The organism is Pseudoxanthomonas mexicana (genome assembly GCF_001556105.1).
GTDB classification, from domain to species: Bacteria; Pseudomonadota; Gammaproteobacteria; order Xanthomonadales; family Xanthomonadaceae; genus Pseudoxanthomonas_A; species Pseudoxanthomonas_A mexicana_A.
On sequence record NZ_LSIF01000027.1, the window covers coordinates 56,507 to 112,222 of the forward strand.

Below are 55,716 nucleotides of genomic sequence, written 5' to 3' on the forward strand. Positions count from 1 at the left end.
AGGCCCAGGCCGGTGATGGCGCGGACAGCCTTGATGACGTCGACCTTCTTGGCACCGGCGTCCTTCAGGACGATGGTGAACTCGGTCTGCTCTTCGACCGGGGCGGCAACGGCGGCCGGACCAGCAGCGGCGACCGGGGCGGCGGCGGAGACGCCGAACTTCTCTTCGATGGCCTTGACCAGCTCCATCACTTCCATCAGGGTCTTGCCGGCAATGGCGTCGACGATCTGTTCGTTGGAAAGGGACATTGTGTTTACCTTTGGAAATTATCTGGGATTAGGGTTCGTAGAACCGTAAAGACGTCGAACTCAGGCTTCAGCCGGGGCTTCGGCAACGGCTTCCGCCGGTGCGTCGCCACCACCCTGCTGATCGGCCACGGCCTTGACGGCGCGGGCGAACATCGTGGCGGGCTCGGCCAGCACGCGGGCCAACATGGCCAGCGCCTGATCGCGGGTCGGCAGCGAAGCCAGGACTTCCACATGGCTGGCCGGATACAGCTGGCCACCCACGGAGACGACCTTCGGCTGCAGCTTGTCGTTACCCTTGGCGAATTCCTTGATCAGGCGACCGGCAGCGCCGGGCTCCTCGGTCGAAAACGCATACAGCAGCGGACCGACGAGCTTGTCCTGGACAACCTCGAACTCGGTACCGGCGATGGCACGCACGGCCAGGGTGTTCTTGACGACTTTCAAGAACACGCCGGTCTCGCGGGCCTTCTTGCGCATCGCGGTCATCTGGGTGACCGTGGTGCCTGCGTATTCGGCAGCGACCAGGGAGTGCGCCTTGGCGGCGACGTCTGCCAGTTCGGCGACTACTTCTTGCTTCTGGGACAGATTGAGAGCCATACACTCCTCACTAATTGACTCCGCTTGCGGCTCCTGCCGCTCGCGGTCCTGGACGGCATCCATCCTGGATGCCGGGGACTTGCGGTCCCGTCGGTGGCCTGTCTGACTGGCGGCCTTGCGGCCAGCACCAGAAAACTTCCAGAAGGCGGCACCATCTGCGCAGGCACACTCCCTTGCGGAGGCGTATTAAGCGATCCCGCTAGTCACGACGGCGATTCCCTGCCAACACGAGCCTCCCTGCCCGTCGTCGTCACGCGCTGACCGCACCTGCGGTCTTTGACGGCTGTCGCTTACGCCGGGATCCGGCTTGGGCGACTGCCCTCAAAATGCTATGCGCCCTGCCCCGCGTCGCGAGACAGGGATAATGCGATTACTTCAGGGACAGCGAGGACTGGTCCACGGCAACGCCGGGGCCCATGGTCGAGCTGACCGAGATCTTCTGCAGGTACTGACCCTTGGACGTGGCCGGCTTGGCCTTCACCAGGTCGACCAGCAGCGCCTGCAGGTTCGACTTCAGCGCTTCGTCGTCGAAGCTGGCCTTGCCGATGGTGCAGTGGATGATGCCGGCCTTGTCGGTGCGGTAGCGCACCTGGCCCGACTTGGCGTTCTTGACTGCCTCGGCCGGGTTCGGCGACACGGTGCCGACCTTCGGGTTCGGCATCAGGCCACGCGGGCCCAGCACCGTACCCAGCTTGCCGACGACGCGCATCGCGTCCGGCGTGGCGATTACCACGTCGTAGTTGATGTCGCCGGCCAGCATCTTCTCGGCCAGGTCGTCCATGCCGACGGCTTCGGCGCCCGCGGCAACGGCTTCGTCAGCCTTGGCGCCGGCCGGGGCGAACACCGCCACGCGGACCGACTTGCCGGTACCGGCGGGCAGCACGGTGGAGCCGCGCACCTGCTGGTCGGACTTCTTGGCGTCCACGCCAAGGCGGACGGCCACGTCGACGGACTCGACGAACTTGGACTTGACCGCGGTCTTGACGATCTTCAGGGCCTCGTCAATGGCGTACGCCTTGCCGGGGGTCACGGCGGCCAGGATGGCCTTCTGTCGCTTGTTCTGTGCCATCTCTTAACCCTCTACCGTCAGGCCCATGGAGCGGGCGGAACCCGCGATCGTACGCACCGCTGCGTCCAGGTCGGCCGCGGTCAGGTCGGGCTCTTTCGCCTTGGCGATGTCCTCGAGCTGCTTGCGGGTGACCTTGCCCACCTTCTCGGTGTTCGGGCGCTTGGAGCCGGACGTGATGCCGACGGCCTTCTTCAGCAGGATCGACGCCGGCGGCGTCTTCGTGATGAAGGTGAAGGTACGGTCGGAGTAGGCCGTGATGACCACCGGAATCGGCAGGCCCGGCTCCAGCTTCTGCGTGGCCGCGTTGAACGCCTTGCAGAATTCCATGATGTTCAGGCCGCGCTGACCCAGCGCTGGACCGACCGGCGGCGAGGGATTGGCCTGACCGGCCTTCACCTGCAGCTTGATGTAACCGACAACTTTCTTTGCCATGTGAGTACTCTCCGGGTGCTAGCGCCTGTGAAGGCTCCCCATCGGACCGGGAAAATCACGCGTCCCGGCATCGCGTTTTCTCGAACGCACCAATGGCCACCCGAAGGCGGCCATGGCTCCTGCCCGGCATCGCCGTCAGGGAGCCGCGCACTATATCAGAGTTTTGAGGGGCCGGCCAAATGCGCCGGCCCGACAGGATCAGGCCTTTTCGACCTGCCCGAATTCCAGTTCCACCGGCGTGGAGCGGCCGAAGATCAGCACGGCAACGCGCAGGCGGCTCTTCTCGTAGTTGACCTCTTCGACCACGCCATTGAAGTCGTTGAACGGACCTTCGGTGACGCGAACCATTTCGCCCGGCTCGAACAACACCTTGGGCTTGGGCTTCTCGACGCCCTCCTGGACGCGGTCGAGGATGGCTGCCGCCTCCTCGTCGCGGATCGGCAATGGGCGGTCGGCCGTGCCACCAATGAAGCCGAGCACCTTGGAAGTGTCCTTCACGAGATGCCAGCTTTCGCTGTCCATGCGCGGAATGCCGCCTTCGTCATGGGTCTCGATCTGGACCAGCACGTAGCCGGGGAAGAACTTGCGCTCGGAACGGCGCTTCTGGCCGGAGCGCATTTCCACGACCTCTTCGGTCGGGACGAGCACGTCGCCGAACTTCTCCTGCATGGCGTCGCGGACGATGCGGTCGCGCAGGGCCTGGGCCACCGACTTCTCGAAGCCCGAATACGCATGGACCACATACCAACGCTTCACTGCGGCACTCTCCTCAACGACCAAAATTCAGGAACAGCTCGATCGCCTTCTGGATGCCGAAATCGAAGGCCGCCAGGATCAGGCTGAGAATGATCACCACGATCACGACCACCCACGTCGTGCGGGTCGCCTCTTCGCGGGTCGGCCATACGACCTTGCGCAGCTCGAAGCGGGATTCGATCAGGAAGTCGCGCGTATCGCGACCCTTGCCGGTCTGCAGGAACACCAGCGCACCCAGCACCAGGCCCGCGACCACCGCAAGCGCGCGCAGCGGCGTCGCCCACTGGCCATTGAACCACCACCACGCGACCAGACCACCCACGACCAGCGCCAGCGCCAGTACGTACTTGGCGACGTCGCCCGCGGAGGTGGCGGCTTTGGATTGTTCGACCTTGCTGTTCAAGTCAGTTGTCGCTCTTTGCTTTGGGGAGTGCCGGGGACCCGGACTCCGCGGGGAAGGAAGTGGCACGCCAGGAGGGACTCGAACCCCCAACCTGCGGTTTTGGAGACCGCTGCTCTGCCAATTGAGCTACTGGCGTATCGATTTGCTACAACCTTCCCTTAGACGGCGAAGGCGGACCGAGGTTCCGGTCCGCCCTTGTCGCTGTCCGGCGAACCCGTCGCCGGGACCGCAGGGGCTTACTTCAGGATCTTGGCCACCACACCGGCGCCGACCGTACGGCCACCTTCGCGGATCGCGAAGCGCAGGCCATCGTCCATCGCCACCGGGTTGATCAGGGTGACCACCATCTTGATGTTGTCGCCCGGCATCACCATTTCCACGCCTTCCGGCAGGGTCACGGCACCCGTGATGTCGGTGGTGCGGAAGTAGAACTGCGGACGGTAGCCCTTGAAGAACGGGGTGTGGCGACCGCCTTCGTCCTTGCTCAGCACATAGACTTCGGCTTCGAACTCGGTGTGCGGGGTGATCGAACCCGGCTTGGCCAGCACCTGGCCACGCTCCACGTCGTCACGCTTGGTGCCGCGCAGCAGCAGACCTGCGTTGTCGCCCGCCTGACCCTGGTCCAGCAGCTTGCGGAACATTTCCACGCCCGTGACCGTGGTCTTCTGGGTCGGACGAATACCGACGATTTCGATTTCCTCGCCCACCTTGATCACGCCGCGCTCGATACGACCGGTCACCACGGTGCCGCGGCCCGAGATCGAGAACACGTCTTCCACCGGCATCAGGAACGGCTTGTCGACGTCACGCTCCGGGGTCGGGATCCAGCTGTCCAGTGCATCGACCAGCTTCAGGATCGCCGGCACGCCGATCTCGCTCTGGTCGCCTTCCAGCGCCAGGCGGGCCGAGCCCGAGATGATCGGGGTGTCGTCGCCCGGGAACTCGTACTTGCTCAGCAGTTCGCGGACTTCCATCTCCACCAGTTCCAGCAGCTCGGCGTCGTCCACCATGTCGGCCTTGTTCAGGAACACGACGATGTACGGCACACCGACCTGACGCGAGAGCAGGATGTGCTCACGGGTCTGCGGCATCGGGCCGTCAGCGGCCGAGCACACCAGGATCGCGCCGTCCATCTGGGCGGCACCGGTGATCATGTTCTTCACGTAGTCGGCGTGACCCGGGCAATCCACGTGCGCGTAGTGGCGGTTGGCGGATTCATATTCCACGTGTGCCGTCGAGATCGTGATGCCGCGCGCCTTCTCTTCCGGCGCCGCGTCGATCGCGTCATAGGCCTTGAACTCGCCACCGAAACGCTCCGCGCCGATCTTCGTCAGCGCCGCCGTCAGCGTCGTCTTGCCGTGGTCAACGTGACCAATCGTGCCCACGTTCACGTGGGGCTTGGTGCGTTCGAACTTACCCTTTGCCATGGCTGCTGGTTCTCGAGTCAATCAATGGATGGAAGTGGTGCTCACGAAAGGAATCGAACCTTCGACCTCCTCCTTACCAAGGAGGTGCTCTACCGACTGAGCTACGTGAGCGTGAAACCGGTGGTGCCGCCCGGATTGTTGCAGATCCTGCGCTGGCGTTCAGTGGAGCGGGAGACGGGAATCGAACCCGCGCTAGTAGCTTGGAAGGCTACAGTTCTACCATTGAACTACTCCCGCACTGGGAGACCACAACAACTCGAAACAACAACGAAAACTGGTGGAGGGAGGTGGATTCGAACCACCGAAGGCGTAAGCCAGCAGATTTACAGTCTGCCCCCGTTGGCCGCTTGGGTATCCCTCCGGGATCACCGGAGTGACTGGGCTGGAGGGCCAAATCAAACCAGGGTGAAACAGCCCGAGATTTTGGCGGGTGCCGGCGCGTCTGTCAACGCGCCCGACACACTTTTTTCTCAGACGTTGAAGCGGAAATGCAGGACATCGCCTTCCTGCACGCGATATTCCTTGCCCTCCAGCCGCAGCCGGCCGGCATCGCGGGCGCCGGACTCGCCCTTGTACTTGAGGTAGTCATCGAACGCGATGGTTTCGGCGCGGATGAAGCCCTTCTCGAAATCGGTATGGATCACGGCAGCGGCTTGCGGGGCGGTGGAGCCGGCCCTCACCGTCCAGGCGCGGACTTCCTTCACACCCGCGGTGAAATAGGTCTGCAGGCCCAGCAGGGTGTACGCCGCCCGGATGACCCGGTTCAGGCCCGGCTCGTCCAGACCCAGGTCGGTCAGGAAGGTGTCGCGGTCAGCGTCGTCAAGCTGGGACAGCTCTTCCTCGATGGCGGCCGACACCGGCACCACCTGCGCACCCTCGGCCACGGCACGGGCACGGACGGCCTCCAGGTGCGGGTTGTTCTCGAACCCGTCCTCGAGCACGTTGGCGACGTACATCACCGGCTTCAGCGTCAGCAGGAACAGGTCGCGGACCAGCGCCCTCTCCTCATCATCCAGACCCAGCGCGCGACCCGGCTTGCCGTCGTTGAGGCCCGCCTGCAGCTTCTGCAGCACGGGTTTGCGGGCGATGGCGTCCTTCTCGCCCGCCTTGGCAGAACGCTCGGCACGGTTCAGCGCCTTTTCAACGCTCTCCAGATCGGCCAGCGCCAGTTCGGTATCGATGGTGTCGATGTCCGACAGCGGATCGATCCGGTTGTTGACGTGGATGACGTCGTCGTTCTCGAAGCAGCGCACCACGTGGGTGATCGCGTCCACTTCGCGGATGTGGGCAAGGAACTTGTTGCCAAGGCCCTCGCCGCTGGCGGCGCCCGCCACCAGGCCGGCGATGTCGACGAATTCCACCGCCGTCGGGATGACCTTCTGCGGCTTGACGATTTCGGCCAGCTGGTTGAGGCGCAGGTCGGGCACCGGCACCACGCCCACGTTCGGCTCGATGGTGCAGAACGGGAAATTGGCCGCGGCGATGCCCGCCTTGGTCAGCGCGTTGAACAGGGTGGATTTGCCGACGTTCGGCAGACCCACGATGCCGCATTTGATGCCCATGGAAACTCCGGGTAACTCTCGAGATTCGGGAGTGGGGACTCGGCGTCGCGAATCCCCACTCCCGAATCACGGCTTGGCCGTGTGCAGCCGTTTCATTGTCTCGTTGATGTCGCCCTGCACTGCCAGTGGCAGCACATCGATCGCATCATCGATCGCACGCGCGATCAGGACCTCGTCATCCTTGCCCGGCTTGCCCAGCACCCAGCCCGTCACTCGATCCTTGTGCCCGGGATGGCCGATGCCGATGCGCAACCGATGGAACTTGCCGTGCCCGAGGTGCTGGATGGTGTCGCGCAGGCCGTTCTGGCCGCCATGACCACCATCGAACTTCAATCGCGCCGCGCCCGGCGCCAGATCGAGCTCGTCGTGCGCCAGCAACGCTTCTTCCGGCGCGATCTTCCAGAAACGCAGCGCAGCCGCCACCGATTTGCCGCTCAGGTTCATGTAGGTCGCCGGCTTCAACAGCCAGACCGGCTGGCCCGCCACCACGACCTTCACCGTCTCACCGAACAACTTGCTGTCCAGCCCGAAACGCTCACCCTGCCGTTCCGCCAGGGCGTCGACAAAATGGAACCCGGCGTTGTGCCGGGTTCGGGCATGTTCGGCACCGGGATTGCCCAGTCCGACGATGAGGCGCAAGCCTGCCATGGGGACGCATCGCACACCCTCGCCCGCCGGAGCGGGCGAAGGCTCATGCGATTACTTGTCGTCCTTCTTGGCGACCTTCGAAGCCGGCACGTCGGCCGACTCGGCCGGGGCTTCTTCGGCCTCTTCCTTGCCGTGCTTGGCGATCACGACGGCAACGTCGTGTTCCTTGCCCAGCTTCAGCTCGGGGATGACCACGCCGGCCGGCAGCTTGACGTCGGACAGGTGGATCACCGCGCCGATGGCCAGGTCGGCCAGGTCGATCTCGATGAATTCCGGCAGGTCCTTCGGCAGGCACTCGACGACGACTTCGTTCAGTTCGTGGGTGACCACGACTTCGGCGGACTTGCCGGCCGGCGACTTGTCTTCGTTGAGGAAGTGCAGCGGCACCGCGGTGCGCAGCGTCTCGTTCTCGTTCACGCGCTGGAAGTCCAGGTGCATGATCTGCTGCTTGAACGGATGGCGCTGCATGTCACGCAGCAGCACCTTCTGGATGTCGCCGTTGAGGCTCAGGTCCAGGATCGACGAGTAGAACCAGTCGTGCTGGGAAGCCAGCCAGACTTCGTTGTGGTTCAGCTGGATGCTGACCGGCTTCAGTTCGCCACCGTAAACGATGGCAGGCACGGTGCCCGCGTGACGGAGGCGGCGGCTCGCACCCTTACCCTCGTCTTCGCGGCGCTCGACCTTGATTTCATGCGTCTTAGCCATTTTCTTCACTACCTAGGTTGTTGGACCGCCCTGCGGCGATCTGATGGAAGGTTCACCCGCGACCAGATGAACCCGGAGAGCCGCACGCCGATGTGCCGGCGCGCAGCGGAGACTCAATCCACGTACAGCGAACTGACCGACTCGCCGAAGGCGATGCGGCGGATCGTTTCCGCCAGCAGTTCCGCCACCGACAGCTGGCGGATCTTGCTGCAACCCTGCGCCTGCGGCGAGAGCGGGATGGTGTCGGTGACGACGAGTTCGTCCAACACCGAGTTGTTCAAGTTGTCCACTGCCGGGCCCGACAGCACGGGGTGGGTGCAGTACGCCGCCACCTTGTTGGCGCCATGCTGCTTCAGCGCGGCCGCCGCGGCGCAGAGCGTGCCGGCGGTGTCGACGATGTCGTCCACCAGTACGCAGTCCTTGCCTTCCACGTCGCCGATGATGTTCATCACCGTGGCGACGTTGGCGCGCGGACGGCGCTTGTCGATGATCGCCAGGTCGGCGTCGTCGAGGCGCTTCGCGACCGCGCGCGCGCGCACCACGCCACCCACGTCCGGCGACACCACCAGCAGGTTCTCGGTACCGTAGGCGCGCCAGATGTCGGCGAGCAGCAGCGGCGACGCGTACACGTTGTCTACCGGAATATCGAAGAAGCCCTGGATCTGGTCGGCGTGCAAATCGACCGTCAGCACGCGGTCCGCACTGACGGCGCCGAACATCTTCGCCGCCACCTTCGCCGTGATCGGCACGCGCGAGGAGCGCATGCGGCGATCCTGGCGGGCGTAGCCGAAGTACGGCACCACCGCGGTGACGCTGCTGGCCGATGCGCGCTTCAGCGCGTCGATCAGGACCAGCAGCTCCACCAGGTTCTCGGCGCTCGGCGCGCAGGTCGGCTGCACGACGAACACCTCCTGCCGGCGCACGTTCTCCTGGATCTCGACCTGGACCTCACCGTCGGAGAACCGGGACACGAGCGCCTTGCCCGGCCGCACGCCCAGCTCGCGGCAGATGCTGTTCGCCAACGGCTTATTGGCATTGCCGGAGAAGACAAGCAGGTGGCGTTCGTCTTGCATGGGTCGTCTCGGCAGGCGCAGCTTGGAGCGTATGAATTGGCAGGGGCGGAAGGATTCGAACCTACGAATGCCGGGATCAAAACCCGGTGCCTTAACCACTTGGCGACGCCCCTAGGCGTTTTTCTCCGTCCCGCGAACCTGCGCCAGCGCATCCAGCAGCGGCGAGCGCGCCGCGCCCTCCACCACCCAGGCATGAAGCCCGGCAGGCAGTGACGCCAGCGCGACCTCGGCAGAGGTCCGGTCGGCGAACTCCACGAAGCAGCCGCCGCCGGAACCTGTCAAACGTGGCGTACCGATGTGCGACAGGGCCTGGAAGACCGCCTCGATGGCAGGCTCCCGGCGACGCACCACCGGCTCGAACGCGTTGCCGAGCAGTGATCCCGAAACGAAGTCGGATATTTTCGCGGGTGCAGCATCACGCGTCAAATCCTGCGATGCAAAAAGGACTGCCGTGGGCACGTGGACCCCGGGATCGACCAGCAAATACCAGGCCGTCGGCAGCGCCAGCGGCGCCAGGATCTCGCCTACCCCCTCGGCCCACGCATTCTCACCGCGCACGAAGACCGGGACATCGGCACCCAACCTCAAGCCCAGGGACGCCAGCCGGTCAGAACCCAGATCGCAGCCCCAGAGCCGATCCAAAGCGACCAGCACGGTGGCGGCATCCGAGGATCCGCCGCCGAAGCCGCCACCCGCAGGAATGCACTTTTCGACTGCGATATCGACCCCTTGGCCGATATTGGCTTCTTTTTTCAGCAACATGGCCGCCCGGACCACCAAGTCGTCAGCCTCCGCGACACCCGGAACGGACTCGCCCACGCGCCGGACCTCGCCATCCTCACGAAGTCGCAGGTAGACGGTGTCCCCCCACTCCAGCAGGCGGAACACGGTCTGCAGCAGGTGATAGCCATCGGCACGACGTCCGACGATCTGCAGGGTCAGGTTGAGCTTGGCCGGCGCCGGCCAGGCCGACCAGCCCTCCGCCGCGGGGAATGCGCTCACTGCGGCGCCAGTTGCCACTGGTCGACGGCGACCTTCACCGTCGCCCCCTGGCGGCGCGCCTCCATGCGGCGCGGCATGACCGGCTGGGCACCCTCGGCCGGGAACCAGTCCAGATAGTTCACCCGCCATCCCTGCTGGGTCAGGCTCCGCAGTCGGCCATCGGCGGCGTACTCCGTACCGTCCACGGCGGCAGAGGGATCGGCGACGCCGCGGGCCCAGTGCACCATCGAGGCGACCGGAATGTCCCAGCCGGTGGCCTCGCGCAGCAGGCGATCCGCATCGACGCCTTCGCGTGGCCCGCCCTCCAGCCCGTCCAGGCGGGCCGCCCGGGTCTGCAGGTCGCCGCCCAGGCGCCAGCTCTGCCGGGTGACCGGCGCGCTCAGCGCGACCAGATAGCCCGTGCCCGTCTGCTGCCAGTCGATGCGACCACTGCCGCCCTTCCCGTTCGCATTGACCGCCACCCGGCCAGCGAACGACCAGTCCGGCTGCGACGCCAGCCATGCTGCGCGGGTGGCCTGCGCCGCCTGTGCCGCCGCCAGCGCCTCGGGGTCGCGCAGGACGGGTGAATCCAGGGACGTGCCGCGCGTGGCGCAGCCCGCCATCGACAGGGCCGCGAGCCCCGCCAGCAGGAATCCTGAAACCTTCATGCGCCTGTCTTCTCCAGCGCCCGCAGCAGCGAGCGGTTGTCAGGGTCAAGCTTGCGCGCTTCGTCGAAATACCGGCGCGCCTCGTCCTTCTGGCCCATTACCCACAGCACTTCAGCGACATGGGCAGCGATCTCGGGGTCCTTCTGCAGCGTGAACGCACGCCGCAGTTCGACCAATGCTTCCGCGTTGCGGCCGAGCCGATACAGCACCCAGCCGTAGCTGTCGATGATGGCGGCGTCGTCCGGCACCGCCGTACGCGCACGATCGATCAGTTCCAGCGCTTCCTGGTAGCGCGTGGTGCGGTCTGCGAGCGTGTAGCCCAGTGCATTGAGCGCGGCCACGTTGTCAGGCTCGATCACCAGCACGCGACGGAAATCCGCCTCCGCATGATCGATGCGGTCGCGCCGCTCCCACGCCAGGCCACGCGAATACAGCAGCGCCAGGTCATCCGGGTAGGCGGCCAGTCCGCGCGCGAAGACTTCCAGTTCGCCCTCATCCTGTTCGTCCTGCTGCCGCAGTTCGGCCTCCATCAGGTAAGCGTCACGGCGCGTACCATCCTCGACGCTGGCGTCTCCCTGCAGTGCACGCGCTTCGGCGAACGCTTCCTCCTTGCGCTTCAGGTCAAACAGGGTCTTGAGCGCGCGCAGGCGGGCCTCGGCGCGCTGGTCGCCCGCGGGCACGCTGCGATACCACGTCAGCGCCTCATCGCGACGCTCGAGGAACTCGGCCATCTGTCCGAGCAGCAGACGGCGATCCGGGCTGTACTGGGTTGGCTGGTCCGCGCCCGCCTGCTTGAGCTCTTCGTACAGCGCATTCAAGGCCGCCTTGTCATCCGCCTTGGCCAGCAGCTGCGCGCGCAGGCCATACGTCAGCGTGTCCTGTGGTCCCTGCCCCAGAGCGCGGGATGCCGCCGCGGGATCGCCGAGCCGGTTGTACTCCTCGGCCAGCTTGAGCCTCAGGGCGGCATCGGTCGCCGCCTTGGGCAGTAGGCCATCCAGCACCGTGCGTGCTTCCTGCTTGCGGTCCGCCTGCTGCAGCTGGCTCGCCTGCAGCAAGGCCACCAGCGGCTCACCGGAGAAGCGTTTCACCACGTCGCCGACCATGCGTTCGGCCAGGGCAGGCTCTTCCAGCTGCTGGGCCAAGCCGGTAAAGGCCAGCCAGGGCTGCAACTTGTCGGGGATGGCGCCTTCATCCACGAGCTCCCGCAGCAGCCGTGGCGCCAGCGCCGGATCCTTGCCGCCGCTGCCCAGGGCCGTCAGCGCGTAGCGCCAGCCCAGGTCGCCGGATTCCTTCATCAGCGCCGCCAATTCGCGGCGCGCGACACGCGCCTGCCCCTGACGCATCGCCAAGGTGGCTTCCGCACCCCGCATAGCCAGCGTTCGCGGCGAACGCGCCCGCCACAGTTTCAATGCCTCTGCGGCGCGGGCATCGTCTTTGGACAACAGCGCGATGCGCGTGGCGCGCTCGGCCAATCCGGCATCGTCGTCGCGCTTCGCCGCATCCAGGTACCAGCGTGCTGCGTCCGGCAACTGGCCTGCCTGCAGGGCGAATTCGCCTGCCATGACCGTGGTCAGCGCATCGTCCGGCTTGCCGGCGGCGGGCGCCGTCGTGGCGGCGTTCGCGGACGGCCATACGGCGGCAAGGGCGAGCGCGGCAACCCAGCTGCGAATCATTTCGGGCATGAACGTCACGTCGGCCGTAAAATGGCGGCCCTGATATGAGCCAGCAGCTTACTGCAAGCGCCTGAACGATGACGTTGTGGGTCCTCGGATTGAACCACCAGACCGCGCCGGTCGACCTGCGCGAACGCGTGGCGTTCGACGCCGGCACGGTGCCGCATGCGTTGTCGTCGCTGCGCGCGCTGCCCGACGTGGTCGAGGCCGCGCTGCTGTCGACCTGCAACCGCACCGAGCTGTACGCGGTGGCCGAGGACGGCGACGTGCTGGCGAGCTGGCTGGCTACCCATGCCGAGGGCCTCGAGGGCTATCTGTACCGCCATCGTGATGCGGACGCCGTCCGCCACCTGTTCCGCGTCGCTACCGGGCTGGACTCGATGGTGCTGGGTGAGCCGCAGATCCTCGGCCAGGTGAAGGATGCCTGGGCCACGGCCCGCGAGCACGGCGCGCTGGGCAACCGCCTCGACCGCCTGTTCCAGCAGACCTTCGCCGTCGCCAAACGCGCACGCACCGATACGCGCGTCGGCGCGAACCCGGTCTCCGTCGCTTCCACCGCGGTGCGCCTGGCGCAGAACTCCTTCGCCCGCCTCAGCGATTCCACCGTGCTGCTGGTCGGTGCCGGCGAAACCATCGAACTGGCGGCCAAGCACCTGAGCGAAGGCAAGGTGCGCCGGCTGCTGATCGCCAACCGCACGCTGGCGCACGCGCAGGAACTGGCGAGCCGCCATGGCGGCTACGCGCTGCCGCTGGCCGAACTGGAGCGCCACCTGGCCGAAGCCGACGTGGTGTTCTCCGCCACCGCCGCGCGCGAACCGGTGGTGCTGCATGCGCAGGTCGCCGCCGCGCTGGCCAAACGCAGGCACAAGCCGATGCTGCTGTTCGACCTGGCGGTGCCGCGCGACATCGAGGCGTCCGTCGCCGACCTGCGCGACGCCTACCTCTATACCGTCGACGACCTGGAGCGCGCGGTCGAAGACAACCGTCGCGGTCGGCGCGAAGCCGCCGATGCCGCGGAAGCCATCATCGACGTGCAGGTCGGTCGTTTCATGGAGAACCTGCAGGCCGGCTCGCGCCAGGAACCGCTCAAACGCCTGCGTGCGCTCGGCGAATCCACCCGCGAAGACGTGCTGGCACGTGCGCGCCAGCAACTGGCCAATGGCCGCGAACCGGAGCAGGTGCTCGAATTCCTCGCCCACACGCTGACCAACCGCCTGTTGCATCCACCCACCGCGGCGCTGCGCGAGGCGGCAATGACGGGCGATGCCGACCTGGCACGGGCGGCCGACCGCCTGTTTCCCGCGCAGCCGCCCTACTCCCATCTGAAGAAAGACGATGACGCCGACGCTGCGCCGTAAGCTCGAAGCGTTGGCCGAGCGCCGGGAAGAACTGGAACGCCTGCTCGCCGATCCCGGTGTGATCGGCGACGGCGACCGTTTCCGCAGTTTCTCGCGGGAGTTCTCCCAATTGGAGCCCGTCGCCACCGCGATGGCGGAGGAAAAGCGCGCGCAAGCCGACCTGGCCGCCGCGCAGGCGATGCGCGACGACCCGGAACTGGCCGAGCTGGCGGACGAGGAGATCACCGCCGCCCAGCAGCGCCTCGCGCAGCTGGACGACGAACTGATGCTGTTGCTGCTGCCCAAGGACAACCGCGACGAAGGCAACCTGTTCCTCGAAGTGCGCGCCGGCACCGGCGGCGACGAAGCCGCGATCTTCGCCGGCGACCTGTTTCGCATGTATGCGCGTTTTGCGGAACGCCAGGGCTGGAAGGTCGAGATCGAATCCGACAGCCCCGGCGAGCATGGCGGCTACAAGGAAGTCGTGGCGCGCGTCGTCGGTCGCGGTGCCTATTCCAAGCTCAAGTTCGAATCGGGCACCCACCGCGTGCAGCGCGTGCCGGAAACCGAATCGCAGGGCCGCATCCACACCTCGGCGGCGACGGTCGCGATCATTCCCGACGTGGATGAAGTGGATGACATCGTCATCAACCCGGCCGACCTGAGGGTGGACACGTTCCGTTCGTCGGGCGCGGGCGGCCAGCACGTCAACAAGACCGAATCGGCGATCCGCATCACCCATGTGCCGAGTGGCGTGGTGGTGGAATGCCAGACCGAGCGCAGCCAGCACGCCAACCGCGACAAGGCGATGAAGCGGCTGAAGGCGCAGCTGCTCGATGCCGAACGCAGCAAGCAGCAGGCGGCGCAGGCGGAAACACGCAAGCTGCAGGTCGGCAGTGGCGACCGCAGCCAGCGCATCCGCACCTACAACTTCCCGCAGGGCCGCATCACCGACCACCGCGTCGACGGCCTCACGCTGTACGACCTGCCCAACATCATCCAGGGCAACCTGGACGAACTGATCGACCGCCTCGGCCGCGAACATTTGGCCGATGAACTGGCACGCTTGACGGAGGCCGCATGAGCATCGAGATCCGACGCGCCGGGAACGGCGACCTTGATCTGATCGCGCCGTTGTTCGACCTGTATCGCGTCTTCTACGGCAAGCCGTCGGACCCCGCACTCGCGCGCGACTTCATCGAAGCCCGCCTCGGGCGCGACGAGTCGGTGATCCTGCTCGCGTCCGTCGATGGTACGGTAGCCGGCTTTACCCAGCTTTTTCCCGGCTTCTCGTCGGTCAGCGCCACCCGCACGTGGATCCTCAACGACCTGCTGGTGCTACCGGTGGCACGACGCCGCGGCGTCGCCCGCGCCCTGCTGACGGCGGCTGCCGATTTTGCCCGCGCGGACGGTGCGCTGCGGCTGGAACTGGAAACCGACCACGACAACGCCACCGCGCAGGCGCTGTACCGCGGTATGGGCTGGGTGCCGTACGACGGCACGCTGCGCTTCCGCCTCCCGTTGCGATGACGGCGCCGCCCGGCATGTCGAGCGAGCGTGATCGCCTGCGCCATGCCGTCGCGCAGCAGCCGCAGGATTTCATCGCATGGGTGATGCTGTCGGATGCCGAGCTCGATCATGGCGATGCCGATGCCGGATTGCGCGCCGCCCAGCGCGCGCTGACGCTCCGGCCCGGTCATCCGGAAGCCCTTGCACGGCTCGGCCGCAGCCATTGGTTGTCTGGCCGGCACGTGCAGGCGGCGCAGGCGCTGACCGAAGCCGCCGCACAGGCGCCGCAGCATCCCGGCATCGCGCTGTGGCTGGGCCATGCGCTGGAAGACGCCGGCGAAGCCGAAGCCGCCGCGCAAGCTTACGAACACGCGTACCGGCTGGTGCCAGGCGAACCGATGTTCGCCGCCCATCTGCTGAACTGGCGCCGCAAGCTCTGCGACTGGCGTGACCTGGACGCACTGTCGGCGCAGGTGCGACGCGCCGTGCGCGACGGGACCGGTGTCGTCGAGCCGTTCGCCTTCCTCAGCGAAGAAGCCGACGCGCAGGAACAGCTCGCCTGTGCGCGCCAGCGTGCGCAGGCGCTGGCCGCGGTGATCCGACCGTTGCCGCCTGCCTCGCCGGCGCAGGCCGACGCGCCGCTGCGCCTGGGCTTCCTGTCCAACGGCTTCGGCGCGCATCCGACCGGCCTGCTGACCGTAGCGTTCTTCGAAGCGTTGCAGGCTCATGCTCCCGTGGCCGCGCACCTGTTCGCCCTCACGCCCGACGACGGCAGCCCCATCCGGCAGCGGCTAGCGTCTGCTACGCAGCTGCACGACCTCTCCGGGCAGCCGCATGCGCGCGTCGCGCAGGCGATCCGCGGCCAGCGCATCGACGTGCTGTACGACCTGCGCGGCTGGGGCGGCGGCGGCACCCCGGAAGTGCTGGCGATGCGGCCCGCGCCGGTGCAGGTGAACTGGCTGGCCTACCCCGGCACCTCCGGTGCGCCGTGGATCGACTACGTACTGGCCGATCGTTTCACCCTGCCCGACACACTGGCGCCGTCGTACAGCGAAGCCGTCGCCTGGCTGCCCGGCGCGTTCCAGCCCTCGGACACGCGACGCGCGGTCGACACGCCGCCCTCGCGCGCGGAATGCGGCCTTCCCGATACCGGCATGGTCTATGCCTGCTTCAACAACAGCTACAAATTGAATCCGTGCAGCATGACGCGGATGTTCGACGTGCTCCTCCAGGTCAATGGCAGCGTGCTGTGGCTGCTGTCCGGACCGGGTCGCGCCGACGAACGCCTGCGCGCAGCGGCGCAAGCGCACGGTGTGGATCCGGCGCGGCTGGTGTTCATGCGCAAGCTGCCGCATGCGGAGTACATGGCGCGCTACCGGCACGTCGACCTGTTCCTCGACACGCAGCCCTACAACGCGCACACCACCGCTTCCGATGCGCTGTGGGCGGGCGCGGCGGTGCTGACCTGTCCGGGCACCACGTTCGCTGCGCGCGTCGCCGGCAGCCTCAACCACCATCTGGGCCTGGACGACATGAACATGGCCGACGACGACGCCTTCGTCGCCGCCGCCATCCGACTGGGCCGCGATGCCGACGCGCGCATGGCCTTGCGTGCGCGCCTGCAGGCGGCGATCGCGAGCGCACCGCTGTTCGACATGCCCCGGTTCGCGGAGGGCTTCATCGACGTGGCCCGACGCATGGCTGACCGGCACCGCAAGGGCCTGCCGCCCGCGTCGCTCGGCTGACCCGCGATTGCGCTACCCTGCGGGCATGAGCCATGCCGACGTCTTGATCCCGTTGCACCTCTGCGTACTGACCGTGTCGGACAGCCGCACGCTCGCCGAGGACCGCTCGGGCGATTACCTCGTCGAGGCGCTCGCACAGGACGGCCACCACCTGCACGACCGCGCGCTGCTGCCCGACGACCGTTATCGCCTGCGCGCGCAGGTCTCGCAGTGGATCGCCGATCCCGCCGTCGACGGCATCCTCGTCACCGGCGGCACCGGCTTCACCGGCCGCGATTCCACGCCCGAAGCGCTGATACCGCTGCTGGACAAGGAAATGCCCGGCTTCGGCGAACTGTTCCGGCATGTCAGCGTCGACGAGATCGGCACGTCATCGCTGCAGTCGCGTGCGTTCGCCGGCCTGGCCAACCAGACCTTCATTTTCTGCCTGCCGGGCTCCACCTCGGCCTGCCGCACGGCGTGGGACAAGATCATCCGCGCCCAGCTCGATGCCCGCACGCGCCCCTGCAACCTGGCGACGCTGCGTCCCCGCTTGAAGGAATGAGCCAGGAGCGTTTGCGATGTCCCTCGATGCCACCCTCCGATTGCTCGCCAAGGCCAGTGGCCTGACCGCCGCCGACCTCGCCGCCGCCATCCCGCGCGCCGGCGTATCCACGGTGAAGTCCTGGCTCGCCGGCGACAAGTTGCCCGGCGGCGAACAGCTCACCGCGCTCGCGCGCGCATTCGGCGTACCGGCCGGTGCGCTGCTGTCGGAACTGGCGACGACGCTGGACCCTGCGCGCACGCAGGGCGAGCACGATCTGCTCGCGGCGTACCGAGCGCTCAACACCCGCCAGCAGGGCGCGCTGCTGGAAGTCGCCCGCAGCATGGCCGGACAGCCACGCCGCAAACGCTGATCCCCTTCCCCCCGCACAGGACCCGCGATGAAACCCCTCAAGCGCAAGGATTACGAAGCCCGCCTCAAGCCGCTGCAACTGGAACTCGCGGCGATGGCGCGCTGGGCATCGCACTGCGGTGCCCGCATCGTGCTGGTGATGGAAGGCCGCGACACCGCCGGCAAGGGCGGTGCGATCGGGGCGATCACCGAACACCTCAACCCGCGCCAGTGCCGCGTGGTGGCCCTGCCAAAACCGAGCGAGCGTGAAGCGACGCAGTGGTATTTCCAGCGCTACATCTCGCACCTGCCGGCGGCAGGCGAGATCGTGCTGTTCGACCGCAGCTGGTACAACCGCGCCGGCGTCGAGAAGGTCATGGGCTACTGCAGCGACGACCAGTACACGCGCTTCCTGCAGCAGGCACCGGTGTTCGAGCGCGGCATCACCGACGACGGCATCCTGCTGTTCAAGTACTGGCTGTGCGTGGACCAGGCGCAGCAGGAAGAGCGCTTCGCCGAGCGCGCGAAAGAACCGCTGAAGAGCTGGAAGCTGTCGCCGATCGATCTCAAGGCACGCGAGAAGTACGCCGAATACACCGCCGCGCGCGAAGCCATGCTCAAGGCCACGCATACCGCGGATGCGCCGTGGACGCTGGTGGATTTCAACGACCAGCGCGCCGGGCGCCTGACCCTGATCCGCGACCTGCTGGACCGCCTGCCGGATACGCAGGTGCCGCTGGAGCCGCTGGGCCTGCCGCCGCTGAAGGTCAAACTGCACAAGGAACGCTACGGCGTCGTGAAGCCGATCAAGCCGCCGCGCGGCGGCTGAGCGATGCGCCTGCCGCTCATGGCCACCCTGTGGCTGGTCGCCGCGCCGGCGATGGCGCAGGACGCCACGCCGCCCGAGGGTACGTCCGCCACCACGATGGACACGCTCGTCGTCCGGCCGGATCCGGAGGAAGTGCTGGATCTCTATCGCTTCGAGAACCCGATCGAGGTCGAGCCCTCGGCCTTCGGCAACCGTTGGAAGGAACCGACCAGCCTGGAGCAGTTGGGCAAGAATGGCGGCATCGTCCCCGTCCTGGTCGGCCTCGCCGCACAACAGGTGCAGAAAGGCGTGCGCAAGATCCCCGGGTGGAAGGAACCGAGGCAGGCGGTGGTCGCGCGTTCGCCGCCCCTGGATGAGGAACAGGCCGCACGCGCGGTGCGCCTGCACGACGCAGGCCAGCCACGCTAGCGCATCACCCGGTGACGAAGCCCTCGTTCACCGGCCCCGTCCATGCCTCGCGCACGACCGAGTCGACCTGCGCCGCGGCGGGTCCTTCATGAAGCCACGCCTGCAGTGCATCGAGCGCGGCGGCATCGCCCTCGGCGATCACGTCGACACGGCCATCCGGCAGGTTGGTGGCACGGCCGGACAATCCGAGATCCATCGCGCGCTCGCGCGTCGAGGCACGGAAGAACACGCCCTGCACCTTGCCGCTGACGAGGAAATGCGCCGCCGCCATCAGGCTTTTGCGGCTGGACCGCCTGCGGCGGCGATGACGGCCTCGATCTCCTTGCCCGTCACCGGGCCGAGGAACTGTTTGGCGACCTTGCCATCCGGCGCGATCAGGTAGGTCAGCGGCAGTCCGCGCGGCGTGGCGAAATCGGCGGGCGGGTTGTAGACATCGAGGATGGCGATCGGATACACGACCGGCCGTTCTGCCAGGAAGGCCTTCAGTTCGTCGGCCTCGATTTCCTCGTACGCCAGCCCGATCACTTCGATGTGGTCGTTGTCCCTGTCCAGCGCGGACAGGTCCGGCATTTCCTTCAGGCAGGGCGCGCACCACGTCGCCCAGAAGTTCACCACCACCCACTTCCCCCGCCGGTCGGCCAGCGCGTAGTCGGCGCCGTCCAGCGTCTTCACCTGCAGCGTCGGCACCGCGACGGTGCGATCCGCTGCCTTCTGGGTCGCGGGGTCCACCGCCTGCACGTGCGCCTCGATCGCGGGCGACGCCGCTTCCGACGGCGACGAACCGGCATTGCAGGCCGCCAGCAACAACACGGTGGCCAGCGACAGGGAGGAAACGGACTTCATGCAGGCTCCTGGTTGGATTCGACGAACAGGTCGCTGACGCGCTTTTTCAACAGTTCGCGCAACGGCACGCGCAGGTCGTCGAGCGCGATGCGCGCGGCGCGGCCCAGCGCATCGTCATGGAAAGGCAGGTGCGCTTCCGCCACGGGAATGCGCAGCTGGCAGGCTTCGTACAGGTCGCACAGCGTCAGGTCGTCCAGATCGCGCGACAGCAGCCACTCGCCTTCCTCGTCGCGACGCAGCAGGTTGATCTCGGACAGCTGGCCCAGCATCTGCTGGATCAGCGAATCGGTCAGCATTGGCTCCATCGCCAGGATCTGGTCGCTGTGCAGGCCGCGTCCCTGCGCCCGCGCCTGCGAGAAGCGGCCCAGCATGCGCAGCAGGCCGTAGATCTCGTAGCCCAGCGGCAACCGCAGCGCGATGGGCTGGTAACGGAACGCCGCCATGCCCGATGCAAGCGATGCGCCGAGCAGTACGGCCACCCAGCACAGGAAGATCCACAGCAGCAGGATCGGCGCCGCCGCCACCGCGCCGTAGATCTTCTCGTAGGTGTTGAAGCTGCCCAGGTAGAGGCCGAGGCCCCACTTCGCCAGCTCCAGCAGCACGGTCGCCAGCAAGGCACCCGCCACCGCGTAGCGCCACTTGATGGTCCGGTGTGGCACCACGCGGTAGATCACCACGATGGCCGCGAGCTGGATCAGCACCGGTGCCACGCTCAACGACAGCGCCTGCAGCCATTTGCCGCCGCTGGTCGCGAACACCGGCAGCGCATAGAAGCGCGCGGAGAGTGCCAACGATGCCGCCGCCATCAGCGCACCCAGCGTCAGCACGGTCCAGTAGACGAGGAAGCGCGACAGCTTGGGCCGTGCGCTGCGCACGCGCCAGATGCGGTTGAACGTGGCCTCGATGCTGTTGAGCGTGATCAGCAGCGACACCATCAGCGCGATCACGCCCACCGCGGTCAGCTTGCCGGTGTTGGCGAGGAAGCCGTCCAGCTTTTCCTTCAGGCTCACGGCCGCGCCGGGCAGGAAGTTGGCGAAGATGTAGTCGCGCAACGACGCGCTCCACTCCTGGAACACCGGGAACGCGGACAGCACGCCGAACACCACCATCGCCAGCGGCACCAGCGCGAACAGGGTGGTGTAGGCCAGCGAGCCGGCGGCCTGGAACAGGCGGTCGTCGAAGAAGCGCTTGGCCAGGAAACGGAAGAACGTGCCCATGCGTGCGCGGTCGCGCATGCGTTCGGTCCAGCGGTTCAACGAGTCCAATGGCTCCATGGGCGGAAGGGTAACCGATGCGTCACGGGACCGACATCGCCGATACTAGGGGCCTTCCACGCAATGAAGATGGCCCGATGCCCGAGATCCTGGTGCTCTACTACAGCCGCGGCGGGTCCGTGGCGCGGCTCGCACGGCAGATCGCGCGCGGCGTGGGCGAAGTGGATGGCATGTCCGCGCGCCTGCGCACGGTGCCGCCCGTCGCCGCAGTGACCCAGCAGGCCGCGCCGCCAGTGCCGGAGGACGGCGCGCCGTACGTGGACCGGCAGGACCTGGCCGAATGCAGCGGCCTGATCCTCGGCAGCCCCACCCGTTTCGGCAACATGGCCGCACCGGTCAAGCACTTCATCGATGGCCTGGGTGCGGAATGGGCCAGCGGCACGCTGGTCGGCAAGCCGGCAGCGGTGTTCACCTCCACCGCCACGCAGCATGGCGGGCAGGAATCCACCCTGCTGTCGATGCAGGTGCCGCTGCTGCACCACGGCTGCGTGATCGTCGGCATTCCCTTCACCGAACCGCAGCTCAGCACCACGCGCACCGGTGGCACGCCGTACGGCGCCAGCCACGTGGCCGGGGGCGAAGACGATCCGCAGCCCAGCGACGAGGAAGCCGCACTCGCCCGCGCGCTCGGTCGTCGCGTGGCCGACATCGCCCGCCGCCTGGAGCCGCGCTGATGGACCGCTCGCGCCTGCTGCTCGCCGGCCTGCTGCAACTGCTGGCCATCCTGTACGCCGCGTGGTTCTACGGCGACCGCCAGTACACCCTCGCGCTGCTGGTCTTCAGCCTGCCACCGATCGTGCTGATGATCGGCGTGATGGCGCGGCGGCGCACGGCGGCGTTCTGGGCCGGCGTGCTGGCGCTGTTCTGGTTTTCGCACGCGGTGATGGTGGCGTGGGCCGATCCGGTGAAGGCGAAGTTCGCCTGGGCCGGCATCGTGCTGTCCATCGGCATCGTGCTGGCGACCAGCTGGCCCGCCTTCGCCAAGCGGTTCGGCAAGAAGCCGTGAAGCGCTTCGCGCTCGTACTGTTGCTCGGCCTGCTGTCGCCGTACGCGTCGGCCGAAGAAGCGACCTGCGAGCCGCAGGACGCCGTCCGCGCGGAGAACCGCGACGGCAGCGTGCTGACCGTACAGACCGACTGCGCCACGCCCGCGCTGCGGCGTTATGTCGCCACGCTCACCTGCGAAGGTGGACGCACGTGCGATCGGCTGGAGGTCACGCAGGAGGTCGTCTACAACACCATGGGGCGTGCCCAGCTGGTGGACCTCGACCAGGACGGCATGCACGAGGTCGAGATCCGCGGCATGTGCGGCGCGGGGCCGAACTGCGAAGGCGAGGTCTACCGGATCGATCCCGGCACGATGACGTTGCGCCACTTCTTCAGCGGCGGCTATTACGAATTGCAGGTCATCGACGGCTGGCTGGTGGAAGCCGGACGCAGCAGCTGCTGCAGCTGGGAGTTCCACCTGTGGCAGCTGGATGCACCGCACGCGCTGCCGCTGGAGTACGACACCATGGACCTGATGGTGCAGGTCAGCGCCAGTGGCGATGCCGACACCGTCGACGGCGTGGTGTGCACGTTCCTGCGCCAAAGCGGCGATAATTCGCAGGTGGTGGCCCCGCCTTCGCGCGCGCTGGAACGGATCTGCGAGCACTACGGCGAGGCCTACGAGCTGACTTCCCCCGATACAACGCCAGGCGCGCCGTGAGCGCCGGCAGGAGCCTTGAGATGGACGAGCTGCTGATCGTCACCACCGGTGGCACGATCGACAAGATCTACTTCGACGACAAGTCCGATTACCAGATCGGCGATCCGCAGATCGGCATGATCCTGCGCGAGCTGGGGGTGACGTTCCGTTTCACGGTCATCCCGATCCTGCGCAAGGATTCGCTGCACATCACCGACGAGGACCGCGAGCTGGTCCGCGCGACCATCGCCGCGCAGCCGACGAAGCACGTGCTGGTGACGCACGGCACCGACAGCATGGTGCAGACCGGCCACGTGCTGGCGGCCATCCCGGACAAGACCATCGTGATGACGGGTGCGCTCAGCCCAGCCCGCTTCCGCGGCTCGGACGCCGAGTTCAACATCGGCTGCGCCATCGGTGCCGTGCAGTCGCTGCCCACCGGCGTGTACATCGCCATGAACGGACGGATCTGGGATCCGGCGAAGGTCAGGAAGAACGTGGCAGAAAATCGGTTCGAAGCGGTGTGAGGCACACGCTTCCTGGCTCCAGTAACGACAAGGCCCGCTGATGCGGGCCTTGTGCTTTATGAAGCAGGGAATTGGTATCTGACCCCTATTCCATGGAAAGGAATCAGGCGGGCGAGATCGATTGCCCGGCTTCGCGGAAGCTGGCACACCGACCTTTCCGTTCGCGTGTCCATACGAGTCGTCCGCGCAGAAAATGCTGAAATCGATGTGGATCACGCATCGCCTTTACATAGACGTGGTGAATAACACATCGGCAGGCTCGATCCTCTCCAGCCCGCATGTCATCGCGGTGGGTCGATCTCTGGGACGGCGCCAGAGTATGGCACCACCCCATGACCATCAGAGCTCCCTGGATATCCGCAAGGAAGGAATGTGGACGTGTTCGACCGCCGCCATGCACTTCGCTGCACGGTCGTCCGGAGCAATGAACTTCGTCCTGTCGATGAACAGACGTCGTAGACGCGTCTTCCCTTCGAGGAATCGCCAGTCCTGGACCGGAGCACACGAATCGATGACCAACTCCTCGACGTCTTCGGGAATGCTCTGATAGTCGAAGACGTTTTTTCCGACGAAGGACATATCCATGCATCTCACCGAGCCAAGCCGCGGCAGTTCGACCAGATCCCTGGCACGACCCAAGCTCAGAATATCAAGCGACAACACCTCAGCGCCAACCTCCAAGCGATTTCCCGTATAGCTCATCAGCTTGAACACCTTGAGCTGAGAAGGCCGATCTGATTGGGATCGCAGAATTCCCTGCTGGAGAGCGATGCGAGCCCCGACATCGCCATCCTTGCAAGGCCTCTAGGCGCCGTAGATCAGGGAGCAGCACGCCGCATCCTCGAACTCAAGCTAACGCTACCCGCTAGACCGGCTCGAAGCGTTCCAACGCCATGTTCACCTCGGCAGGCAGAAAGATATCGACATTGAATGGCGCGGAGTCCGATGCCGCGACGACGATCCCCTCGCCGGATTCGCTCTGGAGCAACACGCCCGCCAGGACGCGCGCGCGGACCGCCGCCTGATCGGACGCCGGTCCCCGCCCTGCGAAATGGGTATACGGATCAGACCCGATCGTCGGCCCCTGCGCGCCCCGCACTGTCCATTCGACTCTCCAGAGTGGCGTCGCTTTCTGGATGACGAAGGGGCGAGCCAGCGAGCGCCAGGGGCACTCCACTGGCTCGCCGCGGCGCACACCGATCGGGAAGACCTCAAACCGGAAACCGGCCGAACGCTCCCCGGTGGTGAAGAGGAACGGCGCACCCACGGACGTGCGCAAGGCGATGACCAGATGCCAGTAGCCCTCATGCTGGGCGTAGGCGTCTATCGTCGCTCCGGGCAAGGCGGAGAGATCGAGGTCGGCGGCGAACTCGGTCAATGGCACGTGCATGTCCGCTCAGGGCTCCCCGCCATCGGCGTGCCGAGCACGGTACAAGACTAGTCCGGCGGGGCGCCAGCCGCGTTGAATCGGACCGTTACCCCGGCCCGCTTTCGCGGCTCGGACGCGGCGTTCAACATCGGCTACGCCATCGGCGCGGTGCAGCACCGTAGGTTAGGGTGAGCGAAGCGATGCCCAACATCGTCTCGTGGGCGAGCCCCAACTTACCTCTTAGCGCTGAGACCTGTATCTGGCCGCACGGTACTGACCCCTGTCACCGGCACGCGATCCGCTCGGATCGACGTTGGCGCAGATGACGCTCCCGCAGATCACCGCATCTGAAGCATAGAACGCCTGGACGACCGGTACGGCATCTTCATAGCGCTGAAGCTCCTCTTTCGTGGCCGCCAGCTCGCGCCGGTAGTAGCCGAGCACCGTCCACGCGACGAAGAGGATCAGCACCAGAATCACCATTGCGGTACCGAACCACGTCCACACCAGTCTCCCTGCCCCGTGCAGCCGCGCGGACGTCGCGGACACCGCATGACTGTACTCTGTCGTGACAGGCCGCACCGCCTCTCGGGCATCCTCCGCGACCCGCGTACCGGCGCCCTCCACGATGGCAGCGACATCACGCCGGAACTGGCCGACTTCCTGCCGAAGCGACTGCACCTGTTCCGCGATCGCCGCGCTCATGCGCGCCTCGCGCTGCACCATCTCGGCGCGCAGCATCATCAGGACTTTGATTGCTTCCGCCGAAGTAGCAGCTGATGCTGCATTGACGTCTTCCATGACACCTCCTTGTAATCGACAGCCTTGCGCGCATCTTCAATGTTGGACTAGCGAGCCATCTGCCGATCCTGCGATTGGGCCTGCTCGGCAATCTGGTGCTGCGAACGCCAGGCCTCTCCCTGCGCCTCAATCTTCCGACCTTCTGCCGATCGCGCAAACTCCGTTGCCGCACGATCAGCCGAGGCGCTGTCGCCGGATAACGCTGCGATCAAATAGCGGTCTATCGGAAGGTCGTTCAGGGAGCCCACTTCAGGAAGCTGCCTCTGCTGCCGCTCCTCAGCCGGAACGACCGGTCTCTGCTGAGGCTGGAGTCTTTGTGGTTGCACTCCCTGCTCGTTGCCCCGGTTTACGTCATGAAACAGACCGCCCTCGGTCGATGTGAGGACATACTGCCAGCGATCCTGGCGTTCATTAGCACGGACCGCGCGGATGAAGTCGTCGTAATCATCGCGATGTATTGTCTGACACCCCGCCGAATCCGTGTTGTACCGAGATCCAGCATGGATCTTGAACGAGTCGTTCAACGACTGGACACCATCGATGTCGCCTTGTGTGAACCACCCATCGCCATTGGTGTCGCGCTGAATGAGGCTCGCGTTCCTCGGCGCGCTCGCCTGCTCTGGCGTTGGCCGCAGCGAGAAATCGTTGCGAACCTCCCGTGCCGGATGCGTGGTCCTGAGCATCTCGAACGTTCCTTCGGCCATCCGACCCAAGTCCGGGGTCGTATCGCCATCTGCTCGCTCACCTTCAGAGCGTCGCCACACCACATCGGCATAGGGTGTAGCTTCTCTGCCCGGCGCCGGCCGCGCATGGGCGTCGTACTGCGCGGTTGGCTCCGTGTTAGCACGATCTGCGATGAACAGATGACGACCACCTTCCGCGTCCCTGCGTAGAACAACGATGTGGTCGTCGTATACCCCCGTGCCGCGGTGTAGTTCGGCCTCCCCCGCACCAGGTATTCTCGGATCGTCCATGGACGCAACCGTCGACGTCTCCCTCCGCAAACCAAGTATCACGCTCTCATGTCCACGTATCGCACCGATCACGGCATCGCTGCCCCGTGACTCCACCATGCTGGCGTATACGTCGTACTTCTGGCTAGCCGTCAAGCCAATCAGTTCGTTGGGCGCGCCGGCATCGAGCCGGTTGTACTCTGGAATACGAGGAGGCCCTCCGGCCTGGCGTAGACGCTCCAACGAATGGCCAGCGTCCGGCATCCCCGCCCCGTCCACCCGAGAGAGCTCGTTGCGCGCTCCTGCCACGACGTAACGATCCAGCGCTTCCTGCACTACGGCGCGCTCTTCAGCGCGCTCTCGTTCGAGCATTTGAAATGCCTCTACATTCTGCCCTTGCCTTAGATGGCCAATGATCCGATCAGCGGTTGCACGGATATCGATATCCGTGGCGTTGGTTGGATGTGGATTCGTCATGCCGCCCTCCTGGCTGCCATTGGTCCTCAGTCGAGATAACGATCAGCACTACTGTCGTAGCCCTGATCACATACCGGCGGATTCGATGATCGACATGGCCACAGCGTCGAAGGAACGGTTTCGCGCAGTTCCATGCGCCTCCCGTTCCAGATCAGGAATCCGAAGTGCGCAACACTTCCCGTTCCCCGGTAATAATCCTTGAATGCCCGGGGATCAGAGCTCGGCATGCTGGGAGGCATGTATTCACCCTCCTGTGCGGGCCGAAGCACCCACCGCAACACTGGGACATACGCCAATCTACTGACATCCATCTGGATGTCGCTATCCACGGCCCCTCCGGCTCCTCGAAGATACGGGCCATATCGGCGACGCTCTTCTTTATCCAGATGTGGTGCAGGGGGCGCCATCTCGGATGTTACATCTCGCGGAATTCCATCCTTCTGCACACGATACAGAGTGTAGTCGCGCAGGTACGCGCTATCGGGGCGGCATCTGTTTTCGCTTGACCCGCTATCGCCGGATCTTGGCGATCCGCACTCTGGCCCATACACCAGGTACAGAGTTACATCAGGATCCGGCCCTTCGAAGGAGCGGATCCAGAACGGGCTGTAATGGTGGATCACCGCGAGGATGTCGTGACGCTCACCCAACCCCACGACGGCCTTGAAACTGTGCTTTGATCGCGAAAGCTGCTCTCTCTCATATCCAGACAAGAATGGGTGTTGATGCGGGATTCTGCGAAGGAACGAAGCGAAGTGTTCCGGTAGGTGTCCACTGCAGGCGACGTCCTCCAGCGGCGCATCGGTAGTCGCGCCCGAACCGCAGTCGGCCCCCATTTTCAGCTCTTCGATAAGCCTTGGAGCTGCGGATTCGTTCGTCGTTCTGGTTACAGCGGCGACTGAAGTCTGCGACAACCTTGTACCAGACTGAGTTCCACCTGAGTGGGATGCGCAAGCTGCGAGCAGCGAGACCAGCACAAGACTCGTTACTGCTGCCGAAGTGTTGAGCACCATGCCAGAACCTCCCTTTAGGAATCGACATTCCTTCGATGGAATGCCCACGCTTCTTCCAATGATCTACGTGGCCTGTCTACACCGCTCGCAAGGGAAATGCATTTATATGGATCACGAGCCCTCACCTTCTGCATACAGTCACTTTCATCGACTCGATTACCCCCTGCCTAGAGTGCCTGTCTGGCCTTGCATGCAAGCAAAGAAAAACCCCGGCCGAGGCCGGGGTTCTTCCTGCACATCCCTGTGCGCTCCCCTCAGGGGACAGTCCTTAGAACGTGATACCCCAGCTGTTGATGTAACCGGTATCCGCCGCTGCACGGTCACGCACGCGCAGACCCCACGACCCGTTGAGCGCTTCGCTCGACAGGTTCACCGTGAAGGTCTGATTGATGTTGTCCGCGCTGCCGCCGGTACGGTTGTGCAGGTTGTAGACCGACCCGTCCGGTGCCACCAGATCGACGATCAGGTCGCCCTTGTACGTGTGCACGATGTTCACCGCCACCTGCGCATTGCTCGGCGCATTGCCCGTACGCCCCGACACCGCGATCGTGCTGGTCACGCCCGTCGTGTTGTTGTCCGGGATGTTGGCGTCGGTGCCGTTGGTGTACGTCTGCACGCCACCGACCGGCGGCGTGCCACCCTGCGCCGCGACCACGGCCGCGTCCGCATTCACGATGCCCGCACCGCACCCACCCGAGCACGTCCCCGGCAACGCCCGCGCCGTGTTCTTGATGATGGTCTCGACCTGAGCCGGCGTCAGCGGCGACGAGGCTGCGGCCTGCATCAACGCGACCACGCCCGCCACGTGCGGTGACGCCATCGACGTACCGTTGTACGACGCATAGCTGGCGCTGCCCGGCGTGGTGGTGCCGGTGTTGAGGGTGGACAGGATGCTCGCGCCGGGCCCCGAGATGTCGATGCCCGTGCCGTAGTTGGAGAAGCTGGCACGCGAACCGGCCGACGTCGTCGCTGCCACGGCGATCACGTTGGGGCAGTTCGCCGGCACCGCCGTGGACACGTTGGCGTTGCTGTTGCCGGCTGCCACGACCACCGTGGTGCCGCGACCGACCGCGCCGTTGATCGCGTTCTGGTAGGTGGCCGAGCAGGTGCCGCCGCCGCCGAGCGACATATTGATGACTTCGGCCGGATTGGCGTTCGCCGGCACGCCGCTGACCGTGCCGCCCGAGGCCCAGGTGATGGCATCGGCGATGTCGGAGGTCAGGCCACCGCAACGGCCCAGCACGCGCACCGGCACCACCTTGGCGCCGAACGCGGTGCCGGCCACGCCGGTGGCGTTGTTGGTCACCGCCGCGACCGTGCCGGCCACGTGCGTGCCGTGCCAGCTGGAATTGCTCACCGGCGAACCGGCATAGCACTCGCCCGCCACCGGGTTCCAGTCGCCTTCGTCGTTCGGGTTGGAATCGCGGCCGTTGCCGTCGCGCGACGCGAACGTGTCGCTGATGAAGTCGTAGCCCGGCAGGATGTTCGCGTTGAGGTCGGCATGGTTGGTGATGCCGGTGTCGATGACGGCGACCACGACACCTGCGCCGGTCGACTTGTCCCACGCCGGCCGCACATTGATGCCCGACGTCGTGGTGCCGAAGCCCCACTGCTCGGACAGGCGCGTGTCGTTCGGATTCAGCACGGCGTACATGCGCTGGTCGACTTCCACGTATTCCACGTTGGGATCGGCGGCGAGCTGGCGCATCAGCGACTCGGCTTCCACCCGGTCCAGCTTGCGGTCCGCACGCACCACGTCCGCACCACCGGCGGCGAGCCGGCGCAGCTTCTGCAGGCCCAGCGCGCGGCCGCCGCGCTTGGCGACGCCGGTGCTGGCGGCCGTGCTCAGCGAGCGCTGCAGTTGCGAGGCATCAGCGCTTTCCGTACTGCCGTCGCGGTACTTCACGATGAAGCGATCATAGCCACCCGGCTCTTCCGCCTGCAGGCCACTCATGTCCACGCGACCGGCCATGGCGGGCAACGCATACAGCGATGCCAGCACGGCCGACGACAGGCACAGCAGGCGCACACGCGAACCACGCTTTGCAATTCCAGACATCAGACTCTCCCTCAAAGATGAAAAATAAAAGCCGCGAATGCGGCAATAGCCCGGTCGGGGGCGCTTGGCGATGGGAGGGGGTGGACAGGCGGTTGCGTTCGACCGGGTGCACGTCATGCAGTGCACGACGCAACACCGACGCTAACGGAGGATGCGTGCGTGAATTAGCGATGAAAGACACACTTCGCAACGACATGTTGCAAACGTAATCACCGGACTACACGCATGAAGCCCAAGCGACCGGTGGACATCGCCGCGTAGATTCATTTACGTGTTTCGTGCGTGATGAAACGCGATTTTTTATTCGCGCGAACGCATCGGCATTACGCAAAAAAGAAACCCGCCTTGCGGCGGGTTCTTCATGCAGTGAAGCGCGCGCGATCAGTCGCGCAACTTCACCAGCCAGTGGTGCCGATCCGGCAGGCGGCCGTACTGGATGTCGGTGAGTTCCTTGCGGATACCCATCGTCACCTCGCCCGCGGGCGCGGTGAGGTCGCCGACCTCGAAGCCCTTGCCCTTCAGCTGGCCGATCGGCGTGATGACGGCGGCGGTACCGCAGGCGAACACTTCGACGATGTCGCCCGAGGCCACGCCCTGCTTCCATTCGTCGATGGCGATCCGGCGCTCTTCGACCGTGTGGCCGCGGTCGCGCGCGATCTGGATGATGCTGTCGCGGGTGATGCCTTCCAGGATGCTGCCCGAGAGTTCCGGGGTGACGATGCGGCCGTCCTTGTAGACCAGGAACACGTTCATGCCACCCAGCTCTTCCAGGTACTTGCCTTCGACCGGGTCGAGGAACAGCACCTGCGAGCAACCCTGCGCCTGTGCTTCCTGCTGCGGCAGCAGCGAGGCGGCGTAGTTGCCGCCGCACTTGGCGGCACCGGTACCGCCCTTGCCGGCGCGCGCATAGTCCTCGGACAGCCAGATCGCCACCGGCGATACGCCCTTGGCGAAGTAAGCGCCGGCCGGGCTGGCGATGACGTAGTAGCCGGCCTGCTGCGCGGCGCGCACGCCGAGGAAGGCCTCGGTGGCGATCATGAAGGGACGGAAGTACAGGCTGGTCTCCGGCGCCGACGGCACCCAGTCGCCATCGATGGCGACCAGCTGGCGTAGCGATTCGACGAACTCGTTGACCGGCAACTGCGGCAACGCCAGGCGCGCGGCCGAGCGTTGCAGGCGCGCACCGTTGGCATCGGGACGGAAGGTCCAGATGGAGCCGTCGGCATGGCGGTAGGCCTTGATGCCTTCGAAGATCTCCTGGCCGTAGTGCAGCACCGAGGCGGCCGGGTCGAGCGACAGCGGACCGTAGGCGCGCACTTCGGCGTCATGCCAGCCCTGCGCCTTGTCCCAGGTGATGGCGACCATGTGGTCGGTGAAGTGCAGGCCGAACCCGGGGCTGGCGAGGATGGCGTCGCGCTCGGCTGCGGTACGGGCCTTGTCGGAGCGGGTCACGCGGTAGGTCAACGGGGAGGCGTTCATCACGTTCATCTCTTCCTTCCTGACGGGGTCTGCATGGGGCGAGCACGGGGCTCAGAGCATGCCGGTTTCCAGTTTCGCGGCTTCGGACATCATGTGGCGGCCCCACGGCGGATCGAACACCAGTTCGACATCGGCCTCGGCGATGGTGGGGATCATCTCCAGCTTGCTGCGCACGTCGTCGACGAGGATCTCGCCCATGCCGCAGCCGGGCGCGGTCAGCGTCATCTTGACCTCGACGCCGCGCTGGCCATCGTCGCGCGTGCTGAGGTTGGCTTCGTACACCAGGCCCAGGTCGACGATGTTGAACGGGATCTCGGGGTCGAAGCAGGTGCGCAGCTGGTTCCAGACCAGCGCCTCGACCTCTTCATCGCTGGCGTTGTCGGGCAGCGACAGCGGCTCGGAGGGCTCCTTGCCGATGGCATCGGCATCCTTGCCGGCGATGCGCATCAGATTCCCTTCGACGAAGACGGTGTAGCTGCCGCCCAGCGCCTGGGTGATGTAGCCATAGCTGCCGGCCGGCAGGGTGACGAGTTCGCCCTGCGGCACCAGCACGGCGGCGCAATCGCGGGAGAATTGGACGGGTTCGCTGCTGCGGGAGTACATGCCGGACCAGATGGGGGCGCGCGTGGGGCGCTGCAAGGCGTCCTATTGTAGCCCCCGCACCCCGGCGGCCGCGTTCAGGCCGTATCCTTGGCGACCCTGCCGGAGTCTCCATGTCCCCCGCCCCGCGTCGCGCCCCCCGCTGGCTGGTTCCCGTGATGCTCGTGCTGGCCGGTGGCTGCCTGGTGCTGATCTGGGTCTCGCTGGCGCTCAACCTGCAGCGGCAGGCCGGCTGGATGGCGCTGGCGGCGGCCCTCGACGTGGTGCTGGTGCTGCGCCTGTGCGGCGTACCCGCCGGCACGCGACGCGCGCTGCTGGGAGGGCTGGCCACCGCCGCCATCTCGGCGCTGGCGCTGTGGACCATCGCCGCCACCCAGATGGGTTACGCGCTCGGGCTCAACCCATGGGATTCGGCGCTGCGCCTGGGCGCGCACCATGCGTGGACGCTGATTTCCCTCACCACCACGCCGTTCGATGTGCTGGCGCTGGTGGCCGCGCCGCTGCTGGCGGCGTGGTGGACGCGCTGACCGCGGCTTATACCGCTGATCGCAACGGGCGCTCGCCCTCGCGTCCCGGGGCGAAGGTGAAGGACACCCGCGTGCCGGCCTCGGCGATGCGTGCCGCCTGATCGTAAAGCGGCGCGGCGCACAGGTCGGCAGGCAACAGCAGGAAGTCGACCGCAGTGTCGCCCGCGGCATCGCGCTGGATCAGGCCTACGCCATGCCGGGTGGTCTGCACGTGGCGGATCCGCGCGTCGCCCTTGCCGAGCAGCACATCCAGCGCCGCCACCAGTCGCGTTCCGGCTTCGGCGGTCGCGGCGTCCGCCTTCGCGGCGTCGCCCATGATGTCCGACAGGGTGGATGACGAAATCGCCGGCGCAGTGAATTCCACCGTCCTGTCCGAATGCTGCGTGGCGAAGCTGGCGTGGATGTCGCCCGACAGCACCACCGCGCCGCCCGCGCGATCCAGCGCGGCGACCAGCGCATCGCGCTGCACGCCGAACCCGTCCCACTGGTCGACGTTGAGGTAGAACGTCCTGCGCAGCAACGGCGGCGCGTCCAGCGCGGGATCGGACAGGTCCAGCACCATCGGTGTCATCGACACCGAACTGGCGACGAACAGCGAGCGCCCGTCGTTGTCGGCCAGCTGGTCCGCCAGCCAGGCCTGCTGTCGCTCGCCGAGCGCCGGCGGCAGTGCGCCGTCCGCCTGGCGCAGCGCCAGCAACAGGTCGTAGCTGTCCTTCACCACCATGTAACGGCTGCCGAGATGGCTGAACAACGCGCTCTTGCCCAGCGCCAGCCACGGCAGGCCACGCAGGTAGCCGTCGCTGGCTTCCGGCGGCATCTCCGCCTTCATGAAACCCGGGACCGCGTCGTTGTAGCGACGCAGCACATCACGCAGCACGTAGACCGCCATCGGTTGCGTGGACAGCGCGGTCGCGCGCCTGGCCGCCTCTCGCTTGTCCACGCCCGCATCCGTGTAGCCGCGCGTCAGCGCACGACGCAGCGGCGTGCGCAGCGATGCCCACGTCTCGTCGCCCAGATCCGCGTAAGGCATCAAGGCGGCCGACAGGGCCGTCCAGTCCACGCCGATGATCGGCGCCAGGCGACGCAGTGCCGGCTCGTCGTAGGCCAGCGCGCCGGGAAACGCATCTTCCGGAATCGGATGGTCGGGGCGCTGGCTGCGGTAGTCGAGCAACAGCAGGCGCACATCGCGCCCGTAGTCCAGGCGCCGCCAGAGCGCGCCATGCGGGTACAGGCGCGCCTCGTCGACGCGCTGTGCGCCGCGGTCGTCGACGTCGCCCACGTCGATGTCGACCGGCATGTACTCGAAGTACGCCCGCTCGGCGTGGCGGCGGCGGCGCGCATCGCCTTCCGGCCGGCGACCGTCCTCATAGGTCGCGTGGTCCTGCCAGCAGTCGTCGCTGAACTCGTGGTCGTCCCAGATCGCCACCAGCGGCGCGCGTTCCAGCAGCGCCTGCAGCACGGGATCGGTGCGGTACTCACGATGCAGCTGGCGGTAGTTGTCCAGGCTGGATGCCGCGAGATACGCCTGGTCGCCTGCGCCCACGCGCAACGCGCCGGGCACGTCGTCGAAGGTGATGCCGCGGCCGCCATCGGCACGCTGGAAGCTGCTGTCGCCGATCGACTCGTAGATGAAGTCGCCCAGGTGCAGGATGAAATCCAGGTCTTCCTGCAGCAGCGGCACCAGGCTGTTGTACCAGCGCCCGCCGTAGTCCTGGCAGCTCATGAAGGCGAAGCGCAGCGCGGGCGTCGGGGCATCGGCAGCCGGCGCGGTGCGTGTCATGCCCACCGGCGACGACACCCAGCCATCGCCTTCGCGACGCAGGAAGCGGTAGTGGTAGCGACGGCCGGGCAGCAGGCCGGCCACGCGCACGCGCAGGCAATGGTCGTGCGCGGCCTGTGCGGTGAGCTCGCGTTCGATGCGCAACTGCGAGAACGCGGCATCGTCGGCCACCTGCAACCGCACGGCGACATCGCCGACCGACGCCGGCACGCGTGTCCACAGCAGCACGCGGTCCGGGCGTGGATCGCCCGATGCCAGCGACTGCGGGAACGCCGTGCGCGACACCGTGGGCGTGGCCTGCGCAGGGAACCAGCGGCTGGCGAACGGCAGGCTGGCGGCGGCCAGCGTCAGCTTGAGGAAGGTACGGCGCGAAGCGCGCAGGGCAGACGAATCGGAGGCGTTCACGCAAGGCTCCACGGCACGAAGCTGCGCAGCATGGCGGGTGCAGGTTGCGGCGATATGGCAATCGCATCCGTCATGGCGCAGCAACATCGAGCGGTCAGCCTGTGCCGTCGCATCGCCGCGCGCGATGCATCGCTTCCCTTCTCCACTCCCACGGCCCGCCATGACTCCTAGCCTTCGCTCCGCGCGTCACCCTGCCCGCCGCTCCCTCACCGTCGCGCTCTGCGTCGCACTCGCTTGTCCCGCCGTCTCGGCCTTCGCACAACAGGCCGACGCGCCTGACGCCGGCAGCGCCACGCAACTGGACACCCTCGTGGTGACCGCGCAGAAGCGCGAGCAGCAGGTGTCGGAAGTACCGATCGCGATCACCGCGTATTCCGGCGACTTCCTCGACCGCCGGGGCATGACCACGCTGGGCGACCTGGCCGGCTTCGTGCCTGGCCTGCAGGTGCAGGAGCAAAGCCCCAACAACCCCGGCTACGTGATCCGCGGCATCACCTCCGACAGCGGCGAAGCCAACGTGCAGCCCCGCATCTCGGTGTTCCAGGACGGCGTGTCGATCAGCCGCTCACGAGGGGCCTCCGCCGCCCTGTTCGACATGGAGCGCGTGGAAGTGCTGCGTGGTCCGCAAGGCACGCTGTTCGGCCGCGCCGCGCAGGTCGGTGCCGTGCACTACCTCCAGAACAAGGCCAGGGACGCGACCAGCGGCGCGTTCGAACTCGGCACCGGCAGCGGCAACCAGCGCCTGGCCAGTGGCTACTTCAATGCCCAGATCGCGCCGGAAGCGCTGGCCGCACGCGTGGCGGTCTTCCGCGAGGAACGCGACGGCAGCATCGACAACGCGGCCGGCGGCACGCTCAACGGCAAGGACACCACCGCGCTGCGCGCCAGCCTGGGCGCGATGATCGGCGAGGCCAGCCGCATCGACCTGATCGCGAACTACCAGAAGGACACGCCACCCGGCACCGCCTTCATCAGCGGCACCATCCCCAACCGCCAGGGCAGCACCAGCCCGTACGCGGGCGCCGAACTCAACCGCGGCAACGAACTGGGCCTGGACCGCACCGTGCGCAGCCTGACCGCACTCGGCTCGTTTGCGCTCGGCGAGAACTGGACACTCGACACGATCAGCGGCTGGCGCAGCTTCGATTCGCAGGAGCAGTTCGACGCCGACGGCTCGCGCCTGAAGGCGATGGAGTTCGCCGAGATCGCCGAGGGCGACCAGTGGAGCCAGGAAATCCGCTTCAACTTCGACGATGGCGATACGTTCGCCGGCTTCTTCGGCGCCAGCTACTTCGTCGAGGACGGTTCGCAGTACGTGCCGTTCGCCACCGACGAACGCAGCCTGCTCGCGCTGCTCTCGCAGAACGCCGCCTTCCGCCAACAGATCGGCGCGCTGCTCGGCGGCATCCCGTTCCCGGCCATTCCGCTGTTCGGACCGGACGGCAATCCGTTCGTGTCGTACACGCTGCCGGGCGGCATGCAGGCACTGCTCAATCCCGACCATCGCGAAGCGTTCGCCAACTACGGCACGACGGAAGCGTATGACGTGTTCCTCGACGGTACCTGGCGCGCGACGCCGTCGCTGGAGCTGAGTGCGGGCCTGCGCGCCACGTGGGAAAAGCAGACCGCCGGCTACCAGGGCTTCGCGGGCAACGCACCCTCGCTGTTCAACGGCCTGGGCGCCGGCGCGCCCGCGCCGCTGGCCGGCAACAACATCCTCAACAGCGCCACCACCGGCAAGCTGGAGCGCAGCGAGGACTTCAACTCCGTGGTCGGTCGCCTCGCCGCCCGCTACGCGTTCTCGCCCACGCTGAGCGGTTACGCGACCGCCTCGCGCGGCCGTCGTCCGAATGTCATCGACATAAATCCGCAGGGCAGCCAGGTGTTGCCGGCGGAAATCGTCAACAGCTACGAGATCGGCATCAAGGGCGGCACCAGCGGCGGCCGGCTGGCCTATGACGTGTCCGCCTACTGGTACGACTACAGCAACTTCCAGACGCAGATCCCCAACCCCAGTGGCGGCACGCCGTTCCTGATCCCCACCAATGGCGGCAACGCCACGGCCAACGGTGTGGAAGCCTCGATCACCGGCGAACTGGCCACCGGGCTGGTGCTGTTCGCCAACTACGCGTGGACGAACGCGCGCTTCGACGACCGCGACAACGACGGCAACGCGCAGCTCTACGCCGGCCACCGCTTCCGCCTGACGCCGGACCATGCGGCCGCCATCGGCCTGGACTGGCGCGTGCCGATGGGCAGCGCGAGCTTCTACCTGCGGCCGTCGTACAGCTGGAAGTCGAAGGTGTACTTCGAGGACGAGAACACGCCCGGCCTGGAACAGGGCGCCTACGGCCTGCTCAGCCTGCGCATGGGCGTGACGCTGGCCGACGGCCGCTGGGACCTGGGCGTGTGGGGCAGCAACCTCACCGACGAGCAGTACCTGATCGACGCCGGCAACACCGGCCGCCAGTTCGGCACGCCCACCTTCGTGGCCGGCCAACCGCGTGCCTACGGGATCTCGGCGAAGGTCAGGTTCTGATACGGCGCACCACGCCCCACGAAAAAGCCGGGCAATGCCCGGCTTTTTCCTTATCCCGTTTGCTGATGCATGCGCTCAGTGCCCGCCGTCCAGGGCCTTCAGTTCGCTGACCAGCGCATTCGCCATCTCCGAGCCGTCGCCGTACAGCATGCGGGTGTTGTCGGCGTAGAAGAGCGCATTCTCGATGCCGGCGAAGCCCGTGCCCTTGCCGCGCTTGATGACGATGGTGTTCTTGGAGTTCACCACGTCGAGGATCGGCATGCCGTAGATGGGCGAGGCCGGATCGGTCTTCGCCACCGGGTTCACCACGTCGTTGGCGCCGATCACCAGCGACACGTCGGTGTTGGCGAACTCGGGATTGATGTCGTCCATGTCGACGATGAGGTCGTACGGCACGCCGGCCTCGGCCAGCAGCACGTTCATGTGGCCCGGCATGCGCCCGGCGACCGGGTGGATGGCGAACTTCACCTTCACCCCGCGCGCCATCAGCTTCTGCGACAGCTCCCAGATCTTGTGCTGCGCCTGCGCCACCGCCAGGCCGTAGCCCGGCACGATCACCACGCGCTCGGCATAGGCCATCATCGCGGCCACGTCGGCGGCCTCGATGGGCTTCATCGAACCGCCGATCTCCTGCATCGCGGCGCTGCCGCCGCCGAAGTTGGAGAACAGCACGTTGCTGATCTTGCGGTTCATCGCCTTGGCCATCAGCCGCGTCAGCAGCATGCCGGCCGCGCCGACCATGGTGCCGGCGATGATCAGCGCTTCGTTGCCCAGCACGTAGCCTTCGAACGCCACGGCCAGGCCGGTGAACGCGTTGTACAGCGAGATCACCACCGGCATGTCGGCGCCGCCGATGGGCAGCGTCATCAGCACGCCCAGCGCCAGCGACAGCACGAAGAAGGCGATGATCCACGGCATCGCCAGCGTGGTCAGCGCCATCACGCCGCTGGCGATGGCGGCCAGCGCGACCAGCGCGTTGAACCACTGCTGGCCCGGGAACGTGTAGCGCTTGTCCATGCGCCCGTCCAGCTTGGCCCAGGCGATGACGGAACCGGTCAGCGACACCGCGCCGATCAGCGCACCGATCACGGCAAGCGACAAGGTGAAGGTGGACGGCGCGGGTTGCCCGGAGGAATAACGCACCAGTTCCACCGCGCCGATCGCGGCGGCCGAACCGCCGCCCATGCCATTGAAAAGCGCGACCATCTGCGGCATGTCGGTGATCGCCACCTTCTTGCCCCAGATCCAGTTCAGGCCGACGCCGATCACGATGGCCGCGATCATCAGGCCGATGTTGTGCAGGCCCGGCAGGAAGAACGTGGCGACGGTGGCGATCAGCATGCCCATGCCGGCCCACTGGATGCCGCTGCGCGCGGTCTTCGGACTGGCCATGCGCTGCAGGCCGAGCAGGAACAGCGTGGCGGCGACGAAATAACTCAGCTTCACCAGCGTCAACGCACTCATGCCCGGCTCCCTTCCGACGACGACGCGGATTGCTTGTCCAACCGATGGTGTTCACGCATTTCGATGGCGGTCTTGAGCAGGCCGACCATGCCCAGGCCGAAGGCGACCAGGCCCAGCGACAACTGGTTCACGACGGTGGAATCAGCCAGATACGCGCCGGCCAGGCCGCCGAGCATCGCGCCCAGTGCATAGAACGCGAGCAAGGCCAGCATCCAGCGACCCTTGCGTGCGTCCTGCCAGACGCGCCGCGAGACGTCGTTCTGCGTGCGCGTCGGATCCTGCAGCGAGGACAGGCCGATGCCGACACCGGCATACAGCAGGACGTAGTTGCCGTCATCGAAGACCTGCGACCAGCCGCCAGTGCCGGCCAGGGAGATCGACCAGGCCGCTTTCACCGCATACGCCACGGCGACCAGCAACGCGGGGTACTGCAGGTAGCTGACCCGCTGGAAGACATCACGGACCGACATGGGCTGGCGTGCAGGCATCACCGGGACGCTGCTCACTTGCCACCCGCGGGCGGCTTGCTGCTCTTGAACATCTCCAGCATGCGCTCGGTGACCACGTAACCGCCGGCGGCGTTGCCCGCACCCAGCAGCACGGCGATGAAGCCGATGGCTTTCTCCAGCGTGGTATCGGCATGCCCCAGCACGACCATCGCACCGATCAGCACGATGCCGTGGATGAAGTTGGAGCCCGACATCAGCGGCGTGTGCAGGATCACCGGCACCCGGGAAATGATCACGTGCCCGGCGATGCCCGCCAGCATGAAGATGTACAGCGCCACGAACCCGTCGCTCATCCGCTCCCCCATCCGGTCCACGTTGTGTTGGTTGCCGCGCGGGCCTGCCGCGGTGGCCCCGCATCATAACCATACCTGAACCCGGCCGGGACCCGATGCCGTCGCGTCAACCGATGCCGGCACGGCGCGTTTCCATGCGTACACCCCACCCCGAGGACCCGATCATGAAGCGCTTGTCTCTGCTGGGTTTGTCCGTCCTGCTGCTGTCCGCCGCCGGTGGCGCCTTCGCCGGCGATCGAGGCGACCGCATCGACCACCGCCTCGACCGTCGTGGCGACCGCGTCGAACATCGCCTGGATATCCGCGGCGACCGCATCGAACGCCAGTTCGACCGCCGTGCGCAGTGGGGCCATCCTCGTGCCGCGAACCAGCTGGAGCGCCGGGGTGACCGCATCGACGCGCGCCTGGACCGCAAGGGCGAGCATGCCGAGGCGCGCTGGGACCGCCGGGGCGATCGCATCGATCGTCGCCTGGACCATCGCGGCTGATTCACGGCACCGGCCGCTAAGCTATGTTGGTGAGTAGTGCCCCGAGCCCGCTGTCCGACGCGTCGTCGCCCGCCCCGCTGGCGGCGACGCTGGACCTGTTCCTGGCCGACATCGGGCCGCGTGCGTTCCGCTTCGCGGAGACCGGCCTTCGCCATCGCGAGGATGCGCTGGACGCCGTGCAGGACGCGATGATGAAGATGCTGGCCTACCGCGAGCATCCGGCCGCGGAGTGGTCGCCGCTGTTCTGGAGCATCCTGCGCCGGCGCATCATCGACATGCAGCGTCGTGCGGGTTTCCGGCTGCGCTGGTTGATGCCGACGGGTGATCGCGGCGAGGAAAGCGCGGTGGACTGGGCGCCCGACCACGGCGCCGGCCCCGCACAGACGCATGACCAACGCGAGGCCTACGCGCGGTTGGTGCACGCCCTGCGGGCCCTGCCCAACCGGCAACGCGAGGCCTTTACCTTGCGCGTACTCGAAGAACTGGACGTGGCTGACACGGCACGCGCGATGGGCTGCTCGGAAGGATCGGTGAAGACCCACCTGTCCCGCGCGCGCGACGCCCTGCAACGGCAACTGGAGGAATTCCGATGAGCCCCGCCCACGACGACGGTCATGGCATGGATCAGCAGGCCCGTCGCCTGCACCAGGCCGCGCTGGCGCAGGTGTCGCCGCAGACGCTGATGCGGCTGCGCAGCGCGCGCCATGAGGCGCAGCGGCAGGCGCCATCCGCCGGCGGACGGCACCCATGGCGCTGGCTGACGGCCACGGCGTTCTCGGCGGTGCTCGCCGTGGGTATCGGCCTGCAATGGCTGCCCCGCGCACCTGACGCGATCGTTCCTTCAGCCACGATGGCGGCCACGCCGGCCGACACCGACCTTTCCACGGATGCGCTGGGCGTCGCCAGCGCGTTCGATGAAGATCCCGATCTCTACCTCTGGCTGGCCTCCGCCGATGCCCAGCCCCTTGCCATGGAGTCGACCCCATGAAGGTCCGCGCCCTTCGTATTCTTGTCCTCGGCCTGCTGCTCGCCAGCGGCCATGCGCTGGCGCAGGCCGCACCGGCCCCGTTGCCCGCCTGGGAGCAGCTGACACCGCAACAGCGCGAGGCACTGATCACGCCCGTGCGCGACCGCTGGAACCGCGAGCCGGACCAACGCGACCGCATGCTGGAGCGTGCGCAGCGCTGGCAGGCGATGACGCCGGAGCAGCGCGCGCAGGCGCATCACGGCATGAAGCGCTTCGAGGACATGAATCCCGACCAGCGTCGCGAGGCGCGCGCGCTTTACGGCCACATGAAGGCGCTCACGCCCGAGCGGCGGGACGCATTGCGCGAGCAATGGAAGAAGATGACGCCGGCACAGCGCGAGGCGTGGATGCGCGAGAACGCACCGCCGCGTGATCGTGACCGCGACCGCGATCGCCTGCAGGACCGGTGAATCCGGGAGGACAGACGTCGCCTAGCCGGCTTTCCAGTGCGCATACAACGCGCGCATCCGGGCTTGCTGCGGTTTGCTCCAGTATCTGATCCGCTGCTCCATCCCTTCATCCGTACCCCACTCCGGGTAGCCACTCGCAGCCAAGGCATACCAGTGCAATGCGGTGGCATGGTCGCCCACCGTCCAGTACGCAAGCGCGCGCGTGTATGTCACCCATGCAGGCCGACCACCATGCAGGCGCTCGGCCTCGGCCCAGTCGGATAAAGCGCCCTCGATATCGCCCTGGTCGTAGCGCGACCATCCGCGGGACCAATGAACGTGTCGGCGCTGGGGACTTGCCGGCTCGCTTGCGCCGAGGGCGGCATCGTAATCGCGGAGCTCCCGTTCACGATCACCCATCTCGCCATAGAGATGCGCACGATGGACCAGCGCGGAGACATTGCGCGGATTCTTCTGCAGCGCGGCCTGGATCATCGACCGGAATCTCACGCGCCCGCCTGGCGGATAGCCGAGGTACGACGCCGCAGGATCCGGATCGACGTAACGCGGTTCCTGTGCGACGGCGTGTCCCACCAGGAGCATGGCCGCCAGCGGCCATGTCCATCGCCTCATGCGACCGTACGTTCCGGCCACACGGTTTTCGCCAGCAGCTCGTCGTCCCAGTCGAACTGCAATGCGCCGTCCTTGACGAACAGCACGACGAAATTGAGCACGTTGCGGGCGTACATCTCGCTGGCGTGGACCGCGCCCAGGCTGGCGAGATTGAGCGGGCCGGCAATCGTCACGCCGTTGTGCGCATAGGTGTCACCGGGACGGGTCAGTTCGCAGTTGCCGCCGGTTTCCGCCGCCAGGTCGACGATGACGCTGCCCGGCTTCATGCCTTCGACCATCACCGTCGTGATGATCTTCGGCGCGGGTCGGCCCGGCACCGCGGCCGTGCAGACCACGACGTCGATGCCTTTCAGATGGTCGGCGAGGCGTTGCTGCTGCAGCGCGCGTTCTTCATCGGTCAGCTGGCGCGCATAGCCGCCCTCGCCCGCCGCGCTGACGCCGAGGTCGAGGAACTTGCCGCCCAGTGATTCGATCTGCTCACGCGTTTCGGGGCGCACGTCGAAGCCTTCGACCTGCGCGCCCAGGCGCTTGGCGGTCGCCACGCCCTGCAGGCCCGCGACACCGGCACCGACGATCAGCACCTTGGAAGGACGGATCGTGCCTGCTGCCGTGGTCAGCATCGGGAAGAAGCGTGGCGCCAGTTGCGCGGCGATCAGCACCGCCTTGTAGCCGGCCATGCCGGCCTGCGAGCTGAGGACGTCCATCGCCTGCGCCCGCGTGGTGCGCGGCAGCCGCTCGAGCGGGAATGCCTGGATGCCCTTCGCCTGCAGCGCATCCGCGCGCGCCGCGTCCGCGGCCGGCTGCAACATGCCGACCAGCGTGGCACCGGCCTTGAAACCGGCGATGGCGTCTGAGGACGGCGGTTGCACGCAGAGCAGCAGGTCGGCGCTGTCGCGGCCCTGGCCGTCGACCGGTTCGGCACCGGCTTCGCGGTAGGCCGCGTCGATGAAGCCCGCGCCGTCACCCGCGCCGCGCTCCACGAGGACACGCGCACCGGCGGCGATCAGTTTCTTGACGGTTTCCGGTGTCGCGGCCACGCGGCGTTCGCCGGCGGCGGTTTCCTTCAGTACCCGAACTTCGACCGCCATTGCGCCCCTCGTCGTTAGGTCACCCGTCAGGCGATGCTAACAGAGCGCGGCACGGCCGCGCGGAGGCGATGAGGTCAAGCCGGCGTGGCGGCCGACGGTACCGGCTCGAGGCGCTCGATCACACCCTGCATCGCGCTGTCGAACGCGTCTTCGCTCTGGTGGGTGCGCAGGCGCCCCATCCGCACCATCACCGCCAGTTCCTCGGGCGAGGCGACGCAGAAACGCACGCCGCGACGGTTCACGAAGAGCAGGCGCGAGGAAATCGGGCTGACCCACGACAGCTTGCCGGCCTGCACCTTGTTGTCCTTGTCGATGAAGTCCAGCCACGTGCCGATCGGCAGGCCACGGAAATGATCCGCGTCGCTGTGGTCGAAATCGAGCGTGTCCGCGCCCCCCACCAGCTGGATGGCCACGGTGTCCTCGTCGACGACGGGCTTGGGCAGCACCACCTGCGGCAACTCGGGCAGCGCCTTCTCCAGGTCCGGGCGGGCAGCGGCGACCGCCTGCAGCGTGTCGTGCAGGGCGTCGACCGCACCGGCTGCCGCGTCCTGGTTCATGCCGACGCTGGCGAACACCTTCAACATGTCCGTGCGCCACGCCTGCAACCACGGTTTGCCGACCACATGGCGCTGGGCCTCGGTCAGTTCCTCGAGCACGCCGTCGGCGAGCGCGAGCGATTCGCGCAGGCCCGTTCCCTCATCGCCCTCGCGCAGCACCGTCATGGTCACGTGGTGCGCCCACGGCTGGCGCAGGAAATCCTCGATGGCTTGCGGCACGCGCCGGTCGCCCAGGCGCTCGTCCAGTTCCGATGTCATGCGCGCGCGCGCGGCTTCCAGGCGTTCCTGGCCGCGCTGGATCTCGGCGGCACGGCGCTCGGCGATCTCGATGCGGCGGCGGTGCTGTTCCAGGTACGCGCGGAATTCTTCCTCCAGGGTCAGGAAGATCGCCAGGTTCTCGTTGAATTCGGCCACCAGGCGGTCGACGACCTCCTCGACCTTGGTCAGCAGCGTGCGCTCGGCGGCGCTCTCGCCGTTGTTGCCTTCGCAGGCTTCGGCCAGCACGTTGAGCAACCGCCGCGCCGGGTGGGTCTTCTGCACGAACATGCGGCGGTCGAGCAGCGCCACCTTCACGAACGGCACCACCAGGCGGCCGATCAGCTCGCGCGGACGGCCTTCCAGGTCGCGCTCGTCGAGCATCACGTCGAACAGCATGCCGACCAGGTCGATCGCGTCTTCGTCGACCGGCGCCAGGCGCGCCTGCGACGGGTCCACGCCCAGCTGCGTGGCGCTGCTGAGCACTTCATTCTTCAGCCGCTGCGACAACGACTCGCCGGTGTCGCCGATGGCGGCACGCAACGTGGCGCTGGGCGATGCCTGCAGCAGCGACAGGACGGACAGCATCTCGCGTTGCGACAGGTCGCGCTGGCGCGGATCCACAGCGCGCGCTTCCGGCGCGCCGTCGGCGTCGCGGCCGCGTCGCGACTCCTGCAGCAGGTGGTGCAGGGCCTCCAGCAGGACGCCTTGCGCACCCGGCGCGGAGCCATAGCCTGGCGGCACTTCGCCGAACGCGGCGGCCATCGGCGGCGCGGTCTGGCTGGCTTGCAGGCCGCGGCTGACCCCGGCCATGCGATTGAGGAAGCGCGCCGCCCAAGCGGGTGCGCCAGGCTCTTCGCCTTCACCCGCAGCCTCCAGCTCCTGCGCGCCATCCGACGCTTGCGTGGAGGCGGGCGCAGGCGCACGGCGCGCGGGCAGCTCCGGCATCACGCCGACCTGCATCAGGCGCTGGTCGAGGGCGGCATAGATGCGCGCGATGGCGGGCACGAAGTCGCGCTCGCACAGCTTGATCACCACCAGCCGGACGTCGGGCGCCAAGTCGCAGCCCGCGAAGGCCTGGTGCACGGCCACGCCGATGTGCTCGGGGCCGATGGGATTGAGGTCGATGTCCAGCGCGATGTCGCCGGCGATCCAGCCCAGCCGGCGATCCAGCCGTGCCAGCACCGGCTTGCACTCGCGCTGGATGACGCTGGCGAAGTTGCGCACGGCCAGGCGCGATTCCAGTTCCTGCTCCGACACCAGGCTCAGCGTGTCTTCCGCGGACTCCAGGAAGACGCGCTCGACCGGCAGCGGCTGCCCGGCTTCCAGCGCCTTCCACGAGCGCTGCAACTGGGCGCGGAAGCGCCCGATGATGTCTTCGCGGCGGCGGCGCAGCTCGCGCATCGCATCCAGGAACGCCATCTGGGAGGGGCCGGCGCGCTCCGCGCGGTCGAACAGCGCATCGTCGAAACGTCCGAGCGCCACCGCAAAGGCATCGACCAGCGGCGGGATCGCGGCGTCGCGCGCCTGCTCCAGCAGGCGCGTGTCGCGCCCGGGGCGGTCGGCGATGTTCAGGACATTCGACATGCGCAGGGTTTCCCGCCCGGTGGGGCGAAAGAAAGGTGGGGGATACGGACGGGAATCCGCGACGACATCGTAGGAAATCCGGCCGACCGGCAACCGTGATGGCCTCGGCAGTTTGATGCCGTGCAACACGTTATCGCATAAAAGCGCATTCCGGCATGCCGCTTGCATGCGGGCCAGCGGCACTGGATCAGGGCTGCGCGGGCACCACCAGGCGGTCCACCACGCCCTGCATGGCGCTGTAGAACGCATCCTCGTCGCGATGGGTGCGTACGCGGCCCAGCTGCCCCATCACCACCAGTTCCTGCACCGACGCGACGCAGATGCGCGCGCCCGCTCGGTTGACGAACATCATCCGGCCCGACACGGGACTGATCCAGCTCAGGCGGCCGGCCTGCACCCGGTTGTCCTTGTTGACGAAATCCAGCCAGCTGCCTTCCCGCAACTGCTGGAAATAGTCCGTCATCACCGGATCGTGCCGGTGCAGTCCTTCCTGCCACTCATGCGACTCCAGCAAGCCAGGCAGCAACGGCGGCGGCGCGCCGGACGAAGTCGCGACCTCCGCGGGCACCGCTGCCTGCGGGGTCACCAAGGCCGCAAACAGCTGTTCGCGCTGCCGGGCGATGGCGTCCTTCGCGTGCCCCGATGCCATCCACATGGGCTGCAACCAATCCATCGCCGCATGCCAATTGCGTACGTCGCCCCGCACATTCGCGACGTCGACCGCCTGCAGCAAGCCATCCAGCATCATCGGGGCGGCCTGCGGCTTGTTGAGCGCCTGCATGCGCGAGGCATACGCGGGCCACCCTTCCCGCAGCACGCGCTGCATCGGGACGGGCACCTCCTGTCCCTGCAATCGCGCATCGAGGCCCTCGGCGAACCGTGCCAGGGCCGCGACCTCCGCGTCCTTCACCTGCTGCTCCGCCGCCAACGCGCGCTCGGCCTTCTCGGCTTCGCCGCGATAGCGCGCGTAGAAGTCATTGAAATCCGTCCGCGCCGCACGGAACACCGACTGGCTCTCGTCGAAATCCGCGACCAATCGCTGCACGGTGTCCTTGACCTTGTCCAGCAACAGGCGCTGCGCGTCGTTCTCGCCGGGGTTGCCATCGCAGGCTTCGACCAGCACGTTGAGCAGGCGACGGGCCGAATGGGTGGCCTGCAGGAACAGCTTGCGATCCTGCAGGGCGACCTTGGCCATCGGCGCCATCAACCGGCCGAGCACGTGGACCTGCTCCGTCGCGAGGTGACTCTCGCGAAAGATCACCTCGAACAGCATGCCGACGAGATCGACCACGTTTTCGTCCGCGTCCGAGATCGCCACCGCTTCCGGTGCGACACCCAGTTGCGCCGCATGCAGGAAGATCTGCTGCTTGAACGCCGCCTGCAACTTGTCCGGTGAGGCAAGGACTTCGACATGCACCTCGGGCGCGGCGATCTGCAGCAGGGTCAGCGCCACGACCAGTTCGCGCTGCGACAGCGACGTGCGTGGTGCCGTCGTGCGCATGGCACCGTGGGCGCGGGCGCGCTGCAGCCTGCTCTCCTCGAGCAGTTGATGCAGCGCCGGCGGCAGGGTCGCGTTGTCGGTCGAGTCGACCATGGCGTCGACATCGCCATGATCCCAGGACACGAAGAACCGCGTCATCCAGTCGGGCTCGTGGGTTCCCTCGTCGCCGGCACTGGGAATCGCCTGTGCGCGACGCATCCTCGGCGTCACGCTGTCCTGCGCACCAAGCCGGCGAACCAGCCGCTCGTGCATGGACTCGTAGATGGGCCCGATGAGTTCGACGAACTCGCGACCGCAGCACTGCACGGCCAATGCGCGCACGTTGCCAGGCAACGACGCGCCTGCCAGCCCGCGATAGACCGCCATCGCGATGCGTGCCGGGGAATACGGGGCGCTGTCCGGCTGCAGGCGGATGCCCATGTCCAGCCAGGTCAGGTAGCCATTGAGGCGCAGCAATTCGGACTGCCATTCCCGTGAGATGACATCCGCCAGCTGCTCCGTCGCCAGACGGACGTCCAGTTCGTCCTCTTCCACCAGGCCCAGGTCGTTCCCCGTCTGCTCCTGTCCGAATCGCGCCGCAGGTGCCTCACCTTCCGCCGCGGCCCGCCATGCAGCCGCCATGTCCTCACGGAACCCGCGCAGGATCAGCTCCCTGCGCTCCTTGAGCGCCAGCAGGCCATCCAGATAAGGGCCACGGTCCAGCTCCATGCGTTCCAGCCTGTCCAGCATCGGCTGGCGCAGGCCGTCGATGACGTCCGCGAAGGCGGCATCCAGCGACGGCTGCATGGCCTCGCGTAGCAGTTCGACGAGCTGGTTGCCGGAGGTGGCAGGAGGCGGTGGCGTTGCGGGCATTGCGTCGTTCGGTCGGCCAGGTTGTCCGCTGCGACCCGACCTGAACCCGGATCCGTGCGTGGCGCGGACCGTGATGCATCCGCTGCGATTAAACTCATGCACCGATATGTGCAGTGCACCCCACTATAAGGCGACTCCATGCTCACTGAAAGTCTGCTGCAGGCATTGGACACGCGACGCTCCGTGCCATCGAAGCAGTTAGCTGAACCCGGCCCCGATCCGGCGACGCTGCAACGCATGCTGGCCTCGGCGGTACGCGTCCCCGACCACGGCAAGCTGGTGCCGTTCCGTTTCATCCATATCCACGGTGAGGCACGTCATGCATTGGGCGACCGACTGGCCGCCCGCACCCGTGCACTCGACCCGGATGCGCCCGCCGCGGCGGTGGAAAAGGATCGTGGCCGTTTTTCCAGCGCGCCGGACATCATCACCGTCGTCGCGCGCCTGACCCCTGGCCACAAGGTGCCCGAACAGGAACAGCTGCTCACCGCCGGCAGCGTCTGCTTCGCCCTGCTGCAGGCCGCCCAGGCGTTCGGCTTCGGGGCGCAATGGCTGACCGGCTGGATGGCGTACGACGCGCACATCTCAGACGTTCTGGGCCTGGCGCCGAACGAAACGATCGCGGGCTTCATCCATATCGGCACGCCACGGCTGGAAGCCCCCGAGCGGGAGCGCCCCGACCCCGCAGCGATGCTGACCGAATGGACACCCGATGCCTGAGCCGTTGCACCCGCGCCCGCTCTATCTGGTCGATGCCAGCCTGTACGTGTTCCGCGCCTGGCATTCGATGCCGGACGAATTCCAGGATGCGGACGGGTGGCCCACCAACGCGGTGCATGGCTTCGCACGTTTCCTGCTGGAACTGCTGGAAAAGGAACGGCCGGAGCACATCGCCATCGCCTTCGACGAGGCGCTCGACAGCTGCTTCCGCAACCGGATCTATCCGGCCTACAAAGCCAACCGCGATCCCGCGCCGGACGAGCTCCGGCGGCAGTTCACCCACTGCAAGGCGCTTTGCGCAGCGCTGGGCCTGAGCGTGCTTGCCCATGGCGAATACGAGGCGGACGACCTGATCGGCAGCGCCCTGCATGCGGCACGGCCGCAGGGATTCCGCGGCGTGATCGTGTCGGCCGACAAGGACCTGTCGCAGCTGCTGCATGCGCATGACGAACAATGGGATTTCGCGCGCGGACAGCGCTGGGGGATGGCCGGCGTCAAGGCGCGCTACGGCGTGGAAGCGCGGCAGATCGCCGACTACCTCGCCCTGACGGGCGACGCCGTCGACAACATCCCCGGCGTGACCGGCATCGGCGCGAAATCCGCCGCCATCCTGCTGGCGCACTTCGGCGACCTCGATACGCTGCTGGGCCGCATGGACGAAGTCGCCTTCCTGCGCCTGCGTGGCGCGGCCACGATGGCCATCCGGCTGCGCGAGCAGCGCGAGCACGCGCTGCTGTGGCGTCAACTCACGACCATCGCACTGGACGCGCCGCTGGGTGACATCACCACCGGCCACGAACGCGGCAAGGCCGACGGCGACATGCTGGGCGCGTTGTCGGACGCCCTGCGCTTCGGCCCGATGACGCGTCGGCGGTTGCGCGTGGCAGCGGGGCTGGAGTGACAGCGGCGCGCGGCGCCATGTCGTTAGAATGGGCGCATATACAACGGAACGGAATTCTGCAGGATGAAGCTGCCCCACTTTCTCTCCAGCTATCTGAAGCACAGCAAGGAACTGCTGGACACCCACGACGAGTCGCAGGCCATGTCGTTGGCGGTCGGGGGCGACTACGAAGCTGTCGGCAGGCTGGAGTTCGAACTCCTGAAACATCTGGGACTGCAACCTGACCATTCCGTCGTGGATGTCGGGTGCGGAAGTGGCCGCCTCGCTTCACAGCTCAGCTCGTACCTGACCAGCTCATACATCGGGATTGACGTGGTCCCAGAGTTGTTTCAGTACGCAGAAAAGAGATCTGGACGCGATGACTGGCGCTTCTACGCCGCCCCAGGCACGACGATTCCCGAGCCGGATCATTCCGCGGACTTCGTCACCTTCTTCTCCGTGTTCACGCACCTCCAGTTCGAAGAATCCTATCGTTACTTGCAGGAGGCAAAGAGAGTTCTCAAACCAGGGGGAAAGATTGTTTTCTCGTTCCTGGAATTCCGGATGCCTTCGCACTGGAACATCTTCGAAGCCTCGCTCGGCGACCCCAGGGTCGACAAAGTACTCAATCAGTTCATGGATCGCGACGCGCTAAATGCCTGGGCCGCCCATATCCCACTACACATTCACCAAATCCTGGATGGCGACTCCGCCTATATCCCTCTGTCAGAGCCTGTTGTTTGGGACGACGGCCGCGTGATGGAGCGAATGGGAAGCCTGGGTCAGTCCGTCTGCTGCATGGAGCACGCGGCGTGAGCATGGAAGTCGAAGTTACGGATGAACTGCTGGCGAGCTTCCACCAGAACACGATCCTGCTCTCATACAACAATCCTGCACCGACCGAAGGACGCTACGGGTGGCTGAAATCAGGCCAACGCTTGAGATTCAGACACTCGATCACCATCGAGCAGAATTGCGGGCTGTACGGAGGACCCTACGCTCCATTTGTGGGCGGCCACCCCTCCTGCGGCCTTTGCACGATGGGGTCCTTCAGTTATTCCTACTCGCCGCTCCCAGACGGACTCATCGTAGGGAGATACTGCTCCATATCGACTGGCCTGAAGTTCATCGACTCCCATCACCCGATCCAGAGCCTGACGACATCAGCATTCCTTTTTCGACCGAGCAACAATCTTTTCAAGGAATACATCACACCTTCAATCCGTGCGTTTGCCTCCAGCTTCTCGACAGCAGGCGAGAAGAAGTATCCCGTGATCGCGCACGACGTATGGATAGGCGCCAACTGCACTCTGGGGCTGGGGATATCCATAGGATCGGGAGCGATCATCGCCGCCAACAGCACCGTGACTGGCGATGTCCCACCGTATGCGATCGTCGGCGGAAATCCCGCGAAGATCATCAGGTTTCGTTTTGATTTCGAAACGATTGCCAAGCTTATCGCGTCGCAATGGTGGACACATGATCCGAAGACAATCTTCTCGGGTGAAACCCTCAACCCCGAAGACGCATTGCGGTCTATCGGAGACGCCAGCCCCGCATTTCATCCATGGAGCGTGACGCTGTAAGCCGCATTTCCATAGCGAACGCGGATCTCCGGCTTCCGGCGAAGCTAACTACGCTTGTATTTTCTCCCTTCCCTCTTGCCATATTTGGTCCAGTGCGCTTTCGCCGCATTTTCGCCACTGATCCCTGCGGTACGAAGCGTCGGATTCATGTCTACGTATACGGCCTGCGTGAAATCTGACGGCACCGAGTACCGGAGAACGCGTCCCTCGCCATGGCCATAATGCAGGTAGTGAAGAACCGCACCCACCTGATTGGCATGACCAGCCGCTGCCACGTCGGGATTGAGGAACAGGTACTCCCTCCAGGAAAAATCCGGAGGGGTATGCTGAAACTGGAATTTGGCCGAGTATCCCTCGGCGAACACACCAAAGTTCCCGTTGAGCATCCTGCCGTACTCCGTTACCGGCGCGCCCTTTACATAAATGCGTCGCCAGAACTGGAAGAGCTCCAGCGAGCGGGGGTGTTGGACCGTAGGAACCGCTGCATCTCCGATCTTGTACGGGATCTTGATTCCGACGACTTCCGACGGCTCGATATCCATCGCCGTCCGTAGAAAATCAAACGATGCGTCCCCCAGGGGATCGCCATCATGGTATCGACAGACATCAAGAATCACGCGCACAAAACCCGCACGGAGTGCGGCATTCAACTCCTGAAGATCGCCGCACTCGACCACAACATGGTTGGTCGCGCCAGCTTCTTCCGCCAGTTCATGCAGTATCTTGAGGACAGCCGCGTAGTCGCCGCCCTTGTCAACAATATTGCAGACCAGCACTTTGCGATTCCTTGCCGCCAACGAAACGGCCTCCGCCGAGCCGATCGGCGTCAACACGCCATCGAACTTGCGAGACAGCAGTTCCCGTGTCGCAACACTCTTGAGGGGAACATCGAGCGCGTATCGATGACCTGTGCCCTCATGGGCAACATGCACACCATCCGAGGCAAGCGCGAAATCCAACTCAACGAAGTCGAGGCCTTTCAACATGCCCTGGAGGGCCTCTTTGGACGATGAGGGTCCGTACTGCTCCCAACGACCGCCACCACAGGCTATCAATGTATTTCTCGAAAACAGGAGATTCTCATGCGCGAGCGCATGAGTGGCGACCGATTGACTTCGCGAAGAACGCGACGCCGAAAGTGCAGTTCCCGCAAGGTGACTTGCTCGCGCAATCTCGTCGACGATCGCTACAGAGCTGTCATCGGAAATTGAGGTTCCTCTGAGTATCCGCCCTCGCATGCCAGCAAGCGCGGCGGACACCTCGGCCGAACCCGAAAGCGCCCGATCGACCGCCGCCTTGACGCCTTGAGGCCGGCACGGCAAGCCACCGCAGAACAGCTCAGAAGTCCCTGCCGTATAGGGGAAATCAAACAACGTCGCGTTGTTGTCCGAGTACTCTCGCAGCAGGATCTGGACAATCGGCTTCTGCAACGCCGCGGCCTCGAATATCGTCGATGAAAGCTCCGAGATCACACAGTCGGCGTGCTTCAGAAGCTCACTTAGGATTCCATTCTCGTTGACGGCCACATTAAGCTTCGAAACATCGATGTGCGCCGTTTCCGGATGCAGGAGCGCGACGTGGTTGTCGATCTCCGAGATCTGTTCGATGGCGAGTGCGATATCGCGATTGTTGGTGATGTACCAGGTGGGCACGAACAGGACGATAGGCTTCTGTGGATCCAGGCTGCAGAGCGAGCAGACCTCATCGCGCGTCCGGAGTGGCGGACCAAGCAACTGCCTGGACTTGATGAACCCGGCAGACCTGACCTTGCCGCTCCTGTCAGAACCTCCGGGGAAGAACGTCAGCAGCGACCGCGTGTGGTCCGGCCCTGCGGTAATGATGACGTCGAAGAAGTCGAATCGTTTCTGATTGGCAAGAAACCACTTCAAGTTGCTGGCGCCGTGATCGATCAGCACCCTTGGCCTATCGGCGTACTCGCCGCTTGGCGGATTGACGGGCAAGTTGAAGTACACGATGCAGTCGCAGTCGATGCCTGGCGGCAGCGTCTTGGCCTGCGTAAGGATGGGTGCCATGTTCGCGCCCGTCATCTCATTGACAAGGCTGAGAGCGCAGTCGTAGTGCTTCTTGAGATAGGTATCACCGAACAACACCCGCAGAGGCTTGAATCGCTCGCCGATGCTCGCTTTGACGTCCGTCGACGAGACACCCTCGGTCCTTGGCAGATAAACGACCTCGCAGGACACCCAATCGAACTTCCCCTGCCAGTCGTCCCCCATGACGAGGATGTCGGCGCGATGCTCGCGGATGTACTCGTCCTTCTTCTCGAGCGAATCCTCGAAGAACACGTCATCCACGCACGCGAGCGCGGCGACACACTCCCTGCGGTGCTCCTGGTCGAAGAATGACCGCTTGCCCTTCTCCGCATTCAGGCGATCCGTCGACACGCCAACGACCAAATGATCCCCTTGCGACTTCGCGCGCTCAAGGATCCTCAGATGGCCTTCGTGGAGAAGATCGAAAGTGCCGAACGTGATTACTCTTTTCATCGATAACCGGATTCTGGAATCAGTACATTGGCGCGGCCATTGCGCGGTAACGCGTCAGTGCCAGAAGCGCGAAGGCGCGAATCGCTCGTGGGCGAAATTGGTGATGCGACGGGCAGCACTCATGGAAATGACGCTCTGTGGAGCCGCAAAGCCATCTATCTCGGCAGGTGCGAAATAGGCACTCAACGCATTCCTGACCTTTGTCGCCTGCTGTGCATCACCCCATTTCCTCGCGAGGTAGTACGCGCCCGTCAGCATCGCCTTGGTCCGCGCGATCTCCACGTCCTGCGTCTCGACGGCGCTGAACCTTGGCGTGACGTCGTGGACGAAACGCGCGGTGGGACATACCTTCAGTAGACCTCCAAGCAGCCTGACGCGCCAGGAAAGATCGACGTCTTCACTGTACATATGGATGGCGGGATCGAAACCACGCGTTTCCGCCCATAGCGCCTTCGGCAGCGCGAAGCACGCACCTGAAACCCAGTTCGTATCCAACGTCACAGGATCGTGCCATTTCGGGTGATCGATCGGCGCCGCCACCCCTTCAATGAGCGCCTGCCCCTGGAAATAGTCGGACATGTCGATCAGGGCCTTGATGGACCCGGGCGTGAAGTAGCCGTCCGGATTGGCGCCGACGTAAAGCGGGTCTTCCAGGAACGCATGCTCCATCAATGCGTTGTGCGCACGCCCGAAGCCGAGATTCTCACCGCCCTCGGCCACCAGAACTTGACCGCCGATGATCCGCTCGTACCTCTCGACATTGGCCGGATCGTTGGAGAAATACCGCCAGCGAATACGGTAGCCCTTGTGTTCTGCCGCCTCCCGCTTCAACGAAGCCTCCAGCTTGCGGAGCTCCTGATCGCTGTTGTTGTAGAGGACGATCCCGACGAAACAGCTCCGGCTTCCCTTGGCGGCCTCGTGGCGCAACGCGGGAAGCTGCTTTTTCGTGAACGGCGTCGGCCATTGCGGGCCCGCCAGCTGCCCCGTCGCTCCGTTGGCCGCAATGAATCCCGGCAACGTCTTCATGCGTTCGTCGTCGAACAACGAGGCGGCATTCCCGAGGAAGCTTTCGCTCACACATTTGGCGGGCGAGAAGCGGCGCCCCTCGGTGAGGCCGAACTGCAGAAGATGCAGGAGCGGGACAACGCCTGCCTGCTCGAGATCGCGATTGCCGCCCATGTAGTACTTGAAGGACGCGATCGAGGAGCATTCGAGATAGCTCCCTCCGTTACGTCCACGTCGCGCCATGTAGTGCTCCAGCGGAATGTCGACCGCACTGATGGGGATGGCATGATGTTGATTCCGGTAGAGTTTGTTCTCGAAGAATATGTTCGGATCGGCACCCGTCTCCAGCAGCGCCTGGCGGAGGCCAGAATAGCGTTCCAGCGCCTTTTCCCGGTCGGCCAAGGTTATGGGATGCCCGACATCGCCCACGAGCTGGTTCGTCACATGCATCATGTCGACCAGCGGAGATGGCGATCGCGCCTCCTTGAAGCCCTTCTGCACGTAGTGCAGAAGTGGATTGACACCGGCCTCCTTGAGCTCAGGAATCTGACTGAAATAGTAGCGCCCATCGAACAGCGGCGAAGTCGCCGCCGTCCAATAACCTGGATTCTCCAGGTAGAGCAACTCGATGGGCACGCCGGCAGCTTCCGCATTCATTCCCATCGCAGCCGCCAGGTACATCCTGTCCACCAGGCCTGACGCACGAAGCAGGTTAACGTCGTTCATTCGTTCGTTGATCATTTCTCTACTTCCATTCAGAGGTCGGACGCAAACAGCTTGACTTCGTAAGTGCTGCGAAGCGTATTCAGCAGATCGCGATTCGCCTTCCAGACCTCCTGCTTGATCTTGTCTTCCGGCGTGTCGACACCCTTGGGGGTCGTATTGCTGTCGTCGCTGCGCTGGATGTACGCGCCAATGCAGACTTTCAACTGACTGAAATCGCAAGGATTCGGGCCTGCTACACGCAATAGAAAGTCATAGTCCTCGACACGGCTCAGCTCGCTCCTGAAGCGAAGCTCATGGGCCGGGACCTTGCTGCAGTCCACCATGTACGAGTGCAGCGGCGCAAAGTTCTCGTGCACGAGGTCCAGCTTGTTCT

At 66.0% G+C, this 55,716-nt stretch carries 57 protein-coding genes, 5 tRNA genes and 1 pseudogene (2 of these 63 only partly in view); 22 read left to right on the plus strand and 41 right to left on the minus strand.

Annotated elements, in window-relative coordinates:
• From rplL to AX730_RS04355, 19 genes are all read right to left on the minus strand, one after another.
• Positions 1–248 carry the 5' portion of a 50S ribosomal protein L7/L12 gene (rplL, locus tag AX730_RS04265; protein WP_062352447.1) on the minus strand. It extends 121 nt beyond the left edge of the window, so 248 of the gene's 369 nt are visible here — the first part of the coding sequence; its start codon is at positions 246–248; the stop codon falls past the left edge of the window.
• A 60-nt stretch (positions 249–308) separates the two neighbouring features.
• Complete coding sequence (gene rplJ, locus AX730_RS04270) at positions 309–845, minus strand: 50S ribosomal protein L10 (protein ID WP_062352450.1); 537 nt, start codon at positions 843–845, stop codon at positions 309–311.
• Between the two features lie 370 nt (positions 846–1,215).
• Positions 1,216–1,914, minus strand: coding sequence for a 50S ribosomal protein L1 (rplA, locus tag AX730_RS04275; RefSeq protein WP_062352453.1), 699 nt, complete (start codon positions 1,912–1,914; stop codon positions 1,216–1,218).
• A 3-nt stretch (positions 1,915–1,917) separates the two neighbouring features.
• Complete coding sequence (gene rplK, locus AX730_RS04280) at positions 1,918–2,346, minus strand: 50S ribosomal protein L11 (RefSeq protein ID WP_055945202.1); 429 nt, start codon at positions 2,344–2,346, stop codon at positions 1,918–1,920.
• Between the two features lie 198 nt (positions 2,347–2,544).
• Complete coding sequence (gene nusG, locus AX730_RS04285; protein WP_062352731.1) at positions 2,545–3,102, minus strand: transcription termination/antitermination protein NusG; 558 nt, start codon at positions 3,100–3,102, stop codon at positions 2,545–2,547.
• 13 nt (positions 3,103–3,115) lie between these two features.
• A complete protein-coding gene (gene secE / locus AX730_RS04290; protein WP_062352456.1) occupies positions 3,116–3,505 on the minus strand; it encodes a preprotein translocase subunit SecE in 390 nt (129 codons plus the stop codon).
• A gap of 60 nt (positions 3,506–3,565) precedes the next feature.
• Positions 3,566–3,641 (minus strand) — tRNA-Trp (locus AX730_RS04295).
• Positions 3,642–3,741: 100 nt separating this feature from the next.
• On the minus strand, positions 3,742–4,932 hold the full coding sequence (gene tuf / locus AX730_RS04300; RefSeq protein ID WP_062352460.1) for an elongation factor Tu: 1,191 nt from the start codon (positions 4,930–4,932) through the stop codon (positions 3,742–3,744).
• Between the two features lie 35 nt (positions 4,933–4,967).
• A tRNA-Thr gene (locus AX730_RS04305) sits at positions 4,968–5,043 on the minus strand.
• A 52-nt stretch (positions 5,044–5,095) separates the two neighbouring features.
• Positions 5,096–5,169, minus strand: a tRNA-Gly gene (locus AX730_RS04310).
• Positions 5,170–5,207: 38 nt separating this feature from the next.
• A tRNA-Tyr gene (locus tag AX730_RS04315) sits at positions 5,208–5,293 on the minus strand.
• A 109-nt stretch (positions 5,294–5,402) separates the two neighbouring features.
• On the minus strand, positions 5,403–6,494 hold the full coding sequence (ychF, locus tag AX730_RS04320; protein WP_062352463.1) for a redox-regulated ATPase YchF: 1,092 nt from the start codon (positions 6,492–6,494) through the stop codon (positions 5,403–5,405).
• Positions 6,495–6,560: 66 nt separating this feature from the next.
• Positions 6,561–7,142 carry an aminoacyl-tRNA hydrolase gene (pth, locus tag AX730_RS04325; RefSeq protein ID WP_062352465.1) on the minus strand — a complete coding sequence of 194 codons (582 nt, stop codon included), beginning with the start codon at positions 7,140–7,142 and terminating at the stop codon, positions 6,561–6,563.
• A 51-nt stretch (positions 7,143–7,193) separates the two neighbouring features.
• Positions 7,194–7,847: a 50S ribosomal protein L25/general stress protein Ctc gene (locus tag AX730_RS04330; protein ID WP_062352468.1), complete on the minus strand. Its 654-nt coding sequence runs from the start codon at positions 7,845–7,847 to the stop codon at positions 7,194–7,196.
• A 113-nt stretch (positions 7,848–7,960) separates the two neighbouring features.
• Entirely contained in the window at positions 7,961–8,920 is a 960-nt protein-coding gene (locus AX730_RS04335; protein WP_062352471.1) for a ribose-phosphate diphosphokinase, read from the minus strand.
• A gap of 37 nt (positions 8,921–8,957) precedes the next feature.
• A tRNA-Gln gene (locus AX730_RS04340) sits at positions 8,958–9,033 on the minus strand.
• Positions 9,032–9,922 (minus strand): 4-(cytidine 5'-diphospho)-2-C-methyl-D-erythritol kinase, encoded by an 891-nt coding sequence (gene ispE / locus AX730_RS04345; protein WP_062352475.1) that lies wholly within the window; start codon positions 9,920–9,922, stop codon positions 9,032–9,034. Before ispE ends, AX730_RS04340 begins: the two co-directional genes overlap by 2 nt.
• Entirely contained in the window at positions 9,919–10,569 is a 651-nt protein-coding gene (gene lolB, locus AX730_RS04350) for a lipoprotein insertase outer membrane protein LolB (RefSeq protein WP_062352478.1), read from the minus strand. The genes ispE and lolB overlap by 4 nt, the downstream gene beginning before the upstream one ends.
• On the minus strand, positions 10,566–12,251 hold the full coding sequence (locus tag AX730_RS04355; protein ID WP_062352481.1) for a tetratricopeptide repeat protein: 1,686 nt from the start codon (positions 12,249–12,251) through the stop codon (positions 10,566–10,568). The genes lolB and AX730_RS04355 overlap by 4 nt, the downstream gene beginning before the upstream one ends.
• A 68-nt stretch (positions 12,252–12,319) precedes the next feature.
• Here AX730_RS04355 and hemA point away from each other — a divergent pair, with 68 nt between their 5' ends.
• From hemA to AX730_RS04395, 8 genes are read left to right on the plus strand one after another with little or no spacing between them, the layout of a single operon-like run.
• On the plus strand, positions 12,320–13,600 hold the full coding sequence (gene hemA, locus AX730_RS04360) for a glutamyl-tRNA reductase (protein WP_062352484.1): 1,281 nt from the start codon (positions 12,320–12,322) through the stop codon (positions 13,598–13,600).
• The gene (gene prfA / locus AX730_RS04365; RefSeq protein ID WP_062352487.1) at positions 13,578–14,663 is read left to right on the plus strand and encodes a peptide chain release factor 1; all 1,086 of its coding nucleotides are present in this window, start codon (positions 13,578–13,580) and stop codon (positions 14,661–14,663) included. The genes hemA and prfA overlap by 23 nt, the downstream gene beginning before the upstream one ends.
• Complete coding sequence (locus AX730_RS04370) at positions 14,660–15,109, plus strand: GNAT family N-acetyltransferase (RefSeq protein WP_062352489.1); 450 nt, start codon at positions 14,660–14,662, stop codon at positions 15,107–15,109. Before prfA ends, AX730_RS04370 begins: the two co-directional genes overlap by 4 nt.
• Positions 15,106–16,833: an O-linked N-acetylglucosamine transferase, SPINDLY family protein gene (locus AX730_RS04375; protein ID WP_062352492.1), complete on the plus strand. Its 1,728-nt coding sequence runs from the start codon at positions 15,106–15,108 to the stop codon at positions 16,831–16,833. Before AX730_RS04370 ends, AX730_RS04375 begins: the two co-directional genes overlap by 4 nt.
• A 25-nt stretch (positions 16,834–16,858) precedes the next feature.
• Complete coding sequence (gene moaB / locus AX730_RS04380) at positions 16,859–17,377, plus strand: molybdenum cofactor biosynthesis protein B (RefSeq protein ID WP_062352495.1); 519 nt, start codon at positions 16,859–16,861, stop codon at positions 17,375–17,377.
• A 16-nt stretch (positions 17,378–17,393) separates the two neighbouring features.
• Entirely contained in the window at positions 17,394–17,729 is a 336-nt protein-coding gene (locus AX730_RS04385) for a helix-turn-helix domain-containing protein (RefSeq protein ID WP_062352498.1), read from the plus strand.
• A 27-nt stretch (positions 17,730–17,756) separates the two neighbouring features.
• Positions 17,757–18,536, plus strand: a complete 780-nt coding sequence (gene ppk2 / locus AX730_RS04390; protein ID WP_062352501.1) for a polyphosphate kinase 2 — start codon at positions 17,757–17,759, stop codon at positions 18,534–18,536.
• A gap of 3 nt (positions 18,537–18,539) precedes the next feature.
• Positions 18,540–18,944: a hypothetical protein gene (locus AX730_RS04395; protein ID WP_062352504.1), complete on the plus strand. Its 405-nt coding sequence runs from the start codon at positions 18,540–18,542 to the stop codon at positions 18,942–18,944.
• A 4-nt stretch (positions 18,945–18,948) separates the two neighbouring features.
• Here the strand turns inward: AX730_RS04395 and AX730_RS04400 are convergent, their stop codons facing one another.
• Genes AX730_RS04400 through AX730_RS04410 form a run of 3 tightly spaced genes read right to left on the minus strand, consistent with a single transcriptional unit; the run spans position 18,949 to position 21,061 of the window.
• The gene (locus tag AX730_RS04400; protein WP_062352506.1) at positions 18,949–19,215 is read right to left on the minus strand and encodes an acylphosphatase; all 267 of its coding nucleotides are present in this window, start codon (positions 19,213–19,215) and stop codon (positions 18,949–18,951) included.
• Positions 19,215–19,787: a TlpA family protein disulfide reductase gene (locus AX730_RS04405; RefSeq protein WP_062352509.1), complete on the minus strand. Its 573-nt coding sequence runs from the start codon at positions 19,785–19,787 to the stop codon at positions 19,215–19,217. Before AX730_RS04405 ends, AX730_RS04400 begins: the two co-directional genes overlap by 1 nt.
• Positions 19,784–21,061, minus strand: a complete 1,278-nt coding sequence (locus AX730_RS04410; RefSeq protein ID WP_062352512.1) for a YihY family inner membrane protein — start codon at positions 21,059–21,061, stop codon at positions 19,784–19,786. Before AX730_RS04410 ends, AX730_RS04405 begins: the two co-directional genes overlap by 4 nt.
• Positions 21,062–21,138: 77 nt before the next feature.
• On the opposite strand from AX730_RS04410, the gene wrbA reads away from it, so the two are divergent.
• The 4 genes from wrbA to AX730_RS04430 are packed head-to-tail and all read left to right on the plus strand — an operon-like array spanning position 21,139 to position 23,274.
• Entirely contained in the window at positions 21,139–21,735 is a 597-nt protein-coding gene (gene wrbA / locus AX730_RS04415; RefSeq protein WP_062352515.1) for an NAD(P)H:quinone oxidoreductase, read from the plus strand.
• Positions 21,735–22,067, plus strand: a complete 333-nt coding sequence (locus AX730_RS04420) for a DUF2069 domain-containing protein (RefSeq protein ID WP_062352518.1) — start codon at positions 21,735–21,737, stop codon at positions 22,065–22,067. The genes wrbA and AX730_RS04420 overlap by 1 nt, the downstream gene beginning before the upstream one ends.
• Complete coding sequence (locus AX730_RS04425; RefSeq protein ID WP_062352521.1) at positions 22,064–22,768, plus strand: hypothetical protein; 705 nt, start codon at positions 22,064–22,066, stop codon at positions 22,766–22,768. The genes AX730_RS04420 and AX730_RS04425 overlap by 4 nt, the downstream gene beginning before the upstream one ends.
• Before the next feature lie 20 nt (positions 22,769–22,788).
• Positions 22,789–23,274, plus strand: a complete 486-nt coding sequence (locus tag AX730_RS04430) for an asparaginase domain-containing protein (protein WP_062352524.1) — start codon at positions 22,789–22,791, stop codon at positions 23,272–23,274.
• A gap of 339 nt (positions 23,275–23,613) precedes the next feature.
• Here the strand turns inward: AX730_RS04430 and AX730_RS04435 are convergent, their stop codons facing one another.
• The 8 genes from AX730_RS04435 to sufT form a co-directional block, all read right to left on the minus strand.
• Positions 23,614–23,976: a hypothetical protein gene (locus tag AX730_RS04435; protein ID WP_157074093.1), complete on the minus strand. Its 363-nt coding sequence runs from the start codon at positions 23,974–23,976 to the stop codon at positions 23,614–23,616.
• A gap of 163 nt (positions 23,977–24,139) precedes the next feature.
• Positions 24,140–24,652, minus strand: coding sequence for a hypothetical protein (locus AX730_RS04440; RefSeq protein WP_157074094.1), 513 nt, complete (start codon positions 24,650–24,652; stop codon positions 24,140–24,142).
• A 231-nt stretch (positions 24,653–24,883) separates the two neighbouring features.
• Entirely contained in the window at positions 24,884–25,444 is a 561-nt protein-coding gene (locus tag AX730_RS19340) for a hypothetical protein (RefSeq protein ID WP_232310176.1), read from the minus strand.
• A 47-nt stretch (positions 25,445–25,491) separates the two neighbouring features.
• A complete protein-coding gene (locus tag AX730_RS04450; protein ID WP_157074095.1) occupies positions 25,492–26,874 on the minus strand; it encodes a hypothetical protein in 1,383 nt (460 codons plus the stop codon).
• A 26-nt stretch (positions 26,875–26,900) separates the two neighbouring features.
• The gene (locus AX730_RS18785) at positions 26,901–27,887 is read right to left on the minus strand and encodes a hypothetical protein (RefSeq protein WP_157074096.1); all 987 of its coding nucleotides are present in this window, start codon (positions 27,885–27,887) and stop codon (positions 26,901–26,903) included.
• Positions 27,888–28,155: 268 nt separating this feature from the next.
• Positions 28,156–29,946 (minus strand): S8 family peptidase, encoded by a 1,791-nt coding sequence (locus tag AX730_RS04455; protein WP_062352536.1) that lies wholly within the window; start codon positions 29,944–29,946, stop codon positions 28,156–28,158.
• A gap of 381 nt (positions 29,947–30,327) precedes the next feature.
• A complete protein-coding gene (locus tag AX730_RS04460) occupies positions 30,328–31,425 on the minus strand; it encodes a branched-chain amino acid aminotransferase (protein WP_062352737.1) in 1,098 nt (365 codons plus the stop codon).
• Between the two features lie 51 nt (positions 31,426–31,476).
• On the minus strand, positions 31,477–32,028 hold the full coding sequence (gene sufT, locus AX730_RS04465) for a putative Fe-S cluster assembly protein SufT (protein ID WP_062352539.1): 552 nt from the start codon (positions 32,026–32,028) through the stop codon (positions 31,477–31,479).
• A gap of 110 nt (positions 32,029–32,138) precedes the next feature.
• Between sufT and AX730_RS04470 the strand changes: the two genes are divergently transcribed.
• Positions 32,139–32,552: a hypothetical protein gene (locus AX730_RS04470; protein WP_157074097.1), complete on the plus strand. Its 414-nt coding sequence runs from the start codon at positions 32,139–32,141 to the stop codon at positions 32,550–32,552.
• A gap of 7 nt (positions 32,553–32,559) precedes the next feature.
• On the opposite strand, the gene AX730_RS04475 is transcribed toward AX730_RS04470, so the two are convergent.
• On the minus strand, positions 32,560–34,737 hold the full coding sequence (locus tag AX730_RS04475) for an alkaline phosphatase D family protein (RefSeq protein WP_198147019.1): 2,178 nt from the start codon (positions 34,735–34,737) through the stop codon (positions 32,560–32,562).
• A 160-nt stretch (positions 34,738–34,897) separates the two neighbouring features.
• On the opposite strand from AX730_RS04475, the gene AX730_RS04480 reads away from it, so the two are divergent.
• The gene (locus AX730_RS04480) at positions 34,898–37,276 is read left to right on the plus strand and encodes a TonB-dependent receptor (RefSeq protein WP_062352548.1); all 2,379 of its coding nucleotides are present in this window, start codon (positions 34,898–34,900) and stop codon (positions 37,274–37,276) included.
• A gap of 75 nt (positions 37,277–37,351) precedes the next feature.
• On the opposite strand, the gene AX730_RS04485 is transcribed toward AX730_RS04480, so the two are convergent.
• From AX730_RS04485 to AX730_RS04495, 3 genes are read right to left on the minus strand one after another with little or no spacing between them, the layout of a single operon-like run.
• Positions 37,352–38,740, minus strand: a complete 1,389-nt coding sequence (locus tag AX730_RS04485; protein WP_062352551.1) for an NAD(P)(+) transhydrogenase (Re/Si-specific) subunit beta — start codon at positions 38,738–38,740, stop codon at positions 37,352–37,354.
• A complete protein-coding gene (locus tag AX730_RS04490; protein WP_062352554.1) occupies positions 38,737–39,210 on the minus strand; it encodes a hypothetical protein in 474 nt (157 codons plus the stop codon). The genes AX730_RS04485 and AX730_RS04490 overlap by 4 nt, the downstream gene beginning before the upstream one ends.
• 32 nt (positions 39,211–39,242) lie before the next feature.
• Positions 39,243–39,542 carry an NAD(P) transhydrogenase subunit alpha part 2 gene (locus AX730_RS04495; protein ID WP_062352557.1) on the minus strand — a complete coding sequence of 100 codons (300 nt, stop codon included), beginning with the start codon at positions 39,540–39,542 and terminating at the stop codon, positions 39,243–39,245.
• Between the two features lie 164 nt (positions 39,543–39,706).
• On the opposite strand from AX730_RS04495, the gene AX730_RS04500 reads away from it, so the two are divergent.
• Genes AX730_RS04500 through AX730_RS04515 form a run of 4 tightly spaced genes read left to right on the plus strand, consistent with a single transcriptional unit; the run spans position 39,707 to position 41,467 of the window.
• A complete protein-coding gene (locus AX730_RS04500; protein WP_062352560.1) occupies positions 39,707–40,030 on the plus strand; it encodes a hypothetical protein in 324 nt (107 codons plus the stop codon).
• 23 nt (positions 40,031–40,053) lie between these two features.
• A complete protein-coding gene (locus AX730_RS04505) occupies positions 40,054–40,623 on the plus strand; it encodes an RNA polymerase sigma factor (protein WP_062352562.1) in 570 nt (189 codons plus the stop codon).
• Positions 40,620–41,018, plus strand: coding sequence for a nitroreductase family protein (locus AX730_RS04510; RefSeq protein ID WP_062352565.1), 399 nt, complete (start codon positions 40,620–40,622; stop codon positions 41,016–41,018). The genes AX730_RS04505 and AX730_RS04510 overlap by 4 nt, the downstream gene beginning before the upstream one ends.
• Entirely contained in the window at positions 41,015–41,467 is a 453-nt protein-coding gene (locus AX730_RS04515; protein ID WP_062352568.1) for a DUF3106 domain-containing protein, read from the plus strand. The genes AX730_RS04510 and AX730_RS04515 overlap by 4 nt, the downstream gene beginning before the upstream one ends.
• A gap of 21 nt (positions 41,468–41,488) precedes the next feature.
• Here the strand turns inward: AX730_RS04515 and AX730_RS04520 are convergent, their stop codons facing one another.
• The 4 genes and pseudogenes from AX730_RS04520 to AX730_RS04535 form a co-directional block, all read right to left on the minus strand.
• Positions 41,489–41,941 carry a tetratricopeptide repeat protein gene (locus AX730_RS04520; RefSeq protein ID WP_157074100.1) on the minus strand — a complete coding sequence of 151 codons (453 nt, stop codon included), beginning with the start codon at positions 41,939–41,941 and terminating at the stop codon, positions 41,489–41,491.
• A 134-nt stretch (positions 41,942–42,075) separates the two neighbouring features.
• Complete coding sequence (locus tag AX730_RS04525) at positions 42,076–43,167, minus strand: NAD(P) transhydrogenase subunit alpha (RefSeq protein WP_062352574.1); 1,092 nt, start codon at positions 43,165–43,167, stop codon at positions 42,076–42,078.
• Between the two features lie 74 nt (positions 43,168–43,241).
• Positions 43,242–45,566, minus strand: coding sequence for a DUF1631 domain-containing protein (locus AX730_RS04530; protein ID WP_062352577.1), 2,325 nt, complete (start codon positions 45,564–45,566; stop codon positions 43,242–43,244).
• Between the two features lie 187 nt (positions 45,567–45,753).
• Positions 45,754–47,874, minus strand: a pseudogene (locus AX730_RS04535) (DUF1631 family protein); the annotation flags it as partial.
• A 183-nt stretch (positions 47,875–48,057) separates the two neighbouring features.
• On the opposite strand from AX730_RS04535, the gene AX730_RS04540 reads away from it, so the two are divergent.
• The 4 genes from AX730_RS04540 (at position 48,058) to AX730_RS04555 (ending at position 51,105) form a co-directional block, all read left to right on the plus strand.
• Entirely contained in the window at positions 48,058–48,639 is a 582-nt protein-coding gene (locus AX730_RS04540) for a nitroreductase family protein (RefSeq protein WP_062352583.1), read from the plus strand.
• On the plus strand, positions 48,632–49,540 hold the full coding sequence (locus AX730_RS04545) for a 5'-3' exonuclease (RefSeq protein WP_062352586.1): 909 nt from the start codon (positions 48,632–48,634) through the stop codon (positions 49,538–49,540). The genes AX730_RS04540 and AX730_RS04545 overlap by 8 nt, the downstream gene beginning before the upstream one ends.
• A gap of 63 nt (positions 49,541–49,603) precedes the next feature.
• Positions 49,604–50,335 carry a class I SAM-dependent methyltransferase gene (locus tag AX730_RS04550; protein WP_062352600.1) on the plus strand — a complete coding sequence of 244 codons (732 nt, stop codon included), beginning with the start codon at positions 49,604–49,606 and terminating at the stop codon, positions 50,333–50,335.
• 2 nt (positions 50,336–50,337) lie between these two features.
• Complete coding sequence (locus AX730_RS04555; protein ID WP_062352604.1) at positions 50,338–51,105, plus strand: CatB-related O-acetyltransferase; 768 nt, start codon at positions 50,338–50,340, stop codon at positions 51,103–51,105.
• 44 nt (positions 51,106–51,149) lie between these two features.
• On the opposite strand, the gene AX730_RS18360 is transcribed toward AX730_RS04555, so the two are convergent.
• The 3 genes in view from AX730_RS18360 to AX730_RS04570 are tightly spaced (at most 54 nt apart) and all read right to left on the minus strand, a layout consistent with a single transcriptional unit that may run on beyond the window.
• Entirely contained in the window at positions 51,150–53,612 is a 2,463-nt protein-coding gene (locus AX730_RS18360) for an adenylyltransferase/cytidyltransferase family protein (protein ID WP_083537714.1), read from the minus strand.
• Between the two features lie 54 nt (positions 53,613–53,666).
• On the minus strand, positions 53,667–55,358 hold the full coding sequence (locus tag AX730_RS04565) for a glycosyltransferase family protein (RefSeq protein WP_062352608.1): 1,692 nt from the start codon (positions 55,356–55,358) through the stop codon (positions 53,667–53,669).
• Between the two features lie 14 nt (positions 55,359–55,372).
• On the minus strand, positions 55,373–55,716 hold the 3' end of the coding sequence (locus AX730_RS04570; protein ID WP_062352611.1) for a hypothetical protein. It continues 472 nt past the right edge of the window; the window shows 344 of its 816 coding nt (coding positions 473–816); its start codon lies off the right edge, out of view — the gene reads right to left on this strand; the stop codon is at positions 55,373–55,375.

Bases quoted from the DNA above. Each gene is read 5' to 3' on its own strand.
- AX730_RS18360 (WP_083537714.1), bottom strand. From the start codon at position 53,612: ATGAAAAGAGTAATCACGTTCGGCACTTTCGATCTTCTCCACGAAGGC.
- pth (WP_062352465.1), bottom strand. From the start codon at position 7,142: ATGGCAGGCTTGCGCCTCATCGTCGGACTGGGCAATCCCGGTGCCGAA.
- hemA (WP_062352484.1), top strand. From the start codon at position 12,320: ATGACGTTGTGGGTCCTCGGATTGAACCACCAGACCGCGCCGGTCGAC.
- sufT (WP_062352539.1), bottom strand. From the start codon at position 32,028: ATGTACTCCCGCAGCAGCGAACCCGTCCAATTCTCCCGCGATTGCGCC.
- AX730_RS04450 (WP_157074095.1), bottom strand. From the start codon at position 26,874: ATGACGAATCCACATCCAACCAACGCCACGGATATCGATATCCGTGCA.
- AX730_RS04525 (WP_062352574.1), bottom strand. From the start codon at position 43,167: ATGGCGGTCGAAGTTCGGGTACTGAAGGAAACCGCCGCCGGCGAACGC.
- AX730_RS04500 (WP_062352560.1), top strand. From the start codon at position 39,707: ATGAAGCGCTTGTCTCTGCTGGGTTTGTCCGTCCTGCTGCTGTCCGCC.
- AX730_RS04455 (WP_062352536.1), bottom strand. From the start codon at position 29,946: ATGTCTGGAATTGCAAAGCGTGGTTCGCGTGTGCGCCTGCTGTGCCTG.
- rplJ (WP_062352450.1), bottom strand. From the start codon at position 845: ATGGCTCTCAATCTGTCCCAGAAGCAAGAAGTAGTCGCCGAACTGGCA.
- ychF (WP_062352463.1), bottom strand. From the start codon at position 6,494: ATGGGCATCAAATGCGGCATCGTGGGTCTGCCGAACGTCGGCAAATCC.
- AX730_RS04505 (WP_062352562.1), top strand. From the start codon at position 40,054: ATGTTGGTGAGTAGTGCCCCGAGCCCGCTGTCCGACGCGTCGTCGCCC.
- AX730_RS04375 (WP_062352492.1), top strand. From the start codon at position 15,106: ATGACGGCGCCGCCCGGCATGTCGAGCGAGCGTGATCGCCTGCGCCAT.
- AX730_RS04510 (WP_062352565.1), top strand. From the start codon at position 40,620: ATGAGCCCCGCCCACGACGACGGTCATGGCATGGATCAGCAGGCCCGT.
- AX730_RS04480 (WP_062352548.1), top strand. From the start codon at position 34,898: ATGACTCCTAGCCTTCGCTCCGCGCGTCACCCTGCCCGCCGCTCCCTC.
- AX730_RS04400 (WP_062352506.1), bottom strand. From the start codon at position 19,215: ATGGCGGCGGCGCATTTCCTCGTCAGCGGCAAGGTGCAGGGCGTGTTC.
- AX730_RS18785 (WP_157074096.1), bottom strand. From the start codon at position 27,887: ATGGTGCTCAACACTTCGGCAGCAGTAACGAGTCTTGTGCTGGTCTCG.
- AX730_RS04545 (WP_062352586.1), top strand. From the start codon at position 48,632: ATGCCTGAGCCGTTGCACCCGCGCCCGCTCTATCTGGTCGATGCCAGC.
- AX730_RS04495 (WP_062352557.1), bottom strand. From the start codon at position 39,542: ATGAGCGACGGGTTCGTGGCGCTGTACATCTTCATGCTGGCGGGCATC.
- AX730_RS04430 (WP_062352524.1), top strand. From the start codon at position 22,789: ATGGACGAGCTGCTGATCGTCACCACCGGTGGCACGATCGACAAGATC.
- AX730_RS04555 (WP_062352604.1), top strand. From the start codon at position 50,338: ATGGAAGTCGAAGTTACGGATGAACTGCTGGCGAGCTTCCACCAGAAC.
- moaB (WP_062352495.1), top strand. From the start codon at position 16,859: ATGAGCCATGCCGACGTCTTGATCCCGTTGCACCTCTGCGTACTGACC.
- AX730_RS04405 (WP_062352509.1), bottom strand. From the start codon at position 19,787: ATGAAGTCCGTTTCCTCCCTGTCGCTGGCCACCGTGTTGTTGCTGGCG.
- AX730_RS04530 (WP_062352577.1), bottom strand. From the start codon at position 45,566: ATGTCGAATGTCCTGAACATCGCCGACCGCCCCGGGCGCGACACGCGC.
- AX730_RS04370 (WP_062352489.1), top strand. From the start codon at position 14,660: ATGAGCATCGAGATCCGACGCGCCGGGAACGGCGACCTTGATCTGATC.
- ppk2 (WP_062352501.1), top strand. From the start codon at position 17,757: ATGAAACCCCTCAAGCGCAAGGATTACGAAGCCCGCCTCAAGCCGCTG.
- AX730_RS04410 (WP_062352512.1), bottom strand. From the start codon at position 21,061: ATGGAGCCATTGGACTCGTTGAACCGCTGGACCGAACGCATGCGCGAC.
- AX730_RS04490 (WP_062352554.1), bottom strand. From the start codon at position 39,210: ATGTCGGTCCGTGATGTCTTCCAGCGGGTCAGCTACCTGCAGTACCCC.
- AX730_RS04420 (WP_062352518.1), top strand. From the start codon at position 21,735: ATGGACCGCTCGCGCCTGCTGCTCGCCGGCCTGCTGCAACTGCTGGCC.
- AX730_RS04355 (WP_062352481.1), bottom strand. From the start codon at position 12,251: ATGCCCGAAATGATTCGCAGCTGGGTTGCCGCGCTCGCCCTTGCCGCC.
- AX730_RS19340 (WP_232310176.1), bottom strand. From the start codon at position 25,444: ATGGAAGACGTCAATGCAGCATCAGCTGCTACTTCGGCGGAAGCAATC.
- AX730_RS04485 (WP_062352551.1), bottom strand. From the start codon at position 38,740: ATGAGTGCGTTGACGCTGGTGAAGCTGAGTTATTTCGTCGCCGCCACG.
- AX730_RS04470 (WP_157074097.1), top strand. From the start codon at position 32,139: ATGTCCCCCGCCCCGCGTCGCGCCCCCCGCTGGCTGGTTCCCGTGATG.
- AX730_RS04395 (WP_062352504.1), top strand. From the start codon at position 18,540: ATGCGCCTGCCGCTCATGGCCACCCTGTGGCTGGTCGCCGCGCCGGCG.
- AX730_RS04550 (WP_062352600.1), top strand. From the start codon at position 49,604: ATGAAGCTGCCCCACTTTCTCTCCAGCTATCTGAAGCACAGCAAGGAA.
- AX730_RS04335 (WP_062352471.1), bottom strand. From the start codon at position 8,920: ATGCAAGACGAACGCCACCTGCTTGTCTTCTCCGGCAATGCCAATAAG.
- rplA (WP_062352453.1), bottom strand. From the start codon at position 1,914: ATGGCACAGAACAAGCGACAGAAGGCCATCCTGGCCGCCGTGACCCCC.
- AX730_RS04385 (WP_062352498.1), top strand. From the start codon at position 17,394: ATGTCCCTCGATGCCACCCTCCGATTGCTCGCCAAGGCCAGTGGCCTG.
- AX730_RS04565 (WP_062352608.1), bottom strand. From the start codon at position 55,358: ATGATCAACGAACGAATGAACGACGTTAACCTGCTTCGTGCGTCAGGC.
- AX730_RS04520 (WP_157074100.1), bottom strand. From the start codon at position 41,941: ATGATCCAGGCCGCGCTGCAGAAGAATCCGCGCAATGTCTCCGCGCTG.
- AX730_RS04460 (WP_062352737.1), bottom strand. From the start codon at position 31,425: ATGAACGCCTCCCCGTTGACCTACCGCGTGACCCGCTCCGACAAGGCC.
- tuf (WP_062352460.1), bottom strand. From the start codon at position 4,932: ATGGCAAAGGGTAAGTTCGAACGCACCAAGCCCCACGTGAACGTGGGC.
- wrbA (WP_062352515.1), top strand. From the start codon at position 21,139: ATGCCCGAGATCCTGGTGCTCTACTACAGCCGCGGCGGGTCCGTGGCG.
- AX730_RS04540 (WP_062352583.1), top strand. From the start codon at position 48,058: ATGCTCACTGAAAGTCTGCTGCAGGCATTGGACACGCGACGCTCCGTG.
- lolB (WP_062352478.1), bottom strand. From the start codon at position 10,569: ATGAAGGTTTCAGGATTCCTGCTGGCGGGGCTCGCGGCCCTGTCGATG.
- AX730_RS04435 (WP_157074093.1), bottom strand. From the start codon at position 23,976: ATGAGCTATACGGGAAATCGCTTGGAGGTTGGCGCTGAGGTGTTGTCG.
- AX730_RS04515 (WP_062352568.1), top strand. From the start codon at position 41,015: ATGAAGGTCCGCGCCCTTCGTATTCTTGTCCTCGGCCTGCTGCTCGCC.
- rplK (WP_055945202.1), bottom strand. From the start codon at position 2,346: ATGGCAAAGAAAGTTGTCGGTTACATCAAGCTGCAGGTGAAGGCCGGT.
- prfA (WP_062352487.1), top strand. From the start codon at position 13,578: ATGACGCCGACGCTGCGCCGTAAGCTCGAAGCGTTGGCCGAGCGCCGG.
- AX730_RS04330 (WP_062352468.1), bottom strand. From the start codon at position 7,847: ATGGCTAAGACGCATGAAATCAAGGTCGAGCGCCGCGAAGACGAGGGT.